General features: G+C 60.9%; 41 protein-coding genes (1 of these 41 running past the window's edge). 27 read left to right on the forward strand and 14 right to left on the reverse strand.

The features are described 5' to 3' along the window. Positions 1 to 128: 128 nt before the first annotated feature. From nfuA to SNL23_RS06400, 3 genes are all read right to left on the reverse strand, one after another. The gene (nfuA, locus tag SNL23_RS06390) at positions 129 to 713 is read right to left on the reverse strand and encodes a Fe-S biogenesis protein NfuA (protein WP_003210817.1); all 585 of its coding nucleotides are present in this window, start codon (positions 711 to 713) and stop codon (positions 129 to 131) included. Between the two features lie 59 nt (positions 714 to 772). Next, complete coding sequence (locus SNL23_RS06395; RefSeq protein WP_318301857.1) at positions 773 to 1,795, reverse strand: acyltransferase family protein; 1,023 nt, start codon at positions 1,793 to 1,795, stop codon at positions 773 to 775. 81 nt (positions 1,796 to 1,876) lie between these two features. Next, positions 1,877 to 4,168: a fatty acid cis/trans isomerase gene (locus tag SNL23_RS06400; protein WP_318301858.1), complete on the reverse strand. Its 2,292-nt coding sequence runs from the start codon at positions 4,166 to 4,168 to the stop codon at positions 1,877 to 1,879. 163 nt (positions 4,169 to 4,331) lie between these two features. Between SNL23_RS06400 and metH the strand changes: the two genes are divergently transcribed. Together metH and SNL23_RS06410 are read left to right on the forward strand one after the other, a co-directional pair. Then, complete coding sequence (gene metH, locus SNL23_RS06405; protein WP_318301859.1) at positions 4,332 to 8,042, forward strand: methionine synthase; 3,711 nt, start codon at positions 4,332 to 4,334, stop codon at positions 8,040 to 8,042. A gap of 47 nt (positions 8,043 to 8,089) precedes the next feature. Further along, on the forward strand, positions 8,090 to 8,308 hold the full coding sequence (locus tag SNL23_RS06410) for a DUF2970 domain-containing protein (RefSeq protein ID WP_076014869.1): 219 nt from the start codon (positions 8,090 to 8,092) through the stop codon (positions 8,306 to 8,308). 6 nt (positions 8,309 to 8,314) lie between these two features. Here SNL23_RS06410 and SNL23_RS06415 read toward each other — a convergent pair whose 3' ends face one another. Beyond that, entirely contained in the window at positions 8,315 to 9,394 is a 1,080-nt protein-coding gene (locus SNL23_RS06415; RefSeq protein WP_318301860.1) for an ABC transporter substrate-binding protein, read from the reverse strand. A gap of 450 nt (positions 9,395 to 9,844) precedes the next feature. Here SNL23_RS06415 and SNL23_RS06420 point away from each other — a divergent pair, with 450 nt between their 5' ends. Then, the gene (locus SNL23_RS06420; RefSeq protein WP_318301861.1) at positions 9,845 to 11,503 is read left to right on the forward strand and encodes a nitrite/sulfite reductase; all 1,659 of its coding nucleotides are present in this window, start codon (positions 9,845 to 9,847) and stop codon (positions 11,501 to 11,503) included. Continuing rightward, complete coding sequence (locus SNL23_RS06425) at positions 11,487 to 11,981, forward strand: DUF934 domain-containing protein (protein WP_003210798.1); 495 nt, start codon at positions 11,487 to 11,489, stop codon at positions 11,979 to 11,981. Before SNL23_RS06420 ends, SNL23_RS06425 begins: the two co-directional genes overlap by 17 nt. Positions 11,982 to 12,026: 45 nt before the next feature. On the opposite strand, the gene SNL23_RS06430 is transcribed toward SNL23_RS06425, so the two are convergent. Both SNL23_RS06430 and SNL23_RS06435 read right to left on the reverse strand, forming a co-directional pair. Next, positions 12,027 to 13,673 (reverse strand): SulP family inorganic anion transporter, encoded by a 1,647-nt coding sequence (locus tag SNL23_RS06430; RefSeq protein ID WP_318301862.1) that lies wholly within the window; start codon positions 13,671 to 13,673, stop codon positions 12,027 to 12,029. Positions 13,674 to 13,752: 79 nt separating this feature from the next. Further along, positions 13,753 to 15,030, reverse strand: a complete 1,278-nt coding sequence (locus SNL23_RS06435) for a serine/threonine transporter (protein ID WP_076014873.1) — start codon at positions 15,028 to 15,030, stop codon at positions 13,753 to 13,755. A 252-nt stretch (positions 15,031 to 15,282) separates the two neighbouring features. Between SNL23_RS06435 and SNL23_RS06440 the strand changes: the two genes are divergently transcribed. The 9 genes from SNL23_RS06440 to SNL23_RS06480 all read left to right on the forward strand — a co-directional run bounded on the left by SNL23_RS06440 (position 15,283) and on the right by SNL23_RS06480 (position 24,060). Next, positions 15,283 to 15,666, forward strand: a complete 384-nt coding sequence (locus tag SNL23_RS06440) for a tautomerase family protein (RefSeq protein WP_318301863.1) — start codon at positions 15,283 to 15,285, stop codon at positions 15,664 to 15,666. A 52-nt stretch (positions 15,667 to 15,718) separates the two neighbouring features. After that, positions 15,719 to 16,315 carry a TetR/AcrR family transcriptional regulator gene (locus SNL23_RS06445; protein ID WP_076014875.1) on the forward strand — a complete coding sequence of 199 codons (597 nt, stop codon included), beginning with the start codon at positions 15,719 to 15,721 and terminating at the stop codon, positions 16,313 to 16,315. A gap of 216 nt (positions 16,316 to 16,531) precedes the next feature. After that, on the forward strand, positions 16,532 to 17,068 hold the full coding sequence (locus SNL23_RS06450; protein WP_167664794.1) for a cysteine hydrolase family protein: 537 nt from the start codon (positions 16,532 to 16,534) through the stop codon (positions 17,066 to 17,068). 130 nt (positions 17,069 to 17,198) lie between these two features. Continuing rightward, a complete protein-coding gene (locus tag SNL23_RS06455; protein ID WP_076014877.1) occupies positions 17,199 to 18,149 on the forward strand; it encodes a 2-hydroxyacid dehydrogenase in 951 nt (316 codons plus the stop codon). 90 nt (positions 18,150 to 18,239) lie between these two features. Next, positions 18,240 to 20,096 (forward strand): pilus assembly protein TadG-related protein, encoded by a 1,857-nt coding sequence (locus tag SNL23_RS06460; RefSeq protein WP_318301864.1) that lies wholly within the window; start codon positions 18,240 to 18,242, stop codon positions 20,094 to 20,096. A 130-nt stretch (positions 20,097 to 20,226) separates the two neighbouring features. Further along, positions 20,227 to 21,294, forward strand: a complete 1,068-nt coding sequence (locus tag SNL23_RS06465; RefSeq protein ID WP_318301865.1) for a phosphotransferase family protein — start codon at positions 20,227 to 20,229, stop codon at positions 21,292 to 21,294. Between the two features lie 19 nt (positions 21,295 to 21,313). After that, positions 21,314 to 22,081 (forward strand): SDR family oxidoreductase, encoded by a 768-nt coding sequence (locus SNL23_RS06470; protein WP_003210776.1) that lies wholly within the window; start codon positions 21,314 to 21,316, stop codon positions 22,079 to 22,081. Between the two features lie 59 nt (positions 22,082 to 22,140). Continuing rightward, positions 22,141 to 23,574 carry a MocR-like pyridoxine biosynthesis transcription factor PdxR gene (pdxR, locus tag SNL23_RS06475; RefSeq protein ID WP_318301866.1) on the forward strand — a complete coding sequence of 478 codons (1,434 nt, stop codon included), beginning with the start codon at positions 22,141 to 22,143 and terminating at the stop codon, positions 23,572 to 23,574. Positions 23,575 to 23,658: 84 nt separating this feature from the next. Beyond that, a complete protein-coding gene (locus tag SNL23_RS06480; RefSeq protein ID WP_318301867.1) occupies positions 23,659 to 24,060 on the forward strand; it encodes a cupin domain-containing protein in 402 nt (133 codons plus the stop codon). A gap of 134 nt (positions 24,061 to 24,194) precedes the next feature. On the opposite strand, the gene SNL23_RS06485 is transcribed toward SNL23_RS06480, so the two are convergent. Then, positions 24,195 to 24,824 carry a DNA-3-methyladenine glycosylase I gene (locus SNL23_RS06485; RefSeq protein WP_318301868.1) on the reverse strand — a complete coding sequence of 210 codons (630 nt, stop codon included), beginning with the start codon at positions 24,822 to 24,824 and terminating at the stop codon, positions 24,195 to 24,197. Positions 24,825 to 25,056: 232 nt separating this feature from the next. On the opposite strand from SNL23_RS06485, the gene SNL23_RS06490 reads away from it, so the two are divergent. The 3 genes from SNL23_RS06490 (at position 25,057) to SNL23_RS06500 (ending at position 27,921) form a co-directional block, all read left to right on the forward strand. Next, positions 25,057 to 26,367: a C4-dicarboxylate transporter DctA gene (locus SNL23_RS06490; RefSeq protein WP_076014883.1), complete on the forward strand. Its 1,311-nt coding sequence runs from the start codon at positions 25,057 to 25,059 to the stop codon at positions 26,365 to 26,367. A 145-nt stretch (positions 26,368 to 26,512) separates the two neighbouring features. After that, the gene (locus tag SNL23_RS06495) at positions 26,513 to 27,217 is read left to right on the forward strand and encodes a FadR/GntR family transcriptional regulator (RefSeq protein WP_003212959.1); all 705 of its coding nucleotides are present in this window, start codon (positions 26,513 to 26,515) and stop codon (positions 27,215 to 27,217) included. A gap of 17 nt (positions 27,218 to 27,234) precedes the next feature. Next, positions 27,235 to 27,921, forward strand: coding sequence for a GntR family transcriptional regulator (locus tag SNL23_RS06500; RefSeq protein WP_318301869.1), 687 nt, complete (start codon positions 27,235 to 27,237; stop codon positions 27,919 to 27,921). A gap of 194 nt (positions 27,922 to 28,115) precedes the next feature. Here the strand turns inward: SNL23_RS06500 and SNL23_RS06505 are convergent, their stop codons facing one another. Next, positions 28,116 to 32,975: an NAD-glutamate dehydrogenase gene (locus tag SNL23_RS06505; RefSeq protein WP_076014885.1), complete on the reverse strand. Its 4,860-nt coding sequence runs from the start codon at positions 32,973 to 32,975 to the stop codon at positions 28,116 to 28,118. Positions 32,976 to 33,443: 468 nt separating this feature from the next. Between SNL23_RS06505 and SNL23_RS06510 the strand changes: the two genes are divergently transcribed. The 7 genes from SNL23_RS06510 (at position 33,444) to SNL23_RS06540 (ending at position 40,955) form a co-directional block, all read left to right on the forward strand. Continuing rightward, positions 33,444 to 33,800 (forward strand): hypothetical protein, encoded by a 357-nt coding sequence (locus tag SNL23_RS06510; RefSeq protein WP_076014887.1) that lies wholly within the window; start codon positions 33,444 to 33,446, stop codon positions 33,798 to 33,800. Positions 33,801 to 34,109: 309 nt separating this feature from the next. Then, a complete protein-coding gene (locus SNL23_RS06515; protein ID WP_003218556.1) occupies positions 34,110 to 35,069 on the forward strand; it encodes an AAA family ATPase in 960 nt (319 codons plus the stop codon). Positions 35,070 to 35,074: 5 nt separating this feature from the next. Further along, a complete protein-coding gene (locus SNL23_RS06520) occupies positions 35,075 to 36,007 on the forward strand; it encodes a DUF58 domain-containing protein (RefSeq protein WP_003218540.1) in 933 nt (310 codons plus the stop codon). Then, positions 36,004 to 36,498 (forward strand): DUF4381 domain-containing protein, encoded by a 495-nt coding sequence (locus SNL23_RS06525; RefSeq protein WP_010173073.1) that lies wholly within the window; start codon positions 36,004 to 36,006, stop codon positions 36,496 to 36,498. The genes SNL23_RS06520 and SNL23_RS06525 overlap by 4 nt, the downstream gene beginning before the upstream one ends. Beyond that, positions 36,491 to 37,579 carry a vWA domain-containing protein gene (locus tag SNL23_RS06530; protein WP_063029404.1) on the forward strand — a complete coding sequence of 363 codons (1,089 nt, stop codon included), beginning with the start codon at positions 36,491 to 36,493 and terminating at the stop codon, positions 37,577 to 37,579. The genes SNL23_RS06525 and SNL23_RS06530 overlap by 8 nt, the downstream gene beginning before the upstream one ends. Further along, on the forward strand, positions 37,576 to 39,318 hold the full coding sequence (locus SNL23_RS06535) for a tetratricopeptide repeat protein (RefSeq protein WP_318301870.1): 1,743 nt from the start codon (positions 37,576 to 37,578) through the stop codon (positions 39,316 to 39,318). Before SNL23_RS06530 ends, SNL23_RS06535 begins: the two co-directional genes overlap by 4 nt. Beyond that, entirely contained in the window at positions 39,315 to 40,955 is a 1,641-nt protein-coding gene (locus tag SNL23_RS06540; RefSeq protein WP_318301871.1) for a BatD family protein, read from the forward strand. The genes SNL23_RS06535 and SNL23_RS06540 overlap by 4 nt, the downstream gene beginning before the upstream one ends. A gap of 140 nt (positions 40,956 to 41,095) precedes the next feature. On the opposite strand, the gene SNL23_RS06545 is transcribed toward SNL23_RS06540, so the two are convergent. From SNL23_RS06545 to SNL23_RS06570, 6 genes are read right to left on the reverse strand one after another with little or no spacing between them, the layout of a single operon-like run. Next, complete coding sequence (locus SNL23_RS06545) at positions 41,096 to 42,838, reverse strand: ABC transporter substrate-binding protein (protein WP_076014890.1); 1,743 nt, start codon at positions 42,836 to 42,838, stop codon at positions 41,096 to 41,098. A 35-nt stretch (positions 42,839 to 42,873) separates the two neighbouring features. Continuing rightward, a complete protein-coding gene (locus tag SNL23_RS06550) occupies positions 42,874 to 43,146 on the reverse strand; it encodes a DUF2160 domain-containing protein (protein WP_010173082.1) in 273 nt (90 codons plus the stop codon). Between the two features lie 10 nt (positions 43,147 to 43,156). Next, positions 43,157 to 43,957 carry a carbohydrate ABC transporter permease gene (locus tag SNL23_RS06555; protein WP_003218530.1) on the reverse strand — a complete coding sequence of 267 codons (801 nt, stop codon included), beginning with the start codon at positions 43,955 to 43,957 and terminating at the stop codon, positions 43,157 to 43,159. Positions 43,958 to 43,967: 10 nt separating this feature from the next. After that, positions 43,968 to 44,834 (reverse strand): carbohydrate ABC transporter permease, encoded by an 867-nt coding sequence (locus SNL23_RS06560; RefSeq protein WP_010173085.1) that lies wholly within the window; start codon positions 44,832 to 44,834, stop codon positions 43,968 to 43,970. Beyond that, positions 44,831 to 45,928 carry an ABC transporter ATP-binding protein gene (locus SNL23_RS06565; protein ID WP_167664801.1) on the reverse strand — a complete coding sequence of 366 codons (1,098 nt, stop codon included), beginning with the start codon at positions 45,926 to 45,928 and terminating at the stop codon, positions 44,831 to 44,833. The genes SNL23_RS06560 and SNL23_RS06565 overlap by 4 nt, the downstream gene beginning before the upstream one ends. Then, the gene (locus tag SNL23_RS06570) at positions 45,928 to 47,022 is read right to left on the reverse strand and encodes an ABC transporter ATP-binding protein (protein ID WP_003218524.1); all 1,095 of its coding nucleotides are present in this window, start codon (positions 47,020 to 47,022) and stop codon (positions 45,928 to 45,930) included. The genes SNL23_RS06565 and SNL23_RS06570 overlap by 1 nt, the downstream gene beginning before the upstream one ends. 341 nt (positions 47,023 to 47,363) lie before the next feature. Between SNL23_RS06570 and SNL23_RS06575 the strand changes: the two genes are divergently transcribed. The 4 genes from SNL23_RS06575 to SNL23_RS06590 all read left to right on the forward strand — a co-directional run. Beyond that, positions 47,364 to 49,181: a sigma-54-dependent Fis family transcriptional regulator gene (locus SNL23_RS06575; protein ID WP_318301872.1), complete on the forward strand. Its 1,818-nt coding sequence runs from the start codon at positions 47,364 to 47,366 to the stop codon at positions 49,179 to 49,181. Between the two features lie 411 nt (positions 49,182 to 49,592). Beyond that, positions 49,593 to 56,528 carry a non-ribosomal peptide synthetase gene (locus SNL23_RS06580; protein WP_318301873.1) on the forward strand — a complete coding sequence of 2,312 codons (6,936 nt, stop codon included), beginning with the start codon at positions 49,593 to 49,595 and terminating at the stop codon, positions 56,526 to 56,528. Then, positions 56,521 to 56,715, forward strand: coding sequence for an MbtH family protein (locus SNL23_RS06585; RefSeq protein WP_076014895.1), 195 nt, complete (start codon positions 56,521 to 56,523; stop codon positions 56,713 to 56,715). Before SNL23_RS06580 ends, SNL23_RS06585 begins: the two co-directional genes overlap by 8 nt. Positions 56,716 to 56,720: 5 nt before the next feature. After that, positions 56,721 to 57,671 carry the 5' portion of an MFS transporter gene (locus SNL23_RS06590; protein ID WP_318301880.1) on the forward strand. The gene runs 501 nt beyond the window's last position, so the window shows 951 of its 1,452 coding nt (coding positions 1–951); it begins with the start codon at positions 56,721 to 56,723; the stop codon falls past the right edge of the window.

Here is a 57,671-nt window from a genome sequence, read left to right on the forward strand (position 1 = left end):
CAGCAACGGATATGTACACAATGCAACTAACCTAAAACCTCACAAACACCACGCAACCCACTGAATAAAAAGCAAAAAAAAACGGCGCTCACGAGGCGCCGTTTTTTCCACATCCACAGCGAACACCCTTAGTAGTAGGCGTTTTCTTTCTGCGTATGGTCAGTCACATCCCGCACACCCTTGAGCTCCGGAACCCGCTCAAGCAGCGTACGCTCAATCCCCTCACGCAAGGTCACGTCCGCCTGGCCACAGCCCTGGCAACCGCCACCAAACTTCAACACAGCAATACCATCATCAACCACATCAATCAGGCTCACCTGACCACCGTGGCTGGCCAGCCCGGGATTAATCTCGGTCTGCAAGTAATAGTTGATGCGCTCGTTAATCGGGCTATCCGCATTAACGTTCGGTACCTTGGCGTTCGGCGCCTTGATGGTCAGTTGGCCACCCATACGATCAGTGGCGTAATCAACCACCGCATCGTCAAGGAACGCTTCGCTGAATGCATCGATATACGCCGTGAAGCTTTTCAGCCCCAACGCCGTATCTTCAGGTTTTTCTTCTCCCGGCTTGCAGTAGGCAATGCACGTCTCTGCGTACTGGGTGCCGGGCTGGGTGATAAAGACGCGAATCCCGATGCCCGGGGTGTTCTGCTTCGACAGCAGATCAGCCAGGTAATCGTGGGCGGCGTCGGTAATGGTAATAGCGGTCATGGAAACTCCTCGCAGGCTTGCCGGCAGTTTACGCCAAATTATTACCGAGGTACAAAGTCCTAGTATTTTTGTCGGGAAAGCACCAACCGTTCGTCGCCATCGAACCAGCCTTTGAGCCGACGATAACTGCCCTTTTCCAGCCAGTGATAGCTGGCCAGCGACCCAAGGGCGATCAGCACCACGCACACGCCGAGCATCACGTAGGCATTCACCCCATAACGCTGGGCCACAAAACCACCGGCCGACAGCACCAGCACGTGCATCAAATAGACCGAATAGGAACAATCCCCCATCACCCTGAGCAGGCGGCTGCGCTCGAAATAGCGTTCCATCGAAATACAGGCCACCACCAGCACCGCGCTCGGCACGCCCCAGGTCAGGGCGCGCGGTGATGCCGGCCAGTGGTAAATCGCCAACAACGCACCGGCAACACCCGCCAGCGGCAGCCACAGGCCGGGGCGAATCCAGCCCTTGCGGTACAGCATGCCGATGCCAATCCCCAGCAAGAACTCGTACACGATGTCCGAACGATAAAAATCGCTGATCCAGCCAAACGACGTCCACGCCTGGCACACCGCGAACAACAATGCGCCCACCACCAGCACCCGCCACTGCCGCCGAAACAGCAGCGCCCAGGCAAACAGCACGTAGAAGAGCATTTCGTAGTTCAGGGTCCAGCCGACATTCAAGGTCGGGTACATCCCATAACCACCGGGATTTTCGGAAGGTATAAACAGCAATGACATCAACACATGAGCCGCATCGACGCTCTGGTCCGGCAACACCGGCCGGGCAAACACCACCAGCAGTGCCATCAACACCGTGTAGAACCAGTACGCCGGGACGATCCGCAGCAGGCGATACACCAGGAATCGCCAGGGCGGCAGCTGTTTGTTCTCGGTGGAGAGGAAGATCACCAGGCCGCTGATGACGAAGAACACGTCCACGCCCGCCGCGCCCTTGTCGACAAACAGGTGCCCCAGCGCCGAGTCGGCCTGGAAACCAAAGAAAATCTGCATGAAGTGATGACCCACCACGGTCCAGGCCGCCAGGGCGCGCAGTGCCTGTACTGAAATCAACATCGTCGACCCGCTCTCCCAACCCTCGACACCGATTATTCAGGTGCCTCTGGCTTGGGACAGCCGTCGACGGTCAAAGGTCGATCAAAGATTCTCGTAGCGGTTCATGTCCAGCACGCCCTCTTCCAGCGGCGTGGTTTCGTGGAGGTACTGCGACAGGTCGTGGAAGTACTGCCAGAACTGCGGATGGCTGCGGCGAATACCCCAACGGTCGACGATCTTCTCGAAGCGATTGGCGTCCTTGGCGTTCTCCATGGCGGCGACAAACGCCGGCACCTGCTCCGCCGGGATGTTGAACATGAAGTTCGGATAGCTACTCAGCACCCCGGGATAGATAGTCACGGTGTCGAGGCCCGGCTGATAGCGATAAGCCTCACCGAGCATAAAGGCCACGTTGCTGTGGGCGCGGTTGCGCAGCAGGCTGTAGATCTCACGTTTGCCGCTACGGGTTTCGATGCGCAGCAGGGTCGCTTCCGGCAACTGGTCGATCACCTTGAGCCCCGCCGCCGGGCGATTGGTCAGGCGGCTCAGGGCCTGTTCGGCGTCCTGCAGCGCAGGATCAATGCCCCGCCGTGAGCAATAGGCGCTGATACAACGGTTAATCGGGTCCGGGCTGGCGTTCAAGTCGCCGTAACGGGCCAGCAACTGGTTGGCGAAGTCGCGCTTGGGGTCTTTTTCATCGAGCGTCAGCCCAGTGGGCTTGTCATCGTCAATGGCTTCATAGTCCATCCACAGCTTGACCTTGCCACTGTTCTGGTACCAATCGTCGAGGAAATCATCCCGCGAGTCCGCCGGCATCAAACGCAGGAAGTTCTGCTCGGCGCCGTTGCGGATCAGGTCGAAATACAAGCGCGTCTGGGCCTGATGGGAAACGTTGCCGAACACATCGAAATTCACTGCCAACTGGTAGTAGGTGCGCTCCAGCAGCGGATAGTCGAACAGCCACATGGTTTGCGGCACCTCGCCGATCAAGCCCTTGGTCACCGAGGCGCTGTCGAAGTGGCGGAAGATGCTCAGCAAGGCGTTATCGTTGCCCGCCCACAGGGACGCCCAGCTCGGCGGTGGCAGGTCGGCATAGCTGTCTCGGCGCAGCGCTTCGTATTCGTTGCGCTTGTCGCGGTATTTAAGCCACAGGCTGAGCACGCTGCCCACATCGTCAATCTGCCCCGGCATCGCCAGCAACGGCGTGGCCTGGCCGCGGTAGCGGGCATCGGTGATGTACAGGTCGTGGTCGGGGTCCTGGAACAGGGTCCAGAAGTTGTCTCGGATTACGTCCGTGGCGATTTGCCCACGGCATACCGGCCCGCGAATAAAGGTACGCACGAAGTATTCGGCGTTATCCAGCATGAACTGGTAGCGCGCCTTGACCGGAATCGCCTCGAAAGTCTCAAACGGGTTGGCCCGCCGGCCCGGTCCGTAGCCCGGCAAGGCGTTCACCTGCCAGTCATCGGTGTAGAACAGCGACTTGATGCGGGCCATTTTCTCGGCGCTGAACGGATAGGTGATGTGGGTCTTGTGCACGATCACCCCCTGCACCGGCCACAGGCGGTAGTACACCTGAGTGCCCGGGTCGTCGTTGGGGCGACGGGTGTTGATCAGGTCGATCGGTTGCCCGCTCGGGGTGCGCGAACGCACCCACTGGAAGAAATGCCCCGGCTCACCGCCTTCAAAGTAGATATGGGCGAGGAACAGGTGCTCGAACAACCAGCGCGCCACCAGGCTTTCCCGGGCGCCGGGCTGGTTGAACAGGTTTTCCCATTGCTGCACTTGCAGGGCTTCCTGGGCAGTCGGTGCCAGGCCTTGTTCGTCGATCGGTGCACCGGAGGCCAGCCAGCGTTGCAAGGTTTGGTACTGCTGGTCGGTCAGGCCGGTGACGGCCAGCGGCATGCCTTCCTTGGGATGGCTACCTGCGTAGGCGTTGAACTCGCCCGGCATCGGGCAGGTATTTTCGCGGTTCAGGCCCAGCACGATGTCGTCAGGCAGCTTGGCATTGGGCTGCAACGGTGCGTTATGCCCCAGCTCCAGCATGCGCGCCATCAGTGCGGCCTGGCTGCCCTGGGCATCGAGTACCGAGTAGAAACCCTTCTGCTGCCACGCGGCCTTGCCGAAGGCGTCATAGAACAAACGGGTGGGCTGGCTGGCAAGACTGCGTTCGCCGTCGTACACCGGCACTTTGGTCGCGCCACGTGCGGCGCCTTCAGCACTGCCGAGGTTTAGCTGGCAGGCCGAGTCATAACAGGCGTGGCAGGCCACGCACTTCTCGGTGAAGATCGGCTGAATATCACGGGTATAAGAGATCGCCGGAGCGGGACCTTCTGCCTGTGCGGTGCTGGCGACCAGCGCAAAAACGGCGCTGACGATGAGGCGAAGTGACATGTTCCCGGTCCCGGTTCGATGCGTACGGTGAAAACCTGGCGATTCTACCGATGTAACACCCTCGCCAACATGAGCGATATTCATGCAAACCCTGCACATGCTCTAAAAGCGCACAGGTTTGTTATGATCTTCGCCCTCCGTAATACCTGACCAGAGTAGTCCCATGCCCGATCGTAGCGCTCGTCTGCAAGCCCTCCACCAAGCCCTCAAGGAACGCATCCTGATCCTCGACGGCGGCATGGGCACGATGATCCAGAGCTATAAGCTGGAAGAGCAGGACTACCGTGGCAAACGCTTCGCCGACTGGCCGAGCGACGTCAAGGGCAATAACGACCTGCTGGTGATCACCCGCCCGGACGTGATCGGCGGCATCGAAAAAGCCTACCTGGATGCCGGCGCCGACATCCTGGAAACCAACACCTTCAACGCCACGCGCATTTCCATGGCCGATTACGGCATGGAAGACCTGGCCTACGAATTAAACGTAGAAGGCGCGCGCCTGGCGCGCAAGATCGCCGACGCCAAGACCCTCGAAAACCCGGCCAAGCCGCGTTTCGTCGCCGGCGTGCTGGGCCCGACCAGCCGTACCTGCTCGCTGTCGCCCGATGTAAACAACCCCGGCTACCGCAACGTGACCTTCGATGAGCTGGTGGAAAACTACACCGAAGCCACCAAGGGCCTGATCGAGGGTGGCGCCGACCTGATCCTGATCGAAACCATTTTCGACACCCTCAACGCCAAGGCCGCGATTTTCGCCGTACAGGGCGTGTTCGAGGAGTTGAACGTCGAGTTGCCGATCATGATCTCCGGCACCATCACCGACGCCTCCGGCCGTACCCTGTCGGGCCAGACCACCGAAGCCTTCTGGAACTCGGTCAGCCACGCCAAGCCTTTGTCTGTGGGCCTCAACTGTGCCCTGGGTGCCAGCGAGTTGCGCCCGTACCTGGAAGAGCTGTCGAACAAGGCCAACACCCACGTTTCCGCCCACCCGAACGCCGGCCTGCCCAACGAATTCGGCGAGTACGACGAACTGCCGTCGGAAACCGCCAAGGTCATCGAAGAGTTCGCCCAGAGCGGCTTCCTCAATATTGTCGGCGGTTGCTGCGGCACCACGCCGGGCCACATCGAAGCCATCGCCAAGGCCGTGGCCGGTTACGCACCGCGCCCGATCCCGGACATTCCGAAGGCCTGCCGCCTGTCGGGCCTGGAACCGTTCACCATTGATCGCAGCTCGTTGTTCGTCAACGTCGGCGAGCGGACCAACATCACCGGTTCCGCCCGCTTCGCCCGTCTGATCCGTGAAGACAACTACACCGAAGCCCTGGAAGTCGCCCTGCAGCAGGTGGAAGCCGGCGCCCAGGTGATCGACATCAACATGGACGAAGGCATGCTGGATTCGAAGAAGGCCATGGTGACCTTCCTCAACCTGATTGCCGGCGAGCCGGACATCTCCCGCGTACCGATCATGATCGACTCCTCCAAGTGGGAAGTGATCGAGGCCGGCCTCAAGTGCATCCAGGGCAAGGGCATCGTCAACTCCATCAGCATGAAGGAAGGCGTGGAGCAGTTCATTCACCACGCCAAACTGTGCAAGCGCTACGGCGCGGCAGTGGTGGTAATGGCGTTCGACGAAGCCGGCCAGGCCGACACCGAAGCGCGCAAGAAAGAAATCTGCAAACGCTCCTACGACATCCTGGTGAATGAAGTCGGCTTCCCGCCGGAAGACATCATCTTCGACCCGAACATCTTCGCGGTCGCCACCGGTATCGAGGAGCACAACAACTACGCCGTCGACTTCATCAATGCCTGCGCCTACATCCGCGACGAGCTGCCGTATGCGCTGACTTCCGGCGGCGTGTCCAACGTGTCGTTCTCGTTCCGTGGCAATAACCCGGTGCGTGAAGCGATCCACTCGGTGTTCCTGCTTTACGCGATCCGCAACGGCTTGACCATGGGTATTGTCAACGCCGGACAGCTGGAGATCTACGACCAGATCCCGGCCGAGCTGCGCGACGCGGTGGAAGACGTAGTACTCAACCGCACCCCGGAAGGCACCGACGCCCTCCTCGCCATTGCCGACAAGTACAAAGGCGACGGCAGCGTCAAGGAAGCCGAGACTGAGGAATGGCGTGGCTGGGAAGTCAACAAGCGCTTGGAACACGCGCTGGTCAAGGGCATCACCACCCACATCGTTGAAGACACCGAGGAATCCCGGCAGTCGTTCAAGCGCCCGATCGAGGTGATTGAAGGCCCGTTGATGTCCGGCATGAACATCGTCGGCGACCTGTTCGGCGCCGGTAAAATGTTCCTGCCCCAGGTGGTGAAATCCGCCCGGGTGATGAAGCAGGCCGTGGCTCACTTGATCCCGTTCATCGAGCTGGAAAAGGGCGACAAACCGGAAGCCAAGGGCAAGATCCTGATGGCCACGGTGAAGGGCGACGTGCACGACATCGGCAAGAACATCGTTGGCGTGGTGCTGGGTTGCAACGGCTATGACATCGTCGACCTGGGCGTGATGGTCCCGGCCGAGAAAATCCTGCAGGTGGCCAAGGAACAGAAGTGCGACATCATCGGCCTGTCCGGGCTGATCACCCCGTCCCTGGACGAGATGGTGCACGTCGCCCGCGAGATGCAGCGCCAGGATTTCCACCTGCCGCTGATGATCGGTGGCGCCACCACCTCCAAGGCCCACACGGCGGTGAAGATCGAGCCGAAATACAGCAATGACGCAGTGATCTACGTCACCGACGCCTCCCGCGCCGTGGGCGTGGCAACGCAATTGCTGTCGAAGGAATTGAAGCCGGCGTTCGTTGAAAAAACCCGCCTGGAATACATCGACGTTCGCGAGCGCACCGCCAACCGCAGCGCCCGCACCGAGCGCCTGAGCTACCCGGCCGCCATCGCCAAGAAGCCGCAGTTCGACTGGAGCAGCTACACGCCGGTCAAGCCGACGTTTACCGGTGCCCGAGTGCTGGACAATATCGACCTCAACGTCCTGGCCGAGTACATCGACTGGACGCCGTTCTTTATCTCCTGGGACCTGGCCGGCAAATTCCCGCGCATCCTCACCGATGAAGTCGTGGGTGAAGCCGCGACCTCGCTGTACGCCGACGCCCAGGAAATGCTCAAGAAGCTGATCGACGAAAAACTCATCAGCGCCCGCGCCGTGTTCGGCTTCTGGCCGACCAACCAGGTGCAGGACGATGACCTGGAAGTCTACGGCGACGATGGCCAGCCGATTGCCAAGCTGCACCATTTGCGCCAGCAGATCATCAAGACCGACGGCAAGCCGAACTTCTCCCTGGCCGACTTCGTCGCGCCTAAAGACAGCGGCGTGACCGACTACATCGGTGGCTTTATCACCACCGCTGGCATCGGCGCTGAAGAAGTGGCGAAGGCTTACCAGGACGCTGGCGACGACTACAACTCGATCATGGTTAAAGCGTTGGCCGACCGCCTCGCCGAGGCGTGCGCCGAGTGGCTGCACCAGCAAGTGCGTAAAGAACACTGGGGCTACGCCAAGGACGAAGTGCTGGATAACGAAGCACTGATCAAGGAGCAATACAGCGGCATCCGCCCTGCCCCGGGTTACCCGGCGTGCCCGGATCACACCGAGAAAGCCCAGCTGTTCCAACTGCTGGACCCTGAAGCTCGCGAAATGCACGCGGGTCGCAGCGGCGTGTTCCTGACCGAGCACTACGCGATGTTCCCGGCGGCAGCCGTCAGCGGCTGGTACTTCGCTCACCCGCAGGCGCAGTACTTTGCCGTAGGCAAGATCGACAAGGACCAGGTGGCGAGCTATACCGCCCGCAAGGATCAGGACCTGAGCGTGACCGAGCGCTGGCTGGCGCCTAACCTGGGTTACGACAACTAATCGCTGGATTGACTATGCTGTCCATACACACCTTCACTGGGGGATGTATGGACGATCCAGCCAACCACAAACCACCGACCTTCTGGCAAATGCTCCACAGCGTGATGGCCGCCGCCTTCGGCGTGCAAAGCGGGAAAAACCGTGCCCGCGACTTCACCCACGGCAAGCCCAGCCACTTTGTAGTGCTGGGCATCCTGTTCACCGCCGTCTTTGCCTTGACCCTGTTTGGCATCGTCAAGCTGGTGTTGCACCTGGCCGGTGTTTGAACCCGGTCAATGCATCAGCAGTTGCAGGCTGAACGGGTAACGGTAATCCGCCGGCTTGCCCTGCGCTGACAGCGCGCGAAAATCCACCCCGTAATCCTCGCGCCCATGCACCTGCAATAGCTGGGCGGCGAGGGCCGGGTCGATCAATTGAAATAGCCCGAGCTTGCGCTCACGCCCGCCATGCCCGGCCATGTCCAGCCCCAAGGCATCGTCATGCAGCACCACCATCGCCCAGCCGCCGACAGTAAAGTGCCCCGCCACCAGCGCACTGAGCCGGCCATCGAGCCGTGCCTGGAGGGCTTCAGGCGAACTGTTGACCGCGCTGAACAACACGTCCTTTCCCGGCGTGCGCCCGTCTTCTTGCAGCGCATCCATCGCGCCCAGCGCCATCTCGTCATTGGCTGACCATACGAGTGCCGTCTGCGGGTAGCGCTTGAACAACTGCGTGGCCTGCTCGAAGGCGCGTTGACGGCTCCATTCGCCATACACCATCTGGCGCAGGCGCACCTGGGGGTAATCCACCAGTGCCCGGCGCAGGCCCTCCTCACGCAGTTGCGCCGCAGGGGTGGTCTTGGCGCCGGAGAACGCCAGCAGGTCAAGTGTCTGGCCTTCGGTAACCGGGCCATGCAGGCGCAGCAGTTCCTTGAGCATCAGGTAGCCGGCTTCTTCATCGTTGGCCACCATGCTGCCGATCCAGTTGGGGTATTTGCCGGCATCCAGCAGTTGAGTCTGGTCGGCGGTCAGGGCGTTATTGACGATCAGCAGCTTGACCCCGCTGCCCTGGGACAGGCGCAGGATCTGTGGCGCGATGTACTGCTCGTTGACCAGCACCAGGTAGTCCGGACGCTCTGTGCCTTGCAACGCCTCACGGGCCTGCACCAGTGTGGCCTCGGGGTCGCGCTCGGAATAGCGCACACGCAAATCCAGGCCGAGGTCCCTGGCGGCGGCCTGCATGAATTGCGCGTAGCTGACCCAGAAGGCCTCGGTCGAATTGCCAGGGTTGAGAAACACCACCGACGTCGCCTGGGCAACAGCCCAGAACGGCATGCTCAGCACCAGCAAGCACTTGCAGAGAACCTTCAACATCGTTGTCTGAGCCCTTGGAAATGACGGCCCATGATAATGGCATCGGGCCGATCAATCTCGGCTAATTGCCGATTGTCGGGCAGCAGGGCTCGGTAACGTCCTTTTATTGATGGCTGACCCAGAACACGGCAGTGGAAACCACAAGGATAATCAAGAACAGAATGGCCCAGGCATCGACACTGCTGTCACTTTTGCGGGCTTTGGTCGGATTGCTCATAGCATCGCCTCTTGTCGGTTTTATAGGTGATTGCATAAAGACACGAGCACAGTAAAGATCATGATTGCCCGCATGACAAATGTGGGTATCGCGATAACGGTTCTCATTAGTCGATTTGGTTATTTGCATATACTCAAACATCACTTTTGCGCATAAACGCAAACTGGTATCGTGCGCCGGCTCCGTTGGGAGTGCGCGGCCGTGCGCGCAGATTTGCCGAGAACAGGACCTATATGTACGTATACGACGAATACGATCAGCGCATCATCGAGGACCGCGTCAAGCAGTTCCGTGATCAGACCCGACGCTATCTGGCAGGCGAACTGAGCGAAGAAGAGTTCCGCCCTCTGCGCCTGCAAAATGGCCTTTATGTTCAGCGCTTTGCGCCGATGCTGCGGGTTGCCGTGCCTTATGGCCAACTGACTTCCCGTCAGACGCGCATGATGGCCAAGATTGCCCGCGACTTCGACAAAGGCTACGCCCACATCAGTACCCGCCAGAACGTGCAGTTCAACTGGCCGGCCCTGGAAGACGTGCCGGACATCCTGGCTGAATTGGCCACCGTGCAGATGCACGCCATTCAGACCAGCGGTAACTGCCTGCGCAACGTCACCACCGACCAGTTCGCCGGCGTCGCCGCTGACGAGCTGATCGACCCGCGCCCATGGTGTGAAATCGTCCGTCAATGGACCACCTTCCACCCGGAATTCGCCTACCTGCCACGCAAGTTCAAGATCGCCATCAACGGCTCGACCTCGGACCGCGCAGCCATCGAAGTGCACGATATCGGCCTGGAGCCGGTGCATAACGCGGCGGGCGAGTTGGGCTTCCGTGTTCTCGTCGGCGGTGGCCTTGGCCGTACGCCGGTGGTCGGTGCGTTCATCAACGAATTCCTGCCGTGGCAGGACCTGTTGAGCTACCTCGACGCGATCCTGCGGGTCTACAACCGCTATGGCCGTCGTGACAACAAATACAAGGCCCGGATCAAGATCCTGGTCAAAGCGCTGACCCCTGAGGTGTTTGCCCAGAAGGTCGACGCCGAGATGGAACACCTGCGCGGCGGCCAGACCACCCTGACCGAAGCCGAAGTGCACCGCGTCGCCAAACACTTCGTCGATCCGGACTACAAGGCCCTGAGCAACCAGGACGCCAAACTGGCCGAGCTCGACCAGCAGCACCCGGGTTTCGCCCGCTGGCGCACCCGCAACACCCTGGCCCACAAGAAGCCGGGCTATGTGGCCGTGACCCTGTCGCTGAAACCTACCGGTGTTGCACCGGGCGATATCACCGACAAGCAACTGGACGGCGTCGCCGACCTGGCCGAGCGCTACAGCTTCGGCCAACTGCGCACCTCCCACGAGCAGAACATCATCCTCGCCGACGTCGAACAGTCTCAGCTGTTCACCCTGTGGGGCGAATTGCGCGAGCAGGGTTTTGCCACGCCGAACATCGGCTTGCTGACCGACATCATCTGCTGCCCGGGCGGCGATTTCTGCTCCCTGGCCAACGCCAAATCGATCCCGATTGCCGAATCGATCCAGCGCCGTTTCGACGACCTGGACTACCTGTTCGACATCGGCGAACTGGACCTGAACATTTCCGGTTGCATGAACGCCTGTGGTCACCACCACGTCGGCCACATCGGCATCCTGGGCGTGGACAAGAAAGGCGAAGAATTCTACCAAGTGTCCCTGGGTGGCAGCGCCAGCCGCGATGCGAGCCTGGGCAAGATCCTCGGCCCGTCCTTCGCCCAGGAAGTCATGCCTGACGTGATCGGCAAGCTGATCGACGTGTACGTTGAACAGCGCACCGAAGATGAGCGTTTCATCGACACCTACCAGCGCATCGGCATTGACCTGTTCAAGGAGCGCGTCTATGCAGCGAATCATTAAGAACAACGAAGTCCTCGACGAAACCTGGCACCTGCTGCCCAAGGACGCGAGCTTCGATGGCATCTCCAACTGCGACGACCTGATCGTGCCGCTGGCCCTGTGGCGCGAGCACGCTCACGCCCTCAAGGCCCGCGACGGCGGCCTGGGTGTGTGGCTGGACGCCGATGAAGAAGCCGAAGAGATCGGTGATGACGTGGAGCACTTCCAGGTCATCGCCCTGAACTTCCCGGCCTTCACCGACGGTCGCAACTACTCCAACGCCCGCCTGCTGCGTGACCGTTATGGTTACAAGGGCGAGCTGCGGGCGATTGGTGATGTGCTGCGCGACCAGTTGTTCTACCTGCGCCGTTGCGGGTTCGATGCCTTCGCCTTGCGCGCAGACAAAGACCCGTATGAAGCGCTGGAAAGCCTCAAGGATTTCTCGGTGACGTACCAGGCGGCGACGGATGAACCGTTGCCGTTGTTCCGCCGCCGTTAAGCCTCGCTTCAATAAAAAGCCCCGACTATTCGGGGCTTTTTGCATTCAGGCGGTGGGTTGCAACGCGAGTTGCACCGCACCATCGACACTCAACCCGCTGATCAGCACCTGCGGCGCGCACGCTTCAGGCAACGTCTGCAACACCTCCTGTGCCTCATGCCGTACGCGGGCCAGCACCAGGCACTTGCCCTCCCCTTGCACCTGGACGAAAAACGCCTGCAACGCCTCGATGGTGGTGCCATCGAGGTCAGGCGATTCTTCCAGGCTGAGCACCACCGTGTGCACCGGGAACGTAGCGTGCCGCATCAGGCTCAACACCGCCCCCAGCACTCGCTCGGCATTCGCAAAGAACAGCGCTTCGCTGGGCCGCACGATCAGAACACCCGGGATCTGTTCGGCGCTCGGGTGATGCAGCAAGTCGACAAAATCATGCCCACCGTCAATGCGCCCCAGCTCACGCACATCCGCCGACGACATCTGGCGCAGCATCAACACCACGCTGATGCCGACCGCCACCAGCAGACCGTCCAGCACGCCGAGCACCAACACCGCCGCCACCGCGCAAATCACCAGCAACCGGTCGCGCCGCCAGGAGAAATAGCGGCCCAAGGGTTGCAGGCTCAAGCCCCGACCCAAGGCGTAGATAACGATGGCGGCGAGCACCGGCTCCGGCGTCAGTGCAACTAACGGCAGCACTGTAAGGACGATCAGCAACACCACCAGCGCCGCGACCGCCCCCGCCAGTCGAGAATTGGCGCCCGCTGCCTCATTGGCCGAGGTCGCCGAGTAACCGGCCCCGGCGGGCATACCCTGAAACAGCCCGGACAGCAGATTGGCGGCCCCCAGCGCCAGCAGGTCGCGATTGGATGACACGCGGTCGCCATGCTTGAGGGCGAATGAGCTGATGGAGCCGTAGGACTCGGCGTAAAGAATCATCACCATGGCAAACGCCAACTCCCCCAGGCGCAGCCAGTCGGCGAACGGCAACACCGGAAGGTGCGCAAACTCCAGGCGCAGGTCGATCACACCGATCAACGCCACGCCATGGGCCTGCAAATCCAGCCACTGGCCGGCGGCTATCCCGAGGATCACCACCAGCAGTCCCCCCGGCAGGCGCCGGACCCGCGCGCACAGCCACAGCAAGAGCAATGCGACACCCGCGACTGATGCGGCGGCCCAGTTCCAGCGCGGCAATTGCTCCAGAAGTTGGGGCAGGAAGCGAATCAGGTTGTTATCGGTCAGGTGTACGCCCACCACGCTGGCCAGTTGCTTGAGGATGATCGTCAACGCCAGCCCGAAGGCAAAGCCACGCAGCACCGGCTTGGCGATAAACGAGGTCAGCCCGCCCAGCTTGAGCAACCCGGCCAGCAGGAAAAACGCCCCGGTCACCATTACCAGGCCAATTGCCAGGCTCAACCTGAGTGTCGGGTCGTCCCCCGCCAGCGTCGCGGTAGCTGCCGCCAGCACCGCCGCCGAGGATGACGTGGCGGAGACGATCGCGAAGCGGCTGGTACCGAACAGGCCGTAGCACAGTAACCCGGCGAACAAGGCGATCACGCCTGCCTGGGGCGGCAACGCAGCGATGGTGGAATAGGCCACGGCCTCGGGCAGCAGCAAGCCGGCGATGGACAGGCCGGCCAGCAAGTCTTGTGCACGGTTCGGCGTGGAGTCGCTCTCAGGCTTGATGTTCAATCCCTAATTCCCTGGCAAAAAAACGGCCAATCCGCAGTCTGCGAATTGGCCGTGATCATTGCACTGAAACCGGGTGCTGTCAGGACATCAGCGAGTAAATCAGCGCGGTAATCGCCACCAGGCCCACCGCCGTCACAAACACGTTGGACGCCTGGCCACGGTACTTGGCCATCGCCGGTACCTTGCGGATCGCGTACATCGGCATCAGGAACAGGATCGACGCAATGATCGGCCCGCCCAAAGTCTCGATCATGCCGAGGATGCTCGGGTTGAGAGTGGCGACTATCCAGCACACCACCAGCATGAAGGCAGCCGTCATGCGGTCCAGGGTCTTGGCAGCGGGACGACGGCCGCTTTTGAGCACCAGGCCCTTGAGGCCTTCACTGGCGCCGATGTAGTGGCCCAGGAACGACTTGGCAATCGCCACAAACGCGATCAACGGCGCGGCGAACGCGATGGTCGGGTTGCTGAAGTGGTTCGCCAGGTACGACAGGATCGACAGGTTCTGCGCCTTGGCTTCGGCCAACTGCGCCGGGGACAGGGTCAGGACGCAACTGAACACGAAGAACAGCACCATCACCACCATCAGGATGTGCGCCCGGGACAGGATCTGCGAGCTGCGTTCTTCAGCGTGTTCGCCGTACTGGCGCTTCTGGTCCACCGCAAAGGCCGAGATGATCGGCGAGTGGTTGAACGAGAACACCATCACCGGAATTGCCAGCCACAGGGTATGCAGCAGCGCCGACGGGGCCGGCACGGTGCTGGCGGTGCTGAGGATGCCGCCATTCCAGTGCGGCACCAGATACACCGCCAGGAACAGCAAGGCAACGATAAACGGATACACCATCAGGCTCATGGCCTTGACGATCACCTGCTCGCCACAACGCACCACGGCCAGCAGGCCGAGGATCAGCACCAGCGACAGGATCGCCCGCGGTGGCGGCGCAATGTGCAGTTGATGCTCCATGAAGCTGCCGACGGTGTTGGTCAGCGCCACGCTGTAGATCAGCAGGATCGGGAAGATCGCGAAGAAGTACAGCAAGGTGATCGCGGCACCGGCCTTAAGGCCGAAGTGTTCCTCGACCACGTCGGTGATATCCGAGCCTTCACGGCCCGAGAGTACAAAGCGGGTCAGGCCACGGTGAGCGAAAAACGTCATCGGGAACGCCAGCAGCGCGAGGATCACCAACGGCCAGAAGCCGCCAAGGCCCGCGTTGATCGGCAGGAACAAGGTGCCGGCGCCGATGGCCGTACCGAACAGCCCGAGCATCCAGGTGGTGTCCTGGCGGCTCCAGCTTGTGAGGGTTGCAGGTGTCGTTGCGTAGCGTTCGTCGACGCTATTGGCCTGATCATTCATCCGTTCGGATCTCCGCATTCACTCAGTCGGGGCGAGTCAGAAAAACCTGACAGGCAGCGCCACGACCGAAACAGGGGCGCGATTGTCCGGGATTCGCTTGAATAAGCAAAGACTTAGCTGAGGAATGGTTGTGCGGAGCAGGTGATTGGAGAGGTTTGATGAGTACCGTTTTTATATTTCATTAAAAATCTATTTTATAAATTCCAGCCATCATGTATTTTTAATGCCACGCCTCTCACTGGAATATCTGCCATGCCAATCGTGCGCATCGACCTTCGGAAAAACCCCGACGTCACCTACGCCAAGCGCGTCGGCGTACTGATCTATAACGCCATGCACACGGCCATCGGCGTGCCCGAGCACGACAATTTCCAGATCCTCACCGAGCACGATGAACACCACTTCATCTATGACCCTGAGTACCTGGGTATCCAGCGCAGCGACAACCTGGTGATCATCCAGATCACCTTGAACGAAGGCCGTAGCACCGAGCAGAAAAAGCTGTTGTACAAGAGCATCGCCGAGAGCCTGAACCGTGAACTCGCGGTACGCCTCGAAGACGTGTTTATCAGCCTGGTGGAGGTCAAGAGGGAAAACTGGTCGTTCGGCAACGGGATTGCGCAGTACGCCAGCTAAACGTTTTATGATGCCGCCCATTCCTGCCACAACCTGATCCAGAGAGCCCCCGATGCCACGCGTGTCCCGCAAACAAGCCGAACTCAACCGCGAAATCATCGTCGAGGCCGCCACGCGGCTGTTTCGTGAGCGGGGCATCCACGGCATCAGCGTGTCGGACGTGATGGCCGCCGCCGGGCTGACCCATGGCGGTTTCTACGGCCACTTCGAGTCCCGCGAGGCGCTGGCCACGGAAGCCTGTAACCGGGCGTTCGAACAATCGAGCCTGCGTTGGCAGGCCAGGCTCGAGCAAAGCCCTGAGCCCGAGGCGGCGCGACTGGCGTTGATTGATCCGTATCTGTCGGCGGCCAATCGTGACAACCCCGGGGACAGTTGCCCGGTGGCGGCGTTTGCCGGGGAGATGTGCCATGAAGCCGTCGACAGCGCGTTGCAACGCAGCTTTATCCAGGGCTTTGAAGCGTCCATGGGAATCCTGGCCACTACCCAGGCAACCGGAACACCCGAAGGTGACCGGCAAGCCGCCATTGCCCAGTACGCGATGATGGTCGGCGCCCTCACCCTGGCCCGTGCGACCAAAGGCAATAGCCTGTCCGATGAATTCCTCGCCGCTGCCAGAAATCTCCTGATCCCGGAAAAAAACCTCGGTTGATGCGTTGACATCCAAACGCCAGCGCCAGCATGATCGGCCCATGAACCTTATTCAGCAGGCCCTCACCCGCACCACCACCACGACCGCTTTTGGCGGGTCGTGTGGTAGCTGTGAGTGGCGCGCAAACTAAGCCACCCGGATTTACCCAAGGCCCCGCCAGCAATGGACGGGGCCTTTTTATTGCTCCGCCATCTGGCAACTACAAGGAGCAGTACCATGCCTGACAACAAGCGCCCCGCCCTGCTGGTCATCGACATGCAGACCGGTCTGTACGATGGTCCGCAAAAACCCTACGAACGCCAGCGCGTACTCGACAACATCAACCAGTTGATTCAACGAGCGCGACACGCTGGCGTGCCGGTTTTTGCAGCGCGCCACACCGGCCCGGCGGGTTCGCCCATCGAGGCGGGCAGCCCGTTATGGCAGCTCTGGCCAGCGCTGGAGGTTGATGAGGCTCGCGACACGGTTTTCAATAAAACCCGGCCCAGCTGTTTTCTCGGCACCGAGCTGGCGCAGCAACTGGCGGCGGCACAGGTGAATGAACTGGTGATCGTCGGGATGAAAACCCAGTACTGCATCGACACAACGTGCCGAGTGGCCGTCGAGCTGGGGTTCTCGGTAGTGCTGCCGGAAGATGGCCATACCTGCATGGACACTCCGGCGTTATCGGCCGAGGCAATTATCGAGCATCACAATGGAACCTTGGCTGGGGCGTTTGTGAAGCGTGTGAAGGCGGCAGATATCTGCTTTTAACCTCCCCCTGAAACGCCCGCCGGAGTATCAATGCCCGGCGGGCGTCCGATTTTTCTTCGCCTGTCGCGGGATTCATTCCGACAAAATGTCGCATACTCAACCCCTCAAACCCTTCAGGAAGAGCCCTCGCATGCCCGTCACCGTTCTGGTCCTGGTTGAAACCATCAACGACTACCTGCCGATCATCGAAGGCAATGGCTTTCACGTGATCCTCGCGCCGACCCCGGCCGAACGCGCCAAGGCAATCAAGACCCACGGCGGGCAGATCCAGGCGGTGCTGACCCGTGGCCCGCTGGGTTTGTACGCCGAGGAAATCGCCGCGCTGCCGCTGCTGGAGATCATCTGCGTGGTCGGCGCCGGCTATGAACACGTTGACCTGCAAGCCGCCAGCAACCGTGGGATCGTGGTCACCAATGGCGCGGGCGTGAATGCACCGTCGGTAGCCGACCACGCCATGGCTCTGCTGCTGTCGCTGGTGCGTGACATTCCCCGGGCAGACGCTGCGGTACGGCGCAGCGAATGGCCCAAGGTGATGCGCCCTTCCCTCGCCGGCAAGCAGTTGGGCATTCTTGGACTGGGCGCCGTAGGCCTGGAGATCGCCAAGCGTGCAGCGCTGGGGTTTGGCATGGAAGTGAGTTACCACAACCGTCAGCCCCGCGAGGACGTGGACTACACCTACTGCGCCACTGCCGTGGAACTGGCGCGGGCTTCAGACTTCCTGATCCTGGCCACGCCGGGCGGCGCCAGCACCCGGCATTTGATCGACCGCCAGGCCCTCGACGCCCTTGGCCCCAATGGTTTTCTGGTGAACATCGGCCGCGGCAGCGTGATAGTCACTGCCGACCTGATCACCGCCCTGGAGCAACGGCGCATCGGCGGCGCAGCGCTGGATGTGTTCGACGATGAACCCAAAGTGCCGGATGCCTTGAAGCTCCTCAGCAACACCGTGCTCACGCCCCACGTCGCCGGCCTGTCGCCGGAAGCTGCCCATGACACCGTGCAGCGCGTGGCAGACAACTTGCTGGAATACTTCGCCGGCCGGCCCGTACTGACGCCCGTGACACTGCCACCGAAGAAATAATGGCTAATAGCCAGCAATCATCCAAATCCTGACTACACTGCTTGCGGGGACGCTCAGGACGCCGGTGCAGGACCGGCGAAGGAACGCAGGATGGTTTGCCATGGATTCGGCCCGGCCCGCCAACGCGGTGCGATAGGTCTGATGGGCGCGATGACCCTCGCGATTGCGCTGTTGTTTCTGCTGCTGGTGGTCGACAGCGGCCGGCTGTACCTGGAAAAGCGCAAGCTGCAACGGATTGCCGACACCGCTGCGCTGGAGGTGGTGACCCGCGGCGGCGCCTGCGTCTCCCCGAATACCAACGCCGCGCAATTCGCGATCCAAAGCGCGACCCGCAATAACTTCCCAATCAACGAAAACCGTACCCTGGCCACCGCCTGCGGCACGTTGGTCACCGGCGCTGACTTCATGCGCACCTTCAGTCCCAATCCCTCAAAAGCCGATGCGATTCAGGTCATCGCCACCCATCGCGTGGTCACCAGCATCGCCAACGGTCTCTTCATGCTGTTCTCCCCCGGCCCTTTCGAGTCGACCATCCAGTTGCAGGCAGTGGCCGTGGCCGCAGTACCCGCGCCGCCGGTCGCCGTGCTGACCATTCGCAGCACGCTGTTGACCGTCGACAGCACCAAGTCCGCAGCACTCAACGCGCTGATCGGCGGGCTGCTGGGGGGCAAGTTGCAAATCAACGCGGTGGGCTGGGAGGGGTTGATCAACACCGATATCAGCCTGCTCAGCTACCTGGACGCGTTGGCCATTCAACTGAAGGTCAGCGCCGGCAACTACGACGAACTGCTCAAGACCAACGCCAGCGTCGGCGATTTGATCCAGGCCGCAATTGATGTTCTCAAGCTGGGGGGCGATGCGGTCAAGGTGGTGATCAATAACCTGGAAGCGATCAAACTGATTGCTCCCGGCACGAAGATCCTGCACCTGGGCGACCTGCTGACCATCCAGAACGGCACCGACAAGAGCGCCCTGGACGTCAACCTGCAACTGTTCAACCTGATCCAGGGGTTTGTGCAACTGTCGAACAAGTACAACGCCGTGGCGGTGGAGCTGCCGGTGGATGTGCTGGGATTGCTGAATATCACGGTCAAGACCAAGGTGATTGAACCGGCGCAGATATCCGCCATCGGCAACCCGAAGCTGATCGCCACCCAGCCGATTTATGTCAGGACCGCGCAAGTCAGAACCTTGATCTCCGTGAACTTGCCCGTGGTCGGCGTGCTGAACGATGTGGTAAGTGGAGTGACAGGCCTGCTGGGGCTGTTGTTGGGCAGCTCCCTGGATCCGAAAATCGGCACCCAACTCGACGTGGCCCTGGAGGCGGCCAGCGGCAGTAGCGAGGTGACCGGTTATCGCTGCAACGGGCCTGCGGACAAATCGTTGTCGGTGGTGGGCACCACATCTGCCGTGCGGTTGATGGTCGGCCAGATCGACCCGACAAACCTGTTTTCCTCCACCGCCCCGCTGAGTGTCGACGAGTTTCCATTGCTCGACCTGGGCATACGAACCTGCAGCAAGGGCGTCTGCGATCCTCGGCAACCCTATGGCGTAGGCGGCATCAGCCTGAGAGTCGACAGCAGCGTGGCCAAGACCACTCGCAATCACACCTACGCGTCGCCGCCCGAGGTGAAGCAGCCCCCCGCCTACTTCAGTTTCAGTTCGAGTAACGTGGTAGGCAGCTTGAGCAACACCCTCAGTGGCATCCAGTTGATCAACCATCCACCTACACAAGGCGGGCTCTTGGGATTGGTGCTGAATCTGGTGGTCGGCCTGGTGACGGGCGTGCTCAATCTCCTCACCGGCATCATCTCCGGCGTGCTCAGCCCGCTCCTCGACCCATTGGTCAACAACCTTCTTGCCGGTTTGGGCGTAGACCTGGCGAAAGTCGAAATAGGTGCCAACCTGTCCTGCAGCCCCGGCGGGCGCGCAATTCTGGTGATCTGAACACATCAAGCCCGCTGATCATCGGCCAACACGCTAACCTATTAAGCCGCCCCAACCTTGTGGCTGGGCGGCCGCGCGCATTAGATTAGCCAATAGTCCAAGGCCTTAAGAATAAGCAGAAGGGATAAGCATGGCGCTTAATGACCAATCGACCCAGATTCGCCCCGGCGAAGAACTTGATGCCAGCCTCATCGATCCCTACCTCAAGGCCCATATCCCGGGCTTGAGCGGCAGCGTCAACATCAGCCAGTTCCCGGGTGGTGCCTCGAACCTGACATACCTGCTGGAATACCCCGGCCAGGAATTCGTGCTGCGTCGCCCGCCCTTTGGCCACAAGGCCAAGTCCGCCCACGACATGGGCCGCGAATACCGGATTCTCAACCAGCTCAAGGACGGTTTCCCGTATTGTCCCAAACCCTACGTGCACTGCACCGACGAGTCGGTGATCGGCGCCGAGTTCTACGTGATGGAGCGGGTCAACGGGATCATCCTGCGCTCGGACCTACCGCCGGAACTGGGCCTGGACGCGACGAAAACCGAAGCCTTGTGCAAAAGCTTTATCGACAAGTTCGTCGAGCTGCACCAGGTCGACTACACCGCCTGCGGCCTGGCCGACCTGGGCAAGCCTGAGGGTTATGTGGAGCGGCAGATTCGCGGCTGGAGCGACCGTTACGAAAAGGCCCTGACCCCTGACGCGCCGAGCTGGGAAGCCGTGCGTGCCTGGCTCAACGACAAGATGCCCGCCGACCACCCCACCTCGAGCATCGTTCACAACGACTACCGCTTCGACAACGTGATCCTCGACCCGCATAACCCGATGCAGATCATCGGCGTGCTGGACTGGGAACTGACCACCCTCGGCGACCCGCTGATGGACCTGGGCAACACCCTCGCCTACTGGATCGAAGCGGCCGACCCGGCGCCGGTGCAACTGATGCGCCGCCAGCCAAGCAACGCTCCCGGCATGCTCACCCGCCGCCAGTTCGTCGACTACTACGCCGAACGCTCCGGGATCCGGATCGACAATTTCGACTTCTACTACACCTACGGCCTGTTCCGCCTGGCCGGCATCGTGCAGCAGATCTACTACCGCTTCTTCCATGGCCAGACCCAGGACAAACGCTTTGCGCAGTTCATTCACATGAACAAGCTGCTGGAGCAGATGAGCCTGAACGTCATCAAACAGTCTTCCCTCTGACCCTCTTCAAGGAAAAACCATGTCCAAGACTCAACTGTTCGACCTCGACGGCAAGATCGCTTTCGTTTCCGGCGCCAGCCGCGGTATCGGTGAGGCCATCGCCAAGTTGCTGGCCCAACAAGGCGCCCACGTGATCGTGTCGAGCCGCAAGATCGACGGCTGCCAGCACGTGGCCGACGCGATCATCGCCGACGGAGGCAAGGCCACCGCCATTGCCTGCCATATCGGCGAAATGGAACAGATCACCAACGTGTTTGCCGCGATCCGCGAACAGTTCGGCCGCCTGGATATCCTGGTCAACAACGCCGCCACCAACCCGCAGTTCTGCAACGTGCTGGACACCGACCTGGGCGCGTTCCAGAAGACCGTCGACGTGAACATTCGCGGCTACTTCTTCATGTCGGTGGAAGCCGGCAAGCTGATGCGCGAGAACGGCGGCGGCAGCATCATCAACGTGGCGTCGATCAACGGGATTTCGCCGGGTGTGTTCCAGGGCATCTACTCGGTGACCAAGGCCGCCGTGATCAACATGACCAAAGTCTTCGCCAAGGAATGCGCGCCGTTCGGCATTCGTTGCAACGCGCTGCTGCCGGGCCTGACCGACACCAAGTTCGCCTCGGCCCTGGTGAAGAACGACTCGATCCTGAAAATGGCCCTGGCACAGATTCCCCTCAAGCGCGTGGCCGACCCAAGCGAAATGGCCGGCGCGGTGCTGTACCTGGCCAGCGATGCGTCGAGCTACACCACCGGTGTTTCGTTGAATGTGGACGGCGGTTTCCTGTCCTGATTCGGCTGGCGGGTGACTTGCGGTAATCTTGCGGGTGAATGCTTGCCTCTGGATGAACCATGGAACTGCACGTCGTTATCAAGGGCCGCAAGGACCTGGCCGAACAGCTTTACCAGCAACTGCGCACGGCCATTGAGTCGGGACAACTGGTGGCCGGGTCGCAATTGCCTCCCAGCCGCTTGCTGGCCCTGCAACTGGGCGTGTCGCGCAAGACGGTCTCAGACACCTACGCGGCGCTGACCTACGAAGGGTTGTTGGTCGGCAGGATCGGCCGTGGCACGTTCGTCAACGCCTGGGCCACGCGCCGCGAACACCTGCAAAGTGCCGCCGACCTCGCCTGCGCCGCCAACCTGGCCAAGTGGCAGGCCCTTCCAGCGCCCATGGGCCACCCCAGCCGTGAGACCCGCCCGAGCCGGGACTTTATCGGCGGCGCCACGGCCCGCAGCCAGTTCCCCCAGGATGAATGGCGGCGCTGCACCCTCGATGCCTTGCGTCGTATCTCACAGGACAGCGGCTTCTACAGCCGGCCGGAAGGTTTGCCGGCCCTGCGCAGTGCAATCGCCGGGCATATCGCGTTTTCCCGTGGGGTCAGGTGCAGCGAAGACGACATCGTAGTCACCAACGGCGCCCAGCAGGCGCTCGACCTGATCGCCCGCGTGGTGCTGGAGCCGGGCAGCGTCGTCGCCATGGAAGACCCCGGCTACCCCCCGGTGCGACTGATGTTCGACGCCATGGGGGCGACCGTGGTGGGCGTGCCGGTGGACGAGCACGGCCTGCGGGTCGACTTGATTCCCGACGGCACGCGGCTGATCTACGTGACGCCGTCCCATCAGTTCCCCCTGGGCATGCCCATGAGCGTGCTGCGCCGTGAAGCGTTGCTGGCACGTGCGCTGGCGCTGGGCGCCATCGTGATCGAGGATGACTACGACAGCGAATTCCGCTACGAGGGCCGCCCCACCGATTCCCTGCAAAGCATGGACACCCGCGGTGTGGTCGCCTATGTCGGGACCTTCTCGAAAACCCTCCTGCCGGAGTTGCGCCTGGGCTACACGGTGTTACCGCCGGCGATTTTTGGCGCGGTGCTCAAGGCCAAGCAACTCACCGACCAGCACAGCTCCACCCTGCCGCAATGGGCCCTGGCCAAGTTCATCAGCGAAGGCTACCTGCTCAAGCACATTCGGCGCTGCCATGGGGTGTATGCCGGGCGCCGGGAACGGATTCTGCAGCGCCTGGCGGGGGACCTCTCGCCGTGGTTCGAAGTGGTGCCCACCGTGGCCGGGTTCCATCTGGCCGCACTGTGCAAGGTGCCGGTGAATATCCCGCAGCTCACCCGACTGGCACGGGAGGCGGACGTGGGGCTCTATCCGCTGAGCGTGTTTTTCCACGACACACCGGTACGCGAGGGGCTGAAGATCGGGTTTGGCGCGATCGAAACCCTGGACATTGACCCGGCGCTGGACGTGGTGCGGGACATCCTGCGACAGATTGGCTGAGGGAATTTCCGCCGGATTGGCTATTGGTCAATTCCGGATCGGGGCCTAGGGTGAAGGGGTCTCGACTCACTCGGAAGCCTCACCATGAAAGTACTGCTCGGCACCACCCTGCTGCTGGCCTCGTTAAGCGCCTTTGCCCACGACCCGGTATACAACCAGGAAAAGATCAACGTGTTGCAGGAACACGCCCTGACCAACGTCCCCGGCAAGAAAACCGTCATGCTCACCGTGGACTATGCGCCGGGCCAGGCCACCGTACCCCACAGCCACACCGGCACTGCCGTGGCCTACGTGCTGGAAGGTGCAATTACCTCGCGGGTCAACGATGAGAAGGCGATCACCTACAAGGTCGGCCAATCGTTCTACGAACCCGCCGGCTCGCGGCACTTTGAATCGAGCAATGCCAGCCAGACCCAACCGGCAAAGCTGCTGGTGGTGATGGTGATGGATGACAAGGCCGACGTGCTCACGCCGCTGCCACGCTAACCCGCGCCACCGCCCTCTCCTGTGGGAGCTGGCTTGCCTGCGATGGCGGTGCATCAGACACAGTTGTGTTTGCTGATCCACCGCCATCGCAGGCAAGCCAGCTCCCACAGTTTTAACCGCGCACAGTCAGTGGCTCAGGGTCGTTTGAATTGGTGGCGCAGCTGTTCGATTCGAGGTCGGCAGGCACAGCCTTCAAGGTGGTCGTTGACCATGCCCATCGCCTGCATGAACGCATACATCGTGGTCGGCCCCACGTAGCTCCAGCCGCGCTTTTTCAGGGCCTGGGACAAGCGCGTTGAAGCGGCTGAAGTCGGGTTGGCCGTCCAGTACGCCAGGTCGACCTGCGCCGGGCGCTCGTCGGCGGGCGGCTCAAATGACCACAACCACGCCGCCAGCGAACCGGTCTCATCCACCAGCTCACAAGCGCGCCGGGCGTTGTTGATGGTGGACACGATCTTGGCGCGATTGCGCACGATACCCGGGTCGGCCATCAGCCGCTCGATATCCTGCTCGGTGTACTGCGCCACCCGGCGAAAATCAAAGCCCTCGAACGCCCGTCGAAACGCCTCGCGCTTGCGCAGGATGGTGATCCACGCCATGCCCGCCTGAAAACCCTCCAGGCAAATCTTCTCGTAAAGCGCAATGTCATCAGCCACCGGCACGCCCCATTCATGGTCGTGGTAATCCGGGTATTCCACTGCGGCCATGCGCCATGTACAGCGCGTCAGGCCATTCTCATCCGTCGTCAGTCCCGGAATATCCATAGCTCACCTGTTTGGCCAAGCTGCGGATGATAAGCGAAAAAAAATTCCCGCCGCCAACCGCTCAAGCACAGACCTTACGCACCCACTGGTCAGACCGGGACCGGCCATCCACGTAATATTTACTTGCGACTTGAAAAAACCCGAGCGTAGACTGGCCCCGCACTGGACATACCGGTCAGACCACAACAATTAAGCCCTGGACCCACCAGGGCACCGAATAGAGATCCTTCCCATGCTCAGATGGTGCTCGCGTTCGATTTTCCTGCAAGTCGTGATTGGCCTGATCATCGGCATAATCTGCGGCCTCGCCCTTCCCGAATTTTCCTCGCAACTCAAACCCCTGGGTGACGGCTTTATCAAGCTGATCAAAATGCTGATTGGCCTGATCGTATTCTGCGTGGTGGTCAGCGGTATTTCCGGCGCCGGCGACTTGAAGAAAGTCGGACGCATCGGCCTCAAGTCGGTGATCTACTTCGAAGCACTGACCACCGTGGCCCTGGTGATCGGCCTGATCATGGCCTTCAGCACCGGAATCGGCACTGGCGCCAATATTCACCTGGAACAACTGTCGTCTGCCGGCTTGAATGAGCTGGCCGACAAAGGCCAGCACATCAAGGGCACCAGCCAATTCCTGATGGACCTGATCCCCAACTCGGTGATCGGCGCCTTCGCTGACAACAACGTGTTGCAAGTGCTGTTGTTCTCGGTGCTGTTCGGCAGCGCGCTGAACCTGGTGGGCGAAGCTGCCTCCGGCATCTCGCGGTTGATCAACGAACTGAGCCACGTGATCTTCCGCATCATGGGCATGATCGTGCGCCTGGCGCCCATCGGCGTGTTCGGCGCCATCGCCTTCACCACCAGTACTTATGGCCTGGATTCCCTGCAACACCTGGGCAGCCTGGTGGGCCTGTTCTACCTCACCTGCTTCCTGTTCGTCGCGGTGATTCTCGGCCTGGTGATGCGCCTGTCGGGCCTGCGGATGCTGCCGCTGCTCAAGTACCTGCGGGAAGAGCTGTTGATCGTGATGGGCACCGCCTCCTCCGACGCAGTGCTGCCCCAAATCATGCGTAAACTGGAGCACCTCGGGATTGGCAGCTCCACCGTGGGCCTGGTGATTCCGACCGGGTACTCGTTCAACCTCGACGGTTTTTCGATCTACCTGACCCTCGCCATCGTGTTTATCGCCAACGCCACCGGCACACCGCTGTCGATGACCGACCTGCTGACCATCCTGCTGGTGTCGCTGATCACCTCCAAGGGCGCCCACGGGATACCGGGCTCGGCGCTGGTGATTCTGGCGGCGACACTGACCGCGATTCCGGCGATTCCAGTGGTAGGCCTGGTGCTGGTATTGGCGGTGGACTGGTTCATGGGCATTGGCCGGGCGCTGACCAACCTGATCGGCAACTGTGTCGCCACCGTGGCCATCGCCCGATGGGAAAAAGACATCGATATCCAGCGCGCCAACAAGGTGCTGGACGGGCAACAAGGGTATGCATTCCAGGCCAAGAAGCCGGTCTTGCCTGCCCACCAAGAGTTCTGATGAGACTGACTCATCCCCTGTGGCGAGGGAGCTTGCTCCCGCTGGGGCGCGAAGCGGCCCCAAAAAATGGGCCTGCTGCGCAGTCCAGCGGGAGCAAGCTCTCTCGCCACACAAAGCAGACAGTCCAATTTAAAGGGAGCCACACGTGATCACCTCGTCAACCGTAGTCAATTCAGTGGTAGAAAAACTGCGCGCCGCCCTGGCGAGGGGTCAGTGGCGGCGCGGCGAGATGCTGCCCGGCCAGCGTGAACTGGCCGAGCAAATGGGCATCAGCCGCCCAAGCCTGCGCGAAGCGGTGATCGTGCTCGAAACCCTTGGCCTGGTACGTTCCATGCCCGGCAAGGGCGTGGTGGTGCTGGAGACCACCCTCAGCGAATCCCAGGCCCAGGACAGCGGCGTGGCCGACGCCAGCCTCGAAGACATCCTGCAACTGCGCTACACCCTCGAGCCCTTTATCGTCGGCCTGGTGGCGCAATCCATCAGCAGCAAGGAAGTCGGGCAACTGCGCCTGACCCTGATGGACATGCGCGAAGCCCTCGACGCCGGCGACAGCGAAGCCGGGATGAACGCCTACATCGCGTTCCACGAAGAACTGTTCGCCCTGACCTCCAACCCGATCTTCCAGAACGTGGTGCAACAGACCAGCAACGCCCTCAAGCAAAGCGCCCAGGTGCTGCGCAACTCCCCCGAACACCTGGCGGAACGCTTGCAGGAAAACGACGCCGTGGTGCGGGCGATCCGCAACAAAAACAGCGCCCTGGCCAGCGCCGAAATGCGCCGGCACATCCTGCAGGAAGGCTTGCGCATGGGCATTCGCTTGAACATCCCGGATGACCATCTGGGTAGCTGACTTCCAGGAGACCGCGCATGACCGCTCACGCCCTGCACACCCCTTTCCCCTTTACGCCGTTGCGCCTGGTGGGCAAGCCGAAACTCTCGGTGGACGACATCTACCCGGCACTGTTCGACGCCATTCTCGAGCAACGCATCGCCCCCGCCAGCCGTTTTACCGAGGAGAGCCTCGGGCAAAGTTTTGGCGTCAGCCGCAGCGTGATTCGCCGAGTGCTGGCGCGGCTGTCGCACCAGCAAGTGATCATCCTGCGGCCCAACCATCGGGCCCAGGTGGCGGCACCCGATGCCCAACAAACCCAGCAGATTCTCGAGGCGCGACGCCTGACGGAAATCACCGTGGTGCAGTTGGCGTGTGCCAATGCGGAGCCAGCGCAGGTACGACAGTTGCGTGAGTTGATTGCGCGGGAGCGGGAATGCATCGAGCGCGACCAACGCGGGCCAGCGATTCGGCTTTCCGGGGAGTTTCACCTGCAACTGGCGGCGATAGCGGGTAACGCGCCGTTGGCGCAGTTTCTCAACAGCCTGGTGCCGTTGACCTCGTTGGCGATTGCGCAATTTGAGGCCAAGGCCTGCACGTATTGCGCGTGGCAGGAGCACAGGGCGATTGTGGATGCGGTGGAGCAAGGCGATGCCGGTACAGCCGTCACCTTGATGACCCACCATCTGGATTATCTGGAGGCCAAGCTACTACGTAGCAATTGATCATACTGCTTTACCTGTGGCGAGGGAGCTTGCTCCCGCTGGGGCGCGCAGCGTCCCCAAAAACGGGACTGCTGCGCAGCCCAACGGGAGCAAGCTCCCTCGCCACAAGTTGAGAAAACACCCGATAATCAAACACAAAAAAGCCCGGCATCTTTCGATACCGGGCTTTTTGTTTTAACGCTCAGTCAGACCCGTTACAGCACCGACTGACCGCTCATCGCCAGGTCCAGCAACTCACGGTTGGCCACCGCGTACATGGCGTAGTCCGTACCGACCGCAGCACGAATCTCCACCATCATCGCGCGCCAGCGCTCCACCATGCTCGCGTTCTGCTCAAGCCACAGGGCCACGCGGGCTTCCATGTCTTCCGGCGCTTCGGCCATTTGCAGAACCTTGATGGTGATCGCCCGTTGCTGCCAGTCCACGTCGTCGCGGAAGGCTTCGCGGGCCTGGGCCTGCCAGTTGTTGCCCACCGGCAGATCGCTGATCTGCTGCAGGTACCACGGCAAGTCCAGTGCGCTACCCACGGCGAAGTACGCCTTGGCCACGTCCGCTGCGCTCTGACCGGTCACGTCAGCGGCTTCGATGATCGGCAGCAAGGTGTACAGGTGGGTAGTGCCTGCAACCATGCGCGCCAACAGTTCAGGCACACCGGCTTCGACATAGGCTTGGTAACGGTTCTGCCAGCCTTCGCGGGTCGGACCTTCCAGCAGTTCGTCGAGTTTGAGGCCCAACGCCGCCAGGTGCGGACCGAAGTGCGCGACGTCACGGGCAGCATCCTGCTCGTTGCGACGGCTGCGCAGGAACCAGCGTGTGGCACGGCGGCCCAGGCGCATCAGTTCGTCCATCAGCGCCAGTTGCACTTCAGCCGAAACCTGGTGGTCCAGGGCTTCGATCTGACGGAACCAGTGCGGGAGGTGGAAGATGTCACGCACGATCACGTAAGCACCGGCCACGTTCGCCGGGCTCATGCCGGTGGACTCTTTCAACCGCTGAACAAAGGTGATGCCCATGTGGTTGACCAGGTCGTTGGCGATCTGGGTGCTGACGATCTCGCGCTTCAGACGATGGCGACGCATGGCTTCGGAGAACTTCGCCACCAGACTCGGCGGGAACGCGGTCTCCATGTCGCGGGTCAGGTAGTCGTCATCCGGCACCAGGGACTTGAGCAACGCTTCCTTGAGGTCGATCTTGCTGTAGGAGATCAGTACCGACAGCTCCGGACGGGTCAGACCCTTACCGGTGGCCGCACGCTCGGTGAGCTGGTCTTCGGAAGGCAGGTACTCGATGGCGCGGTCCAGCTTGCCACGGCTTTCCAGGTCGCTCATCAGGCGCTTGTACTCGGCAGCTCGCTCGAAGGCTTTGCGGGCGGCCAGGGACAGGGCCTGGGTCTGCTTATAGTTGTTGCCCAACACCAGGCTGCCGACTTCGTCGGTCATGCTCGCCAGCAACTGGTTGCGCTGCTTGTCGGTCATGTCACCAGCCTGCACCACTTCGTTGAGCAGGATCTTGATGTTCACTTCGTGGTCGGAGCAATCCACACCACCGGCGTTGTCGATGAAGTCGGTGTTGGAGCCGCCGCCATTGAGGCCGAATTCCACACGACCCAATTGGGTCATGCCGAGGTTACCGCCCTCGCCCACCACCTTGCAGCGCAACTCGTTGCCGTTGACGCGCAGGGCGTCGTTGGCCTTGTCGCCCACATCGGCATGGCTTTCGGTGCTGGCCTTGACGTAAGTACCGATACCGCCGTTCCACAACAGGTCCACCGGCGCCTTGAGCAAGGCGTTCAGCAGTTCGGTCGGGGTCAGCTTGTCAGCCTGGATGTCGAAGCGTTCTTTCATCTGCGCCGAGATGGCAATGCTCTTCGCGCTGCGCGAGAAGATACCGCCACCTTCCGACATGATGCTGGTGTCGTAGTCGGTCCAGGACGAGCGCGGCAAGTCGAACAGGCGCTGACGTTCAGCGAAGCTGTTGGCCGGGGTCGGGTTTGGATCGATGAAGATGTGCAGGTGGTTGAAAGCCGCGACCAGTTGCAGCTTGTCGGACATCAACAGGCCGTTGCCGAACACGTCGCCGGCCATGTCGCCCACGCCCACCACGGTGATGCTGTCTTGCTGGACGTTGATGCCGCGCTCACGGAAGTGACGCTGCACACCCACCCACGCACCCTTGGCGGTGATGCCCATTTTCTTGTGGTCGTAACCGGCAGAACCGCCGGAAGCGAACGCGTCACCCAGCCAGAAGCCATAGTCGATGGCGATGCCGTTGGCGATGTCGGAGAAGGTCGCAGTGCCCTTGTCCGCTGCCACCACCAGGTACGGGTCATCGTTGTCGTGGCGCACCACGTTCAACGGAGGCACCAGGGCGCCGTCTTTCAGGTTGTCGGTAATGTCCAACAGGCCGGAAATGAAGATGCGGTAGCAGGCGATGCCCTCGGCCGCGATCTCGTCCCGACCGCCGCCCAGTGGCAGGCGACGCGGCAGGAAACCGCCCTTGGCGCCAACCGGCACGATCACCGAGTTCTTCACTTGCTGGGCTTTTACCAGGCCCAGCACTTCGGTGCGGAAGTCTTCTTCACGGTCAGACCAGCGCAGGCCGCCGCGTGCAACGTTACCAAAGCGCAGGTGCACGCCTTCAACCCGTGGCGAGTAGACGAAGATTTCAAACTTCGGCACCGGCTTGGGCAATTCTGGAATGGCGTGCGGGTTGAACTTGAAGCTGAAGTACGACTTGTTCTGACCGTTGGCATCCGCCTGGTAGAAGTTGGTCCGCAAGGTAGCCTTGATCAGGTCCAGGTAGCGACGCAGGATGCGGTCTTCGTTGAGCACCTGAACGTCGTCCAGGGCCGTGAGGATCGCTTGCTCCAGACGTTGCTGCTTGTCTTCCAGGTCTTCGGCGGTGAGCTTGCGCGCCAGGTAGAAGCGGGTCTTGAACAACCGGGTCAACTCGCGGGCGATGTCGGTGTGGTTGTTCAGGGTGCTGGCGATGTAACCCAGGTCGAAGCCCAGGCGAATCTGCTTCAGGTAACGGGCGTAGGCACGCAGCAGCGCCACATCGCGCCATGGCAGGCCGGCGGTCAGTACCAGGCGGTTGAACGCGTCGTTCTCGGCATCGCCATTGACGATGTGCACGAACGCGTCCTGCAGGGTGTCGTTGAGCTGCTGGATGTCGAGGTTCAGGCCTTCGGCGGCGGTGAACGCGAAATCGTGAATCCAGAACTCGCGGCCATTGGCATGACGCAAGCGGTACGGGAATTCACCCAGTACACGCAGGCCGAGATTTTCCAGGATCGGCAGTACGTCGGACAGTGCCAGCGGGGTGTCGGCGTGATACAGCTTGCAGTGCAACTCGCGCTGACCGGAAACCTGGCCCAATGGCTGGTAGAAGCTCATCACCAGCGGGTTGGCTTCGGTGAGGCTGAGCAAGTGCTGCATGTCGACCACGGCCGAATGCGCCGCGAAGCGCTCACGGTAGCCGGCCGGGAAGCCTTTCGGGAAGTCCGCCAGCACGTTGGTGCCGTGGGCTTCGCCGAAGCTTTCCACCACCAGGCTGGAGTAGTCGTCCTGCCAGCTGCGGCAGGCCTGCACCACTTCTTTTTCCAGTTGCAGCGGGTCGATGTCCAGGCGGTTCTTCGGGTCTACCCGCAGGATCAGCTGGACGCGAGCCAGTACCGACTCGGAGAAGAAAGTCCAGAACTCGCAGTCCGAGGCTTTCAGGCGATCCATCAGGACTTGCTGGATCTTCTGGCGCACTTCGGTGGAATAGATGTCGCGCGGCACATAGGCCAGGCAGTAGCAGAAGCGACCGTACGGGTCTTTGCGCAGGAACACGCGGATCTTGTTGCGTTCCTGGATCTGCACGATCGACATCACGGTGCTGAACAGCTCGTCCACCGGGGTCTGGAACAGGTCATCACGGGGCAGCACTTCGACCACCTGGGCCAGTTCCTTGCCCAAGTGCGCCTTGGCCTGGAAGCCCGAACGACGTTCGATTTCCGCAACCTTGCGACGGATGTAAGGAATCACTCGCACGCTTTCGCCGTACACCGAGGAGGTGTAGAGGCCCATGAAGCGGCATTCCTTGACGACCTTGCCGGTGGCATCGATCTGGCGGATCGACACGTAGTCCGGGTAGGCCGGGCGGTGGACGCGGCTTGGGTGAGCAGCCTTGGCGAACGACAGCACAGCCGGCTCACGCAGGTAGTTCACTGCGTAGTCTTCGATGCGCAGGTCATCGGCCGTCAGGCCCGGGCGCAGCAGCTTGGTCAGACCGAGGAACGAGTGGGTGTCATATTCGATATGACCGCCATCCGCCTCGTCACGTACCACAAACTCTTCATAGCCGAGGAAGGTGAAGTGGTTGCCCACCAGCCATTCCAGGAAGCTCTTGATCTCGGCTTTTTCTTCGCCGTCGATCACGTACGAGCTGGCATCGATACCGGCCAGCAGTTCCTGGACCTTGGCCTTCATCGGTTCGAAATCGGCGACAGCAACGCGCACTTCGCCCAGCACCTGCTCAAGTTCCTTGCTCAGGACACTCAGCTCGGCGGCGTTGGCGCAACGGTCGATTTCCAGGTACATCAGCGATTCTTGCTGAACGTCTTCGCCCTGGGTGCCTTTCGGCAGGATTTCCAGCAACTCGCCCTTCTTGCCACGACGCACGCTGAGCACGGTGGTTTGCAGGGTATGGATGCTGTAGCCACGGCGGTTCAGCTCGGTGCGTACCGAGTCCACCAGGAATGGCAAGTCGTGGTGCAGCACTTCGACCGCGGTGTGGGTCGATTGCCAGCCATGACGTTCGTAATCGGGGTTGTAGACCCGCACTTGCGGTTGGTTGTGATCAAAGCGCTCAAGCAGGCGCCAGGCAGACAGGGTGCAACCGGCCAGGTCGGACAAGCGACGCTGGGTCAGTTCATCCAGGGAAATAATGCCGAAAAATTGTTCAGCGAACAGCGCCACTTGTGGCAGTGCCTGTTCACTGATGTGCTGCGCCAGTGCCGCTTGCAGTTGGTGCTGGAAGTCGGCTTTGCTGGCTGCGGTGAAGAACGCCATCTGTGGTACTCCGCTTGGGCTTGTTATTGATGGAAGCGTCGCGTGTTATCCCCTTGCGGGGAGACCGTCAGCTCTGTTCGCGGTCTACAGTAACGAATTCAGAGTGACAGGTGGGTGAAGCTGGACAAGACAATGAGGTCACATTCAACTTCCATAAGATGCGCACCTTGCCAGGTGACGGTACGACGGGCAGGTCAGACTCCCGGCAGGGCACATCCGTTGCGCAGCTTAACGAGTGTAGGAAGCAGGCTGCTTGCGACGCTGCGACATATTCGGTCATCGGCACGCTGCTGGCGGGTTGCGACTTGGGCAACCGGGTGTTTTCGGAGAAATCCCGGGGCGCCGAGTATCGGAAATGACTGATGTAGCCCGCCAGGTCATGCCAAAGGGTCTGACACACGATGCAGCACAAAATTCGCCGTAATGGCACAATTGCCCTGCTTCGCCCTCCCCCAGACAGGATTAACCATGCCATTGCAACTCACCACCGCCCACCTGATCGTCAACCCGTGCGATGACGAAGAAGACAACATGGCCATGCTCTGCTGCCACGGCGACAAGGGCGAGATGTTCATGGTGACCCGTTATCCGGATGAGGACGAGGTGGAGATCACCTGGGATTACGAGCCGTCGACCCTTGACGGGCTGAAGATCACCCTGAGTGCCACGACGTTGCTGGTGGAAATTGGCGCAGCGGATGCCGATGCGTTGGGCGGCAGCGATCATCTGGAAATCACCCACGGCACCGCCGCGTCGGACCTGGCCGAAGTGGAGGCAACCCTGCAGAACATTCTCAAGGGCACCGGGACCTATATCCGGGCCTAGCTGCCAAACCCGCACAATGTGGCGAGGGAGCTTGCTCCCGCTGGGCTGCGCAGCGGCCCCAAACCAGCCTACTGCGTTCTTCCTGGAAAAACTCGACAGCCTTATTGGGGCTGCTGCGCAGCCCAGCGGGAGCAAGCTCCCTCGCCACAACGGCAGGTGCCCGTCGGCAAAATCTTCGGAAATTTCCCACATTTCCCAAAAATACCCCCCACGCCGTTAGTCGCCAGCCCCTGCGATGCATTAAAGTAACGCCCCCAGGCCTGGCATTTTTCGCAATGCCCAGTCTCACCTCTCCAGGAACCGTCATCGATGGAACATCGTGAAGCGCTGCTTGCGCTGCGAACCTTTCTTTCAACGCAGATTCTCGGCCAGGAAAAACTCATCGAGCGCTTGCTCATTGCCCTGCTTGCCGATGGCCATATGCTGGTTGAAGGCGCTCCCGGGCTGGCCAAGACCAAGGCCATCAAGGAGCTCGCCGAAGGGATCGAGGCACAGTTCCATCGGATCCAGTTCACCCCCGACCTGCTGCCCGCCGACATCACCGGCACCGAGATCTATCGTCCGGAAACCGGCAGTTTCGTGTTCCAGCAAGGCCCGATCTTCCACAACCTGGTGCTGGCGGACGAAATCAACCGGGCCCCGGCCAAGGTGCAGTCGGCATTGCTCGAAGCCATGGCCGAGCGCCAGGTCAGCGTGGGGCGCAGCACTTACGAGTTGTCGCCGTTGTTCCTGGTGATGGCCACGCAAAACCCCATCGAGCAGGAAGGCACCTACCCGCTGCCGGAAGCCCAGCTCGACCGTTTCCTGATGCACGTGAAAATCGGCTTCCCGGACGCCGCTGTCGAGCGCCGCATCCTGCAGCAAGCCCGTGGCGAAGCGCTCAACGGCGAAACCAAGCCCGAGCGCCGGGTCAGCCAGCAGGCGATCTTTGCCGCGCGCAAGGAAATCCTCGGCCTGTACATGGCCGATGCGGTGGAGGAATACCTGGTGCAACTGGTCATGGCCACCCGTACCCCGGCCAAGTTCGACCCGGAGATGGCCGAGTGGATTGCCTACGGCGCCAGCCCGCGGGGCTCGATTGCCCTGGACCGCTGCGCCCGGGCCCACGCCTGGCTGGCAGGCCGCGATTTCGTCAGCCCGGAAGACATCCAGGCGGTGCTGTTCGACGTGCTGCGCCACCGCATCATCCTGTCGTTCGAAGCTGAAGCGGCCGGTATCGACCAGGACCGTGTGGTGCAACGCATTCTCGACGTCGTTGCCGTCGCTTGACGCCCATGAACGCTGGCGATGGAACCCGTGTCACCTTGAGCGAATTGATCGAGATGCGCCATCGCGTCCGAGAAGTGCAGTTGTTTTCCACGCCAAGCCAGCGCAGCCCGCTGATCGGCCTGCACCACTCGAAACTGCGCGGGCGCGGGGTCGACTTCGATCAGGTGCGGGTGTATCAGGCTGGCGACGACGTACGCACCATCGACTGGCGCGTCACCGCACGTACCCAGGAGCCCCATACCAAATTGTTCCATGAAGAGCGCGAACGGCCGATCTTCATCATGGTGGAACAAAGCTGCCGGCTGTTTTTCGGCTCGGGGCAGATGTTCAAGTCGGTGCTGGCGGCCCAGGCGGCGAGCCTGATCGGCTGGGCGGCACTGGGCCATAACGACCGGGTCGGCGGGCTGGTATTCGGCGACAGCGAGCACTACGAAATCAAACCCCGGCGCAGCAAGCAAAGCCTGCTGCAACTGCTCAACCGTCTGGTGCGGGTCAACCAGAGCCTCAACACCGAACGCCGCCCGGAGGCCGACGCCCTCGGCATGGCCTTGCGCCGGGCCCGGGAAGTTTTGCGCCCGGGCAGCCTGGTGATTGTGATCTGCGACGAGCGCGCCCTGACCGAAGGCGCCGAGCAACAGCTGAGCCTGTTGTCGCGGCATTGCGACCTGCTGCTGTTGCCGGTGTCCGACCCTCTGGACCACGCCCTGCCCGCCGCCGGGCTGCTGCGTTTCGCCGAGCGCGGCGCACAACTGGAGCTGGACACCCTGAATTTTGACCTGCGCCAGGCCTACAAGGCCCAGGCCGAAGCCCGCAGCGCACGTTGGGAATTGCTCGCGCAAAAGCTGCGGGTGCTGTTGATGCCCTTGAGTACCCAGGGTGAAATGGTCGAGCAACTGCGCGAATACCTGAACCCGCAACGCCCGGTTAAAAAGCAATGAGCAGCCTCGACCAACTGCAACCCCTGATCGCCCCGCCCGTGATCGGCTTCTGGCCGCCGGCGCCGGGCTGGTGGCTGTTGCTGCTGATCCTCCCGCTGGCGGGTTGGGGGCTGTGGTCATTACGGCGTTTCCTGCCGGCCAAGCGCCCGTTGGCCCGCGCCGAACAGCCCCTGGACCCGTTGCGCATCGCCGCCCTCGCCGAGCTGGCCCTGATGCCCAAACCCTACGACGGTGCGCCGGCCGGTGCCTGGCTCCAACAACTCAACGGCCTGCTCAAACGCCTGTGCCGCAATGACTATCCCTACAGCCAGAGCCACACCCTCAACGGCCGCAAGTGGCTGGCGTTCCTCGACAACCGTTGCCCCGCTGCCGGCCTGACCCGCTGGATGGTGCTGGTGGAAGGCGCCTACAAGCCCGAATGCAAACTCGACGACAAGGCCATCGCCGGCCTGACCCAAGCCGTCGACACCTGGATTCGCAAACATGTTTGAGTTCGCCTGGCCGTGGATCTTTGCCCTGTTGCCACTGCCGTGGTTGCTGCGCCTCATCCTGCCGGTGGCCGACAGTGGCGAGCCGGCGCTGAAAGTCAGCTTCCTCAGCGACCTCGAAGGCCTGGCCCGCCGCCGTGCGCGGGTCAACCTGCCGGGCTGGCGCCAGCAAGCGCCGTTCGTGTTCCTGTGGCTGCTGCTGTTGACCGCCGCCGCCCGCCCGGAATGGCTCGGCGAACCCTTGCCGATTGCAGCCAGCGGCCGCGACTTGCTGGTGGCCGTGGACGTTTCCGGCTCAATGGACTTCCCCGACATGCAATGGCAGGACGAGGACGTCAGCCGCCTGAGCCTGGTCAAGCACCTGCTGGGGGATTTCCTGGAAGGCCGCGAAGGTGACCGCGTGGGATTGATCCTGTTCGGCAGCCAGGCTTATCTGCAAGCGCCGCTGACCTTTGACCGACGCACCGTGCGCACTTGGCTCGATGAAGCACGAATCGGCATCGCCGGTAAAAACACCGCAATAGGCGACGCCATCGGCCTGGCCCTCAAGCGCCTGCGCCAGCGTCCGGCCCAAAGCCGAGTGCTGATCCTGGTCACCGACGGCGCCAACAATGCCGGCGAAATCGACCCGCTGACCGCCGCCCGCCTGGCCGCTGAAGAAGGCGTGAAAATCTACCCGATCGGCATCGGCGCAGACCCCGAGGAAACCGGGTCCCTGGGCGTTCTTGGCGTCAACCCGAGCCTGGATCTTGACGAACCGGCCCTCAAGGCCATCGCCGAGGCCACCGGCGGCCGCTACTTTCGCGCCCGCGACGGCAATGAACTGTTGAAGGTCAAGGAAACCCTCGACCAGCTTGAACCCGTGGCCCAGCAACCGACTCAGGCGCGCCCTGCGCAAGCGCTGTACAGCGCGCCGCTGGCGTTGGCGTTGATCCTCAGCATGCTGCTGGTAATCCAGGAGCGCTGGCCGGATAACGCCCTGCAACGGCTGTTCAACAAACTATCGAGCAAGGGCCGTTTCCTGCAACCCAATCCTGAATGGCGCGAACGCCTCAAACGCCTGCGTTTGCGGAGGCGTCGATGATCGCCCTGTGGCCCCACTGGTTCCGCCCCTGGTGGCTGTTGCTGCTGCCGCTGCTCGGCTGGTTGCTGTGGCAGTTGTGGCACCGCCAGAAACGCGCCGGGCGCTGGCAGATGATTCTGCCGCCGGCGTTCCATGCCGCGTTGCTCAGCGGCGGCAGTGGCCGCGAAAGCAAATCACCGTGGGTGGTACTCGGCATCGCCTGGCTGCTGGCCGTGCTGGCGTTGCTCGGCCCGAGCTGGGAGCGCGTCGAGCAGCCCAGCCAGAAACCCTCCGACCCGCTGGTGGTGTTGCTGGAACTGACCCCGGAAATGCTCGCCACCGACAGCCCGCCCAGCCGCCTCGAACAGGCGCGGCGCAAGCTGTTCGACTTACTCCAGGCCCGCAGCGATGCGCAAACCGCCATCGTGGTCTACGCTGGCAGCGCCCACACCCTGGTGCCGCTTTCGGACGACCTGGCCACCAGCCATAACCTGCTGGAAGCCCTGCGCCCCTCGATCATGCCCGAGCCCGGCCACCGCGCCGATCTGGCGGTGGAAAAAGCCCTGAGCCTGCTCAAGCATGGCGGCCTCGGCCAGGGCCGACTGCTGCTGATCGGCTCGTCGCTGTCCAAGCAGGAGCGCCAGGGCATCCGCCTGCAATTGCAAAGCAACCAGGCGCCAAGCTTGTCGATCCTCGGCATCGGCAGCCGTGAAGGCACGCCGGTGACCCAGGAAAGCGGCGAATTCCTCAAGGACGCCCAGGGCGCAATCCTCGTACCGCGTCTCGACAGCCCGACCCTCAAGGCCTTCGCCAGCGAAATGGGCGGTCGCTACCGCCAGGCCCGTCTGGACGACAAGGACCTGCGCCACCTTGGCCTGCTGGACGGCCCGCAAAGCCTGCGCAATGACGGCCAACTGCTGCACCTCGACACCTGGGCCGACCAGGGTTACTGGCTACTCTTGCCGCTGTTGCTGCTGGCCGCCTGCGCCGGGCGCCGTGGCTGGCTGTTCTTCCTGCCGCTGCTGCTGTTGGGCGCGCCGCAGCCCAGCTATGCCTTCGACTTCCAGGACCTTTGGTTGCGCCCCGATCAACAGGGCCAACTGCTGCTGAAGAAAAAACGCCCGGCCGAAGCGGCCGAACATTTCGAAGACCCGCAATGGCAAGGCGTCGCGCTGTATGAATCTGGCAACTATGCCGAAGCTGCCAAGCGGTTTGCCGAGGGCAGCGACGCCTATTCCCACTACAATCGAGGCAATGCCCTGGCCAAAAGCGGCGAGCTGGAAGCGGCAATCGACGCCTACGAACAAGCCCTCGAAGCCCAGCCAGACTTGCAGCCGGCGCTGAAGAACAAAGCGCTGGTGGAAAGCCTGATGCAACAGGAGCCGGAAAAAACCGAGCCGGCCAAACCGGCAAAAAACGAGGATGACGAAACCACGCAACCCGGCCAGACTGCGCAACCGGGTGCCAGCAGCCAGACCGCCACCGGTGGCGAGCAGACGTCTCAAGGCCAGGGCCAGCCCGGCGCTACCGACACGCAAACAGGGGCCACGCCCCAGGCCGGCAGCAACGAGGTACCCGGCAGCGAGTTGGGTGATGAGCAAACCACCACCCCGCCGCTGCGCCCCGCAAACGGCACCCTTGAAGGCGAACAGCGCCAGGCCCTGGAACAATGGCTGCGGCAGATCCCGGACAACCCCGGCGAGCTGCTGCGACGTAAATTCTGGTATGAACAGCAACAACATCAGGACAAGACTCGATGAACCGCTGCACCACCCTTCTTCTCACCCTCGCGTTGTGGGCCAGTCAGGCCCAGGCAGCCGGCTTGGTGGCCAGTGTCGACCGCAGCCGCATCAATTCCGGGGAGACGGTGGAACTGACGGTGGAGTCCAACGATGTCACGCTGTTCGGCAAACCGGACCTGGCGCCACTCGACCCGCTGTTTGAAGTCAGCGGCACCCGCCAGATCAACCAGCTCACCACCTTGGCCGGCGATAACCACGCCACCACCCGCTGGATTATCACCCTGCTGCCCAGGCAGAACGGCACCGTGGTGATTCCGCCCTTGCAGATCGGCGAACTCAAGACCCAGCCGATCACCCTGCAAGTGGTGGAAACCGTCAGCCAGAACCCCGAGGCCCAACTGGCCCCGGTGTTCATCGAAACCAACCTCGATCAGGACAGCGTCTACGTCCAGGCCCAGGCGCTGTTGACCGTGCGCGTCTACCACTCGGTGTCGCTGTACGACGACAGCAGCCTCACGCCGTTGCAGGTTGCCGATACGCGCATCGAACAATTGGGCGAGTCGCGCACCTACGAGAAAGTCATCAACGGCATACGCCATGGCGTGATCGAAACCCGCTATGCCATCTACCCGCAGCACAGCGGCACGCTGACCATTCCGACGCAGACGTTCAGCGCCACCCTGGTAGAGCCCCGGCCCGCCCAGGACAACAACCCCCAAGGCTCCAAGCCCGGCAAACTGATCCACGTCAGCTCGCCGGAGTTGTCGCTGACCGTCAAGGCCAAGCCGGCAATGTACCCGGCCGACACTCCCTGGCTGCCGGCACGCAGCCTGACGCTGACGGAAAGCTGGAACCCCGAGCCCGATCACGTACAGGTCGGCGACTCCCTGACCCGCAGCCTCACCTTGAAAGCCGAAGGCCTGGCCGGCGCGCAACTGCCGCCGCTGGCGCTGAGCGACATCCCCGGCCTGCGCCGCTACCCGGACCAACCGGTGCTGAGCAACCAGAACAACGACCGTGGCCTGATCGGCAGCCGTGAAGACCGCGAAGCCCTGGTGCCCAACCGTGTCGGCGCACTGGAACTGCCGGCAGTGGAAGTGGTGTGGTGGAACACCCACGAAGACCACCTGGAACGCACCAGCCTGCCGGCGCGCACCCTGCAAGTGGCGACCAACCCGAGCCTGATCGTCGACACGCCGGCCAGCCCAACGGTGATCACCGCGCCGGACAATGACAGCCTGTGGATCTGGCAACTGACCAGCCTGATCCTGGCCTGCACCACCCTGCTGGGCTTCGGTTTGTGGTGGCGTGCGCGCTGGCAGCCGGCAATCCTGCGTGCCGCGCAAACCGGCCCAAGCCCGCGCACCTTGCTGGACGACCTCAAGCGGGCGAGCCAAGCCAATGACCCACAGGCCACGCGTCAGGCACTGGATGCCTGGGCACGGCAACAACCGGAAACCCTGGCGGATATGGCGGCGCGGTTTGTGCCGTTGTCGGATGCGTTGGACGGGTTGAACGGCGCGCTGTACAGCGAGAGTGGCCAGTATTGGCAGGGTGAGGAATTGTGGCGGGCGGTGAAGGCAATTCCGATGGCGGAGCGTGAGCAGGACCCTGCGGGGGACAGCACCAGCTTGCCGCCGCTGTATCCCAAGTAGACCTCTTTTCTGAGGCGCCACCAATCAAATGTGGGAGCGGGCTTGCTCGCGAAAGCGGTCTGTCAGTCACATATCTGCTGACTGATCTACTGCCTTCGCGAGCAAGCCCGCTCCCACATTTTTGATCTCCTGCGTCTGGGTTACTTGCGCGCCGCCTCCCACGACTTCAGCAACTCGTTATAGCTAACCGTCTCACCCTGTGGCTTCTCATTCGCCAACTTAGGCTTCGGCGCACCCGGCTGGTCGAACCAGTATTGCGCGTCCCGTTCCTCGTTCATCTTAGGCCCGCAAATCGGCTGCACCTTGGAGCGTTCCAGGCGCGTCATGATCGCGTCCTGATCCTTGGCCAACCCGTCCAGCGCCTGCTGCGGCGTCTTCTCTCCGCTGGCAGCTTCCGAAATATGGCTCCACCACAATTGCGCCAACCGTGGATAGTCCGGCACGTTGGTGCCGGTCGGGGTCCACTCCACCCGCGCCGGGCTGCGGTAGAACTCCACCAACCCGCCGAGTTTCGGCGCCAGGTCGGTCATGGCCTGGGAGTTGATGTCGGACTCACGAATCGGCGTCAGGCCAACGATGGTTTTCTTCAGCGAAACGGTTTTCGAGGTCACGAACTGCGCGTACAGCCAGGCCGCCAGTTTTTGCTTCTCGGGTGTCGACTTGAGGAAGGTCCAGGAACCCACGTCCTGATAGCCCTTCTTCATGCCCTTTTCCCAATAAGGCCCGACGGGTGATGGCGCCATGCGCCACTTCGGCGTGCCATCGGCGTTCACCACCGGCAGGCCCGGTTTGGTCATGTCGGCGGTAAACGCGGTGTACCAGAAAATCTGCTGGGCGATGTTGCCCTGGGATGGCACCGGGCCGGATTCGGAGAAGGTCATGCCCGCCGCTTCCGGTGGCGCGTATGCCTTCATCCAGTCCACGTATTTCTGCGTGGCAAACACCGCCGCCGGCCCGTTGGTGTCGCCACCACGGGTCACACTGGAGCCCACCGGGTGGCAGTCCTCCACGCGAATGCCCCATTCGTCCACCGGTAAACCGTTGGGCAGGCCTTTGTCGCCGCCACCGGCCATGGAGAACCAGGCATCGGTGAAACGCCAGCCGAGGGACGGGTCTTTTTTGCCGTAGTCCATGTGCCCGTAGACGCGCTTGCCGTCGATTTCCTTGACGTCTTCGCTGAAGAATTTGGCGATGTCTTCGTAGGCCGACCAGTTCACCGGCACGCCCAGTTCATAGCCATACTTTTCCTTGAACTTGGCTTTCAGGTCCGCCCGTTCAAACCAGTCGGCGCGGAACCAGTACAGGTTGGCGAACTGCTGGTCGGGCAATTGGTAGATCTTGCCGTCCGGCGCGGTGGTGAACGAGATACCGATGAAATCCTTGATGTCCAGGGTCGGCGAAGTGAAGTTCTTGCCTTCGTTGGCCATCAGGTCGGTGATGGATTCTGTCTTGCCATAGCGAAAGTGCGTACCGATCAAGTCGGAATCGTTGACCCAGCCGTCATAGATATTCTTGTCGGACTGCATCTGGGTTTGCAGCTTCTCCACCACGTCGCCTTCCTGCAGCAAGTCGTGGGTCAGCTTGATCCCGGTGATTTCGCTGAAAGCCTTGGCCAGCACCTTGGACTCGTATTCGTGGGTGGTGAGGGTTTCCGACACCACGTTGATCTTCATCCCACGAAACGGCTCCGCGGCCTTGATAAACCACTTCAGCTCTTCGAGTTGCTGGGCTTCGGTGAGGGTCGACGGTTTGAATTCACTGCCGATCCATTTTTTCGCAGCGTCTTCATAAGCATCCGCCCAGGCCGCAGCACTGAGCCCGCTGAGCGCCAGCACGGCCGCCAATGAAATGCTATGTCGCAGCTTATTGTTTTTATCGAACATAGAGACCTCCTGGTTTTGGGGTTCAAAAGGGGCAGCTAGCCCCAACGCATCACAGACAACAGCCACACCAGAGACAGCGCGGACGCCACCCAGATGCTCCAGCCGGTTACGCCGATCACCAACAAATGCAGGTAGGCGCTGCCGAGAAGACCGATAAACAAGCGATCACCACGGGTGGTGCTGATCGGTAACAAACCGCGCCGGGGGATACTCGGCGAGCGCAATTCCCAGGTCGTCATGCCCACCAGCAGCAGGCCGATCGCGGCAAAGAACAGTGCCGTCGGGGTGGTCCAGGCCATCCATTCCATCATCGACTCCTCAGACCCGGCCCAGGGCAAAGCCCTTGGCCACGTGGTTGCGAACAAACCAGATCACCAGCATGCCCGGCAGGATGGTCAACACTCCCGCCGCTGCCAGCACGCCCCAGTCGATGCCGGACGCCGACACCGTGCGCGTCATCACCGCCGCAATCGGCTTGGCGTTCACCGATGTCAGCGTGCGCGCCAGCAAGAGTTCGACCCAGGAAAACATGAAGCAGAAAAATGCGGTGACGCCGATTCCCGAGCCAATCAGCGGGATGAAGATCTTTACGAAAAACTTAGGGAAGCTGTACCCATCGATGTAGGCCGTTTCGTCGATTTCCTTGGGCACGCCGGACATGAAGCCTTCGAGAATCCACACCGCCAGCGGCACGTTGAACAGGCAATGAGCCAGGGCCACCGCGATATGCGTATCGAACAAGCCAATGGAGGAATACAGCTGGAAGAACGGCAGCAAAAACACCGCCGGCGGCGCCATGCGGTTGGTCAGCAGCCAGAAGAACAGGTGCTTGTCGCCCAGGAAGCGGTAGCGTGAAAACGCGTAGGCCGCCGGCAGCGCCACACTCAGGGAAATCACCGTGTTGAGGCTGACGTAGTACAGCGAGTTGAGGTAGCCGGTGTACCAGCTCGGGTCAGTGAAAATCACCTTGTAGTTGGCGAAGGTAAAGTCCTGCGGAAACAGGGTCAGGCCACCGAGGATTTCGGTGTTGCTCTTGAAGGACATGTTCAGCAGCCAGTAGATCGGCACCAGCAGGAACAGGATGTAGACCAGCAGCGGGATCAGCTTGCGCTTGCTCATGTTGGCGGCCTCAGCGGTTGGCGTCGGAGTGGGTCATGGCGGTATAGAACAGCCAGGACACCAACAGGATGATCAGGAAGTACACCAGGGAGAACGCCGCCGCCGGGCCCAGGTCGAATTGGCCTACGGCCATCTGGGTAAGCGTCTGACTGAGGAAGGTGGTGGCATTCCCCGGCCCGCCGCCCGTCAGCACAAACGGCTCGGTGTAGATCATGAAACTGTCCATGAAGCGCAGCATCACCGCGATCAGCAGCACGCTTTTCAGCTTCGGTAGCTGGATATGTCGGAATACCGCCCAGCTGGACGCCCGATCAATTCGCGCCGCCTGGTAGTACACATCCGGGATCGCCCGCAGCCCCGAGAAACACAGCAACGCCACCAGGGACGTCCAGTGCCACACGTCCATCACCAGCACCGTGACCCAAGCGTCCATGGTGTTGGCCGCGTAGTTGTAGCTGATGCCCATGGCGTTGAGCGTTGAACCCAACAGGCCGATGTCGGCGCGGCCGAAGATCTGCCAGATGGTGCCGACCACGTTCCACGGAATCAGCAGCGGAATCGCCATCACGATCAACACCAGTGAGGACCAGCGACCCTTGGTGGGCATGGTCAGGGCGATGGCGATGCCCAGCGGTATCTCGATCAACAACACACAGGCGGAGTAGATGAACTGGCGCAGCAGCGAGTCATGCAGGCGCGGGTCCAGCAGCACCTGTTTGTACCAGTCGGCGCCGACGAAGTAGCGGCTGGACTGGTCGAAGATATCCTGCACCGAATAGTTGACCACGGTCATCATCGGGATCACCGCGCTGAAGGCCACCAGCAGGAACACCGGCAAGACCAGCCACCAGGCCTTGTTGTTCTGCACCTTGTTCATGGCTGCACCTCCAGCAAGTAGTCATCGGCATACACCATCAACCATTGCCCAGGAAAGCTGATGGACGCCTGGCCCTCGGGCACCGGCTTGTCTTCGGCCAGGCGCACCTTCAACGGTGCGCCGTCGAGGTTGAGGGTCATGATCTTGTAGGTGCCGAGGTCTTCGACATGCGTGACTTGCGCCTGTAGCGCGTCGGGATTGTGCTCATCCCACACATGGATAAATTCCGGGCGGATGCCGACCTGCAGCTTCTTGTAGGGCTTTTCGCCAATGCGCTGCTGCAACGCCTCGGGCAACGCCAGATGTGTCCCGGCAAAGCGCACGCCACCCGCCTCTGCCTGCACTTCAATCAGATTCATCCCCGGGCTGCCGATGAAATAGCCGACAAAGGTGTGGCTCGGCCGCTCGAACAACTCCCGGGGCGTGCCGAACTGCACGATCTGCCCGCCATACATCACCGCGATCTTGTCGGCGAAGGTCGAGGCTTCCAGTTGATCGTGGGTCACGTAGACCATGGTGATGTTGAACTGCTCGTGGATCTGCTTGAGCTTGCGCCGCAGCTTCCACTTAAGGTGCGGGTCGATCACCGTCAGCGGTTCGTCGAACAGGATCGCCGACACGTCATCCCGCACCAGCCCGCGGCCCATGGAGACTTTCTGTTTTTCATCGGCGGTAAGGTTGCGGGCCTTTTTGCCCAGCAGGTTTTGCAGGTCGAGTACCTCGGCAATTTCCTGCACCTTGCTGTGAATCTTCGCCTCGGCCATGCCCTGGTTTCGCAGGGGAAAGGCCAGGTTGTCGAACACGGTCATGGTGTCGTACACCACCGGGAACTGGAACACTTGGGCGATGTTGCGTTTTTCCGGGGTCAGCTCGTTCACCACCTTGGTGTCGAACAGCACCTGGCCTTCGGACGGGCTGAGCAGGCCGGAGATAATGTTGAGCAAGGTCGACTTGCCGCAGCCCGACGGCCCGAGCAACGCATAGGCACCACCCTGCTCCCAGACGTGGTTCATTTCGCGAATCGCGTAGTCCTCGGGGCCGTTTGGCTTTGAGCTGTAGCTGTGGGCCAGGTTCTGCAAATGGATCTCGGCCATCAGGCAACCCTCGCGACACGTCGGCCCGGAGCCTGGACCAAACGTCCCTGGCCATCGAACACAAACAATTTGTGGGTAGGGATATAGATGCGGATCGGCGCGTCGACGTCGTACTCGTGCACGCCGGGCAAGTGCAGCACCAGCAGGAAGTGTTCGCTGCGCACGTGCAGGAAGGTTTCCGAGCCGCTGATCTCGGCGACCTCCACGGTCACCGCCAGCTCCAGGTCATCGTCGTTGCTCGGCACCAGGCTGATATGGCTGGGACGCACGCCAAAGCGAAACTCGCCTTCGCCGATGGGCCGCAGGTCAACGTTCAGCGGAAAGTGCACGAAGTTGGCGAAGCTCACTTCGTTGCCACTGATACGCCCGGGCATCAGGTTGATCGGCGGTTCGGAAAACAGCTCGGCCGCCAGCACCGTTTGCGGCTGATGATAGACCTCGGCCGCCTTGCCGCTCTGGATCACCCGGCCCTCATGCAGAATCGTGGTGGTGCCGCCCAGGGCCAGGGCTTCGTTGGGTTCAGTGGTGGCGTAGATCGCGATGGTGTGGCGCGCCTTGAACAGCTCGCGCATTTCCTGGCGCAGCTCTTCCCGCAATTTGTAGTCCAGATTCACCAAAGGTTCATCGAACAGGATCAACTCGGCGTCCTTGACCAGCGCCCGGGCCATGGCGGTGCGTTGCTGCTGGCCGCCGGAGAGTTCCAGGGGATGACGCTGGAGGAATTTCTCGATACGCAGCATTTTCGCGGTTTCGAGGACCTTGCTCTGGATCTGCTCGGCAGACACACCGGCCTGGCGCAGCGGCGAGGCGATGTTCTCGAACACGGTCATGGTCGGGTAGTTGATGAACTGCTGATAGACCATCGACACGTTGCGCAAACGCACCGGTTTCTGGGTGACATCGACGCCGTTCATCAGGATGCGCCCGCTGTCGGGCTTGTCCAGGCCGGCCATCAGGCGCATCAGGCTGGTCTTGCCGGAGAGCGTGCGGCCCAGCAATACATTGAAGGAACCGGCTTCGAAACGCAGGTTGGCGTCGTCGATCCAGGTCTGGCCTTCGACAACGCGTGTGACGTGCTCCAGGGTCAACGACATGACACGACCTTTTTATTATTGGAATGGTTCTGGCAGGAACAACACAGAGCGAGTTCCGTGCCAAAAACCCAAAAACCAGGCCGGTCAACGGGTTAGGCAAAAAGCCGATTCGCCTCTGAACAGAAATGAACAGGTCAGGCTGAACAACTGAACAATCGGCGGGTTGACAATGAACAGTTCTGAACAACACTTTGTGTAGGAGCGAGCTTGCTCGCGAAGAACGTCAACGATAACGCGCTCATCCAGCATGAACGCGGCGCCCTGAAGTTTTTCGCGAGCAAGCTCGCTCCTACATAGATAGAGATAGAGCCCAATAACAACAATAAGACAGGGTCACCGCCATGAGCACACCGCTGGCGCACGATGCCATCATCCAGGACTCCTGGCGCCGCTGCCGGGCTTATGGCCTGGATCATCAGAGCACGCCAAGCTTCGACCAACTGCCCGCAGAAGGCGTCAGCCAGTTGCTGGAAAGCCAGCATTCCCTCGTGCAAACCACCCACCAGGAAGTGCTGCCCTACTACGAGAATATCCTCAGCAACTCCAACTGCCTGATCATGCTCGCCGACAATCAGGGCCAGGTGTTGACCTCCTGGGGCACCCAACGCTTTATCGAACCCACGCTGGCCCGTGGCTTCAGCGCCGGCGCCAGCTGGATGGAGCGCTCCAGCGGCACCAATGCCATCGGCACCGCCCTGGCCTGTGCCCAGGCGGTGCATATCGAACACGACGAACACTTCCTCAAGGCCAACCGCTTCATGACCGGCTCGGCGGCGCCGATCTTCGATGCGCAGCGGGAAATCATCGCGGTGCTGGATGTCTCCAGCGACAGCTACCTGCCGCCCTCCCATACCCTCGGCATGGTCAAGATGATGAGCCAGACCGTAGAGAACCGGCTGATCCTCAACCTGTTTCGCGGTGAGCATTTCCAGCTGACGTTCAATACCGGCTTGAACAACCTTGATAGCCAATGGGCGGGCTTGCTGATCTTTGATGAAAGTGGCCAGGTACTGTCAGCCAACCGCCGGGCCGATAACCTGCTGGGCATCAGCCTGTCGCGGGTGCTGATCGACAGCCTGTTCAAGGTCTCGCTGCTGGAACTGCTCAACCAGCCCGAAGGCCTGCCCTTCTCGCTGCAAGCCGCCGGGCGCAACCGCTTCCAATGCCTGTTGAAACGACCCAGGCAGGCGCCGGTCCAGGCCCGTGTGTTTGTCGAAACCAAAAAAACCAGCGAACCCGCCCCCACGGCCATCAGCCTCAAGACCCTGCACTTTGGCGACGCCCGGGTGGAAAAGGCGGTACGTCAGGCCGAGCGCCTGCTGGAAAAAGACATCCCGCTGCTGATCCACGGTGAAACCGGCGTCGGCAAGGAAGTGTTCGTCAAAGCCCTGCACCAGGCCAGTTCTCGCAGCCAACAAGCGTTTATCGCCGTCAACTGCGCAGCGATCCCTGCCGAACTGGTGGAGTCGGAACTGTTCGGCTACGAAAAAGGCGCGTTCACCGGCGCCAACCAGAAAGGCAGCATCGGGCTGATCCGCAAGGCAGACAAAGGCACGCTGTTCCTCGACGAGATCGGCGACATGCCGCTGCCGACCCAGGCGAGGCTGTTGCGGGTGTTGCAGGAACGGTGTGTGCAGCCCGTAGGCAGCAGCGAGTTGTACCCGGTGGATTTGCGGATCATCTCCGCCACCAACCGCTCGCTGCGGGAGCAGGTACAGCTCGGGCGCTTTCGCGAAGACCTGTATTACCGCATCGGCGGCCTGACCCTGGAATTGCCGCCGCTACGGGAGCGCACTGATAAACAGGCGTTGTTCAAGCAGCTGTGGCAACAGCATCGCGAACCGACCCAGTGGGCGGGCTTGAGTGATGAGGTGCTGGCCTTGTTTGAACAGCATCCGTGGCCGGGGAATCTGCGCCAGGTGAGCAGCGTGTTGCAGGTGGCGCTGGCCATGGCGGAAGAGCAGCCGATTCGAGTGGAACATTTGCCGGATGATTTTTTTGTGGATTTGAATGGGGTGGTGCCGGTGTGTGATGCAGTGGATGACAGTCTGGACTTGAATGAGCGGCTGAAGGCGGTGGGTGGGAATATCTCCCTTCTGTCTCGGGAGCTGGGGGTTAGCCGTAATACCTTATACAAACGCCTGCGCCACAACCAATGACCTGATCGGGAACACGGTTAAACCGGTGGGAACCGACCCAGTGAAACTCAGGATATGGCTCTTGTTGGAAACCATGTTCACAGCGCTGCAACAAAGGTCCTTCAGTAGTTTTTAATTTTTAGGATAAGTAAAACCCTCTCTTTATCTCTAAGGATTTCAGTTAGTTCCGACGCTCGTGAAGGAAAATTCTTTTTTTTGACTGCTTCCACACTTGACCTTGACGGCATTGGGGGCCAGGGTAAAGATCATTACTCATCGAATCCAATAAATCTAAAAGAGAGAAACCGGCTGCCACCACAATTTATGGTTTCATATATTTTGCATGAGCATATATATGCAAAATTTGATAAGCGACTGACTGATACAGGAACTGAAGCGTTTATCTAGAATACCGTCAAGGAGGATAAGAACGTGCCCTATTCCACCGTTCAACAGCATATTGAAAACTGCACACTCCCTCACAGTTCACCCTTGACGCAGCTCTTTGAGCGGCGTGTCGAAGAAGCACCCTCCAACATTGCATTGATCCATGAGCACAGCTCGCTGACCTACAGCCAAGTCAATATAAGTGCCGATGAACTGGGTTACCGCCTTACATCCGCAGGTATAGGCATAAACAATCTGGTGGGCTTGGCACTTCCCCGTTCGGCGAACTTGGTCAGCGCCATTATTGGCATCCTGAAAAGTGGCGCGGCCTACTTACCCCTCGACCCGCAATACCCCGCAGAACGGATCGGGTACATGATCAGCGATGCCCACCCCGCCTGCATCGTCACCGACCGCTCCACGCTTGCAACTTTAAAGGCGATCGCACCCGACAGCCATCTTATCTGTATCGACGACCCACCCGGAATGGCAAGGCCCCTTGCGCAAAGCTCCGGGTCACACCGGGTATTGCCGCCACATACCGCCTATGTGATCTATACCTCCGGCTCTACCGGCAACCCCAAAGGGGTGATTGTTCCCCACCGCAATGTGTTGCAGCTACTGCAGGCAACTGACGAGCACTATCAATGGCAGTCCAGCGACGTATGGACACTGTTTCACTCTTATTCGTTTGATTTTTCGGTTTGGGAAATTTGGGGAGCACTGCTCACCGGTGCTCGGCTAGTGATCGTACCCTACTCGATCAGCCGATCACCCAAGGCGTTTCTCCGGTTGCTCGCGGCGCAAAAAGTGACCGTACTGAACCAAACACCCTCAGCGTTCTATCAACTTGACCAAGCGCAGGCCAGTGAAACGGCGCCCGCTGCCCCCTTGAGCCTGCGTGCCCTGATCTTCGGTGGCGAAGCCCTTGAGACCGGCCGATTGCGCGCATGGCGCGAGCGCAACGGCACGGCAATACGGCTGGTCAATATGTATGGCATTACGGAAACCACCGTCCATGTCACGTTGCGTGATGTCACCCTGGACGTGTCGAATGAAGAGAGCAAAAGCTTTATTGGTGAGCCTATCCCAGGCTGGAACGTCTACCTGCTCAACCCTGCCCTGCAACCCGTCCGACCGGGAGAGACAGGAGAAATGTATATCGCGGGATCGGGTGTCGCCAGCGGTTACCTCAATCAGCCCGGCTTAACGTCATCACGGTTCATCGCGTGCCCATTCCAGGCGCCCGGTGAACGTATGTACCGTTCTGGTGACCTGGCCCGCTACCTGCCCGACGGCTCGCTGGAATACCTCGGCCGGGCCGACCAGCAAGTCAAGATTCGCGGATTCAGGATCGAGTTGGGTGAAATTGAGGCCTGCTTGCTCAAGCATGAAAAGGTCAGCCAGGCCGCCGTCGTAGCGCATCCTGACGCACAGGGCGAGGTCCGCCTGATCGGCTATATCGTGCCCCATGCAGAAGTCGACAACAGCACCCGTGAAGCAGAGCGCATACAATCCTGGCGTTCGTTATACGAAGAAACCTACAGCCAGGTTGACGAGGCGGATGACACTAGTGCTTTTACCGGTTGGAACAGCAGCTATGACCACAAGCCCATTCCTCTCACGCAGATGTTCGAATGGCAAAAACTGACGGTTCAAAGCATCTTGGCACTGCACCCCGAACACGTACTTGAAATAGGTGTGGGCACTGGATTACTGCTCCAGGAAGTTGCCCAACATTGCACTACGTACTACGCAAGCGACTTATCCGAGACGACAATAAGTCACTTGAAGCTGACAATACAAGATCAGCCGGAGCTAAAACAAAAAGTACACTTTCATCACCAGCCCGCGCACGACACGCAGGGGTTTCCTCGCGATTTTTTTGACACACTAATTATTAACTCTGTCATTCAATACTTCCCTAGCGACACTTACCTTAAGGAGGTTATTGTGGGCGGTTTGAACCTGCTCAAACCGGGTGGAAAAATTTTTATTGGAGATATCAGAAACCTATCCTTGCTGAACTACTTCGCAAGTCAAATTGTGGCGGAACAGTATCCTGGCGAAGCGCTTTTCTCGAAAAGAGCACAAGCACTTATAGAAGACGTTATATTCCGAGAAAACGAACTGCTGTTGCGCCCAGAGTTCTTTACCCAACTTGAGCGTGCACTGGGAGACGTGGCAGGCGTAGATATCCGGCTTAAGCGCAGCCGCACCGCCAATGAACTGATGCACTACCGATATGATGTGATCATTTATAAGTCAGGGACGCCAACGATCTCGTTGGAGCATATCCCTTGCCTCCCATGGGTCACGCAGGTCGACAATTTCGCCAGGCTCGCCCAGAAGTTGAACACTGCTCAGCTCCCCTTCCTTCGTGTACAGGACATTCCCAATCGCAGGCTTTCCCAACCCAGGGCATGGGAACAACGACTCGATCCGTCGTCTGCTGAGGTATCCACGTTGGTGCAGGAAAGCGTTGAACCGGAAGAGCTGCATGTGCTCGCAGAACAATTGGGATACCAAGCCATCAGCACTTGGAACAGCAACGAAAAAAGCCGGTTCGATACGGTATTTTTCAAGGTTCACGCGCTACAAGGCAAAGCGCCTGTGAACGTTTTTGTCAGCCGACAGGCCATACAGAGAGTGGCCAATAATCCAAATGCCGCCAGTCAGCACCTGGCCCTGAACAAGGAACTGCGTACCTGGGTCAGCACGCAACTGCCGGCGCATATGGTACCCAACATGATCTCAAGCATCGCGCAGATGCCTCTGACCGCCAACGGCAAGCTCAACGCCAAGGCCCTTCCTCCCCCGGTGTTCAGTCTGGCCACCCATTCATCGTTGGCAACGTCTGCGCAACAAGCCACTGTGCTGAAGATCGTGGCCGAGATACTGGGCCTGTCACATGTGGACATGTCCCATAGCTTCTTTGACCTGGGTGGCGACTCGCTGTCTGCCACACGCCTGGCCAACGCCCTCAGCGAACAATTTGGAACCGAGATTCCGATCCGGGTTCTCTTCGAGGCGCGCACACTTGACGAACTGGCCGAGAACCTGGAGTACGGAGACGCCCGGACAGAGAGGCTGATCGCACAACCGCGCAAGGCTGAAGTACCACTATCGTTTGCCCAGCATCGCATGTGGCTGTCGAACCAGATCGAAGGTACCCATGCGGCTTACAACGTTCCGCTTGCCTTTGACTTGACGGGCCGGGTCGACACACAGGCCCTGAGCGACGCGCTTTCAGACCTGCTGCAACGCCATGAAGTACTGCGTACCTTGCTGGTCGTCGATGAAGCGGGAGAACCCGTGCAAAAGATCTTGGCTGCCGCAAGCTACTCGATCGATTTTACTCACCTTGAGTGCGAGCACCAGGCTCTCGACGCGCTGATCAAGCAGTTGATCGAACAGCCCTTTCACCTGGCAACTGATCTGCCGTTTCGATGCCGCTTGTATAGCCAGGACGAGAAGCACCATGTGCTGCTAATGGTGGTGCATCACATCGCCGTGGATGGCTGGTCAATCAACCCTTTGCTGGATGAGTTGTCACACTTTTATCGAGCACGGGCAGGCGCAAGTCTCGCGCCTCTCGAACAGTTGCCCGTGCAATACGCCGACTACGCAATCTGGCAGCGCCAATCCCTGGGAGACGCATCGGACCCTGAGAGCCCACTGGCGCGCCAGCTAGCCTTCTGGACCCAAGCGCTATCCGGGGCTCCCTCCCTGATGAACCTGCCGACTGATTTCCCCCGGCCCGCGGCGCGCAGCCATGAGGGGCACGTGCTGTCGTTCGAGATCACCCCTCGGCTGCATGCCCACCTGATCGATATGGCGAGGTCCCATCACAGCACCTTGTTCATGCTGCTGCAGGCGGCCTTTGCTGCGCTGTTGACCCGAATGGGGTCCGGTGAAGACATTCTCCTGGGGACAGCGGTCGCAGGTCGTGCAGCGGCAAATCTGGCGAACAGTGTGGGCTTTTTCGTAAACACGTTGGTGATGCGTATAGACACGCGGGACGACCCCGCTTTCCTCGAGCTTGTGGAGCGCGTACGGCAAACCAGCCTGGCTGCGTACACCCATCAGGAAGTGCCATTCGAACACGTCGTCGAAGCCGTCAACCCGGAACGCTCAATGGCCTACCATCCCCTGTTCCAGGTGCTGCTAACTCTTCAGGACTCCCGGGTGCCAAGCCTGGACCTGCCGACATTGACCAGCACCTTGCGGCCCGTCACCTCAGGCGCAGCGCGATACGACCTGGTGGTGGACTTCAAAGAAGACTTGGCACCAAATAGTGGCGCAGCGGGCATGACCTGCACAATCGAGTACGCCACCGAGCTCTTCGAGCACGCCACCATTCGCGGCCTCAGCCAGCGATTCCTTCTCTTGCTCGAAGCCTTCTGCGATGACCCACGGCAAACCATTAACACCCCCTCCATAATGACGCAGGAAGAACACCAGAGCCTGGTCCTGGACTGGAATGGCACCGATTGGCCGACGCCGGGAGGCCTGCTCATAGACCTGTTTGAGGCACAGCAGAGGCGGGCCCCGGATGCCGTAGCCGTCGTCTACGCCAGCGGCGTCCTTTCCTATGACCAACTGAACCGCCGGGCCAACCTCATCGCCCGACGATTACGTACAGCCGGGGCCAAGCCTGGAGCGCTGGTGGGTATTGCATTGGCTCGCGGTGGTGATTTGCTGCCCGCCTTGGTTGGGGTACTCAAAACCGGAGCTGCCTACCTGCCACTCGACCCAGGTTATCCCGCGGAACGGATCGCCTACATCATTGAAGATGCCAAACCCGCGCTGATCATCACTGACGCCGCGGCCTCAATACGGCTGACCCAAGCCGCCGGGGACCTGACGCTGATGTCAATCGAGGCGCTAGCTCGCCCCGAAACGACTCATCTACCCAGCCCTGAGCCACTGCCATCGTTACGCGCCGAGCATCCGGCCTACGTCATTTACACCTCAGGCTCGACGGGTAACCCCAAGGGCGTGGTGATCACACACCTGGCGCTGGCTAACTTCCTTGATGCCATGGCTTCCCAGCCTGGCATTACGCAAGACGATGTGGTGCTGGCCTGCACGCCAGTCTCCTTCGACATTTCCGTCCTTGAGCTGTTTTTGCCGCTGCTCCACGGTGCCCGCGTGGTGCTGATTCCGGCCATAGTAGTCAGTGATCCCGAGCAATTGCGGGCCTCCATCGAGCAACACCAGGCCACCGTCATGCAAGCAACCCCCACCACCTGGCAGATGTTGCGCGAGGCAGCCTGGACGCCATCCGCCTCCTTGAGCATCCTGTGCGGCGGAGAGGCCCTAGCGCCCGATCTGGCCGACTACCTGACACACACCGGCGCGCACTTGACCAACCTCTATGGGCCTACGGAAACCACGGTCTGGTCAATGGTCTGCCCCGTGCCAAACGGCCAGCGCCCCACCTTGGGCCGTCCAATTCATAACACCCAGGTGTATTTGCTGGATAACTGGCTGCAACCCGTTCCGCCCGGCATGGCAGGGGAAATCTATATCGCGGGTACCGGCTTGGCACGCGGCTACCACCGCCGCCCTGCCCTGACGGCGCAACGCTTTATCGCCAACCCCTTTGGCGCCTCCGGTAGCCGGATGTATCGCACCGGGGACCGGGGGAAATGGGCGGCGGACGGCCGCCTGGTGTTCCTCGGGCGCAACGATGGCCAAGTCAAGTTAAGGGGGCACCGAATAGAAACAGGGGAGATCGAATCACGTTTGGCCGAACACCCTGACATCGCAAAAACGGTCGTCATACTCGATACCGACCGCCAGGGCGAACCGCGTCTCGTAGCCTACGTGGTATGCCACGGGGCCTGCGATGTGCAAGAACTGGCGCTGCGACGGTTCCTCGAAATACGTCTGCCTCGTCAAATGGTCCCCGCAGTATTTGTGATGATGAAGAACCTGCCTGTAGGCCCCAGCGGAAAAATCGATCGGAGCGCCCTGCCCGCGGCAAACCCGGTATCCCAGCCTGCGACACGGGCCATGGACGAACATGAGCAAACATTTGCAGCGCTCTTTGCCCAGGTGCTCGACGCTGCCCCTCAGAGCCCGGACGACAACTTCTTCGATATGGGTGGCGATAGCATCCGAGCCGTGCGACTGGTGCACCTGGCAAAAGCCGCAGGCTACTCACTCTGCCCGGCGGACGTGTTCAAGGCTCAGACCCTCGCTGAATTGGTCGCCATCAGTTTGAGCGACAACACCTCACCCCGGTCTCCTGCTGAGCTGTCCGATGTGCTGTTGCCACTGCACATCGGCAACCGTTCACCTGCGCTGTTCTGCTTTCATCCCAAGGAAGGCCACGGCTGGAGTTTCGCTAGCCTCGCCTCCCATCTTGCGCAAGAGCAGTCATTGTTCAGCCTACAGTCCCCCCTGCTGGCTGATGTTAATCACGCACTGCCCAGTATCGAGGCGACCGCTGCGTTTTACATCGAGCATATACAACGGGCTCAGCCCAGCGGGCCTTACCATCTACTAGGATGGTCCTTTGGAGGGCTAGTGGCTTATTGCGCCGCTGCGCAACTGCGAGCCATGGGCGAACACGTCGGGCTGCTGGCGATTCTCGACGTCAGCCCGCAGAACAAAGATATGCAGAACTCATTATCCATTTCGCCAAACAACGGCACCAACGTCGCGTCCCCCTCTCGCGAGGCGCAAATAAGTCATTACCACGAGGCATTGATGAAGACGTATGTGCCGACGCAACTGGACATCGACATCCTATTCTTTTCCTCATCCCATACGACGCCCTCCCAACATCGCGCCCAATTGCAGTGGAGTGCCTTTACAGGTCGCGCGTTAAAGATCAAAACCCTCGATTGCCGGCATGAAGAGATGTTGCGCCTTGGTCCCGCAGCAATCATTGCCGGTGAGATTCAGCGGTACCTGCAGCGTTTTCATCATGAAACGCCACCCCACTCAGGAGAAAACTCTCATGGATAACCCTTTTGACGACCCAAACGCACACTTTTTCGTGCTGACCAATAGCTTAAATCAGCATTCACTCTGGCCGAAAACATTGCCCAGGCCGGAGGGCTGGACCACCGCGTTCGGCCCCGCACCGCGTCAGGACTGCCTGGACTTCACCGACCGCGAATGGCATGAAATGAACGCGCAGGACCCCGCGTGAACGATATGGCGGGCACGCGCACCGGCCCTGACCTCAGCGCAAATTGGGGGCGAGCCCACGGGTTCGCGCTGTTCTCCCTGCTACTTGGGGCCTTTCTGCCACCGCTGGATTACTTCATCGTCAACCTCGCACTGCCCGCGATACGGACCGACCTGCACGCCAGCGACGCCCAGTTGCAACTCGTGGTGTCCGCGTATGCTTGCGCATACGCCGTCGGCTTGATTACCGGAGGACGGCTGGGTGACCGCTATGGTCGCAAACGGCTTTTCCTGCTCGGGGTGGGTACGTTTATATGCGCCTCAATGCTGTGCGGCCTAGCCCACAGCCCCGATGCATTGATTGCTGGCAGGGTGCTCCAGGGCCTCTCGGCATCAATCATGGCGCCACAAGTACTGGCCTCGATCCGCGCGGTATTTCGCGCTGAACATCAGACCCGGATCACCGCCGTCTACGGCTTCGTCTTCGGGGTAGCGGCGATCGTCGGCCAGATGGGCGGTGGCGTACTGATCGACCTCAACGTGCTTGACCTAGGCTGGCGCGCGATTTTCCTGGTCAATGTGCCCGTTGGCGCAATCGTGCTATTGACCGCGTATTTCTGGGTGCCGGAAAGCCGCGCCAGTCGGCATGCCAGGCTGGACTTGGTCGGCGTATCACTGCTAACAGCAGTCCTGGTGATGGTGATCTACCCACTCGCCCAAGGAGCCGAACAAGGCTGGCCCGCCTGGACGATTATCACCCTTATGCTCAGCGTACCCTTGCTATGGGCGTTCATTCGCGTCGAATCAAAGGTCGCTGCACGTGGCGGCGACCCACTGATCGATTTGAAGGTCTTCGCTGAGCCGGTGATCGTGCTGGGGTTGATCGCAGGTTTTCTGTTCTACACCGACGGGGTGTTTTTCCTCGCATTTGGCATCTACCTGCAAGCCGGCCTGGGCTGGAGTGCAATGGATGCGGGC

This window comes from Pseudomonas sp. SED1 (assembly GCF_034044025.1).
Lineage (GTDB): Bacteria > Pseudomonadota > Gammaproteobacteria > Pseudomonadales > Pseudomonadaceae > Aquipseudomonas.

Coding starts and splice junctions, on each gene's coding strand:
- nfuA (WP_003210817.1), bottom strand. CDS start 713: ATGACCGCTATTACCATTACCGACGCCGCCCACGATTACCTGGCTGAT.
- SNL23_RS06395 (WP_318301857.1), bottom strand. CDS start 1,795: ATGTTGATTTCAGTACAGGCACTGCGCGCCCTGGCGGCCTGGACCGTG.
- SNL23_RS06400 (WP_318301858.1), bottom strand. CDS start 4,168: ATGTCACTTCGCCTCATCGTCAGCGCCGTTTTTGCGCTGGTCGCCAGC.
- metH (WP_318301859.1), top strand. CDS start 4,332: ATGCCCGATCGTAGCGCTCGTCTGCAAGCCCTCCACCAAGCCCTCAAG.
- SNL23_RS06410 (WP_076014869.1), top strand. CDS start 8,090: ATGGACGATCCAGCCAACCACAAACCACCGACCTTCTGGCAAATGCTC.
- SNL23_RS06415 (WP_318301860.1), bottom strand. CDS start 9,394: ATGTTGAAGGTTCTCTGCAAGTGCTTGCTGGTGCTGAGCATGCCGTTC.
- SNL23_RS06420 (WP_318301861.1), top strand. CDS start 9,845: ATGTACGTATACGACGAATACGATCAGCGCATCATCGAGGACCGCGTC.
- SNL23_RS06425 (WP_003210798.1), top strand. CDS start 11,487: ATGCAGCGAATCATTAAGAACAACGAAGTCCTCGACGAAACCTGGCAC.
- SNL23_RS06435 (WP_076014873.1), bottom strand. CDS start 15,030: ATGAATGATCAGGCCAATAGCGTCGACGAACGCTACGCAACGACACCT.
- SNL23_RS06440 (WP_318301863.1), top strand. CDS start 15,283: ATGCCAATCGTGCGCATCGACCTTCGGAAAAACCCCGACGTCACCTAC.
- SNL23_RS06445 (WP_076014875.1), top strand. CDS start 15,719: ATGCCACGCGTGTCCCGCAAACAAGCCGAACTCAACCGCGAAATCATC.
- SNL23_RS06450 (WP_167664794.1), top strand. CDS start 16,532: ATGCCTGACAACAAGCGCCCCGCCCTGCTGGTCATCGACATGCAGACC.
- SNL23_RS06455 (WP_076014877.1), top strand. CDS start 17,199: ATGCCCGTCACCGTTCTGGTCCTGGTTGAAACCATCAACGACTACCTG.
- SNL23_RS06460 (WP_318301864.1), top strand. CDS start 18,240: ATGGTTTGCCATGGATTCGGCCCGGCCCGCCAACGCGGTGCGATAGGT.
- SNL23_RS06465 (WP_318301865.1), top strand. CDS start 20,227: ATGGCGCTTAATGACCAATCGACCCAGATTCGCCCCGGCGAAGAACTT.
- SNL23_RS06470 (WP_003210776.1), top strand. CDS start 21,314: ATGTCCAAGACTCAACTGTTCGACCTCGACGGCAAGATCGCTTTCGTT.
- pdxR (WP_318301866.1), top strand. CDS start 22,141: ATGGAACTGCACGTCGTTATCAAGGGCCGCAAGGACCTGGCCGAACAG.
- SNL23_RS06480 (WP_318301867.1), top strand. CDS start 23,659: ATGAAAGTACTGCTCGGCACCACCCTGCTGCTGGCCTCGTTAAGCGCC.
- SNL23_RS06485 (WP_318301868.1), bottom strand. CDS start 24,824: ATGGATATTCCGGGACTGACGACGGATGAGAATGGCCTGACGCGCTGT.
- SNL23_RS06490 (WP_076014883.1), top strand. CDS start 25,057: ATGCTCAGATGGTGCTCGCGTTCGATTTTCCTGCAAGTCGTGATTGGC.
- SNL23_RS06500 (WP_318301869.1), top strand. CDS start 27,235: ATGACCGCTCACGCCCTGCACACCCCTTTCCCCTTTACGCCGTTGCGC.
- SNL23_RS06505 (WP_076014885.1), bottom strand. CDS start 32,975: ATGGCGTTCTTCACCGCAGCCAGCAAAGCCGACTTCCAGCACCAACTG.
- SNL23_RS06510 (WP_076014887.1), top strand. CDS start 33,444: ATGCCATTGCAACTCACCACCGCCCACCTGATCGTCAACCCGTGCGAT.
- SNL23_RS06515 (WP_003218556.1), top strand. CDS start 34,110: ATGGAACATCGTGAAGCGCTGCTTGCGCTGCGAACCTTTCTTTCAACG.
- SNL23_RS06520 (WP_003218540.1), top strand. CDS start 35,075: ATGAACGCTGGCGATGGAACCCGTGTCACCTTGAGCGAATTGATCGAG.
- SNL23_RS06525 (WP_010173073.1), top strand. CDS start 36,004: ATGAGCAGCCTCGACCAACTGCAACCCCTGATCGCCCCGCCCGTGATC.
- SNL23_RS06530 (WP_063029404.1), top strand. CDS start 36,491: ATGTTTGAGTTCGCCTGGCCGTGGATCTTTGCCCTGTTGCCACTGCCG.
- SNL23_RS06535 (WP_318301870.1), top strand. CDS start 37,576: ATGATCGCCCTGTGGCCCCACTGGTTCCGCCCCTGGTGGCTGTTGCTG.
- SNL23_RS06540 (WP_318301871.1), top strand. CDS start 39,315: ATGAACCGCTGCACCACCCTTCTTCTCACCCTCGCGTTGTGGGCCAGT.
- SNL23_RS06545 (WP_076014890.1), bottom strand. CDS start 42,838: ATGTTCGATAAAAACAATAAGCTGCGACATAGCATTTCATTGGCGGCC.
- SNL23_RS06550 (WP_010173082.1), bottom strand. CDS start 43,146: ATGGAATGGATGGCCTGGACCACCCCGACGGCACTGTTCTTTGCCGCG.
- SNL23_RS06555 (WP_003218530.1), bottom strand. CDS start 43,957: ATGAGCAAGCGCAAGCTGATCCCGCTGCTGGTCTACATCCTGTTCCTG.
- SNL23_RS06560 (WP_010173085.1), bottom strand. CDS start 44,834: ATGAACAAGGTGCAGAACAACAAGGCCTGGTGGCTGGTCTTGCCGGTG.
- SNL23_RS06565 (WP_167664801.1), bottom strand. CDS start 45,928: ATGGCCGAGATCCATTTGCAGAACCTGGCCCACAGCTACAGCTCAAAG.
- SNL23_RS06570 (WP_003218524.1), bottom strand. CDS start 47,022: ATGTCGTTGACCCTGGAGCACGTCACACGCGTTGTCGAAGGCCAGACC.
- SNL23_RS06575 (WP_318301872.1), top strand. CDS start 47,364: ATGAGCACACCGCTGGCGCACGATGCCATCATCCAGGACTCCTGGCGC.
- SNL23_RS06585 (WP_076014895.1), top strand. CDS start 56,521: ATGGATAACCCTTTTGACGACCCAAACGCACACTTTTTCGTGCTGACC.